A 56,415-nucleotide genomic window follows, 5' to 3' on the forward strand; every position below is an offset into this window, starting at 1 on the left:
CTGCTGGCAGGTCGATCGTTTGCGGAGCGATGACCCCGTCTGTCAGGGTGATCGTGGGAACGGCCTCATCTGCCACGGCAAGGGCCGGCGCACAGGCCAGCACGATGAACGCGGGAATGATGCGTGAAATACGGGTCATGATGTTCCTGCTTGTCTGTTCGTCCGTCGAATAACCGACAAAAACACTTGGGTCAATAATACCCGATAAAAATGCTAAGCTGTTTCGCCCGCAAATAGGCGCTCGACGCTGAACGGGCCGTGTCTGGCTTTCTCATTGGCGGAACCTCGCCACGGAGCTTCATGCGCTTCGGCCTGCCCAGAAAAATCCCTCTGGAAAGTATTTTGTAGGTCCCGGAGTGAACGTCGCTCTTCGCGTCTGGTAGGTCACACACAGAACCCTCCCCGTGGAAAGAGTTTCACTGTGGACGATAATGGGGTGAGCTTTTCCGAGCTAGCCACAAATGATGATCTTCGAGCACTAGCTAGGGCCCCGTAAGGACCGGCATGCACGTAACTACTTTAGGGGATAGCGCTCTGACGCAACTAGAGAAAAGTGGCATAGGTGGTGTTTGAAGCAGCTGGCATCCGCGGCGGCTAAAGCGTGATCGTATCCCGCTCGAACACCGCACCATAGTCCTCCCCATCCGGGCTGAAGGGGGCAATTCCTCGTTTCGCCAGCTCGTGGCGGAGGGCCTGCCAGTTCATACCATGCTCCACGGCGAGGTCGCGTAAAGTGATGAACCTAGCATAGAAGGCCTCGATGTCCTCGGTCGACAGGAAGCGTTGTTTCGCTCCTGTTTTCGGATTTCGGCCTTCCGTTGACGGGATGTGCGCCATGCGCACGAGCCGCCGTAGGTAGATGTCCTTGAGCCCGCACTGCTTTGCGAAAACCTGAATGCTGATCCCGGGCGTGGTCGGACGATCAAGCAACCGTTCGACCTCATCGAGCGTCACCAGGATCGCAGAGAACCCGTCGCGGCTTACGTGTTTGCCAACTCGATGAAGTCTTCTCTCCTCGACAAGACGAACAATAGTGCCAGGAGAAACCTTCAGGCGGATAGCCGCATCCGACAGGTAAGCCCAGCTGTGCATCGGGACATAGACAGGCTCCGCTCCTTGCAGGAGACCGTCGATAAAACTGCGAGCTTCACGGAGGTCCCAAAGTGGTTTGTGCTCAGGACCTTCCAATGTCGGCGCGAAGTAGCCGTCCTTACGCAAGGATTCAAAATGCGTGCGCGAAATGAGTAGCGCATCTTGAAGATCTGTTGCGGAGACGAGCGTCTCCAGACGGCTGAGGACCGGTTCAGCTTCTTCGGGGGTGAACAGCTCCCAGGCATCTGACCGACCTTGCTCGACTGCACGCACGACCCCAGCGGTAACGAGCAATTTTCGCAGCCGTCGACTATCGATGCCATACTCCCGAGATGCGGTGAGCACCGAGTGAAGGTGGCGCGTCAGAACAGGCTCGCCCATCAGGTCATCCCCAGGGCCGAGCGGCCAAGTTTTGAGGATGTGATCGCGTAGCAGGTTCCGGAAAGGCGCATAGTCCTCATTCGTCAGATCGAAGGTCAGTCGATCGTAAAGATCTCCGAATTTCTTCTTGGGGCCGTCGGTTGGGCCCCCTTCAAATTCCTGCAAGCTCGACAAGCCGAGGCGAACACCGCTTTCGCCATCTTTCGCGAACTTAAACCCGAGCCAAAAAGCCAGATGCGCCTCTTCGGGCGCAAACTTCTGCGATTTCGGTATCCGCACCGTCCAAAGCGCTCGCCCGAACAACTCGCAGAAATGAGCGGCAGGGTAGAGTGAAAACTGATCTAGCCAAATGCCGGTTGATCGTCCGGCGACCCTGTCGGCGACCCAGATATCGAACTTCGTGGGCTCTCTCGTTTCGTGATCAAGTTCCCCTGAGGCGATAGCGGGAGCGATTTCGACCATGCGGGAGGCGACATCGTAACGGTCTTGCTGAGCTGACACCTGCCAAAGTGACGACAGCGGTCGATTATGCTTCGCACAGAGGGTTATCGGACGGAATAGCCATTCACCTCTAATGAATGGCGAATGCTCTGGTGCAGAGGCCCCGTTCTCGAAATCTTCTCTCAGGCAGTCTGGACACCCGCGGACCGAGCTCTCTTTGATGGCTTTCGCGTGCATGACGTGACCGCGGAAGTAGTGGTTGCGGTTGCCGAGATATTTCGGCGACCAGACCAATAGACGTGCTGCTTCGGTGTCGGTCAGTTCGGCGAGCGCAGTGATGTCCTTTGGGTCGCCATCGATAATCCGCGAGAAGGACAGCCCCATATCGGCCGCGAAATCTCGTGTGGGCACGCCATACCGTGCCGCCACACGTGAGAGATAGGAGAACGCTGGTTCGCGTTCGCTGTGCTGTGGAGCCATAGAGAGACGGCGTGTCATCGTTTCACGTTCGGTGGGAGCGACGGGGTTCTCATGCCCTTTTCAATGAAAGCACCGATTTTCGCAACGCGATCTCCTTCTTTCGTGCGCGGGTATCGTCAACGCGGTCAAGCGTCTGTCGCTTCAATTCGGCACCGCTGCGGAAGGTTCTTTACTCCCGAATGTTCTCTCGGGCGGCTCTTTGAAACCGTAATCCACATCATTTTTTCGCACGAAATCAATTGGTTGACTCAGATTTTGCGTGATGCTCAAAGCATCATGTTTTTTCCGCTTCGGAATTTCATATGATTCGATCAGGCTAAGCTTGTTCGAGATCGCTTGCAGAAGGGCGACTGGGATCAAGAAGAAAAAACGCGCGCCCTGATCGGACGCGCGTCGAAAGTTGGGACGACGAGCGTCCGGTTCTTACTTGCCACGTTAGAGGCCGAAAACGGTCCAGGCAAGCCTGCTCCGAGCTCCCAAGTGAAACTGGATACTCCCCGAGGCGCCCGCTTCGGGGGCACGGAGAACGCATGTCTGAATACGAAGATTATATCGCGGGAAGATACGGTGACTGGGAACCTACCGAGCCCCCCACCAAAAAGCTTCCAGCGCTCGAAGTCGACCCGATCAATGGTGTCCACTCATTCGCCGGTTCACGAAACCCGCTCACGCGTAGCAACACCGCTCGTCGGCTCTCGATGGCGTTTGCGACGCCTGCGACCGATGGCGTCCGGCGCGTCTATCACTTCGAGTCCGAAGGTGAGTCCGCCGTCGCAATCGACGCTCTTTTGAATCCGGGTCTTTTCGGGCTCGAAGTGCAACTCCCGCCCGTCACGTATTTCAGTCGGACTGCGCGAAAGCAGCGAAAGCACTCTTTTGATATGCGGATTACGTTTCGCGACGGGTTCCGGCGCGCTTACTTTATTCGGCACGCTGCAAGCTTGGCTCGGTTGGATACCCAGGCCGAGATCGCCGATCTCTTCTCGGCGGTGCCGCGTGGGTTCGCGGATGACTGCGTGGTCGTCCGGACCGACGACTATTCCCGCGCCTACCGGGACAATCTGCGCCAGGTCTGGGAAGTCTGGAACAAAGAGGACGAAGAGGCCGACACCGAAGTCGAACGGGTTGCCCGGCGGGGTGGCTATTGGTTGCTGCGAGATTTGATCGGACGGTGTCAGATCGAACCGTCGCGATGCTTCGACGCTTCACTACGCATGATCGGGCGTAAAAGTCTTCGGGCCGATTGGAATGCGCTGATCAACTACCATTCGCGGGTGGAACTGCGCGGGTGACGCAAAAGCCGCTCTATAACATCCCCAAAGGATCCGAGCTCGTCATGGACGGGCGTTGCTGGCGCGTGGATCGGCGCGATGACAGCATGTTTGATCTTTCGGATGTGCAAGACGGCGAATGCATTACTCTTTCTGTCGAGCATGTCGAGCGCGCGATCCGAGACCGATCCTGCGACGTCACATTGCCAGCCGTGGCGGCGAAGAACCGAGAGCTGCTTGAATATACGGGCGGTTTTGAGCGTATCGAGCAACTTTCCGAACAGGCTCGGCGTGATGTTCAGCCGCGATTGGCGGCGATGCTCGCTATGGAGGGGCTCGAGGAAGAGGGTTTCAAGCTAACGCAACGAGGGCTCAACACAGACGGCATGCTCCGGAGACGCCTCATCGCGCGCGCTCGAGAAATTTCGATGGAGCCAAGCCTCGCCCCCAAGACGCGCGGAGGAAAGGTCTTCAATAGTTTCGTATGGCCGCAGGGGCGGACGCTCATGCGTTACTACAAACTGTTCCAGCAGTTCGACCGAAACCCCGTGGTGCTTGCGGATCGTGATTATTTGAAGGGCAGGCGCGAACCTCGACTTTCAGCGCATCAGGAACGCTTCATTGAATACGTTCTCAATCGTTGGAATAGCAAGTTGCAGCCGCAACTTGCGCCTCTCGTTGCGGGTGCGCGGGAACTGTTCGACGTCCCGCCTGAGGAACATGCGCGTGGCTTCCGCTTCCCGTCGATCACGACAATTCGCACCCGGCTCAACGCAATTTCGGCGGTCGTGAAATCCATCGGTCGCGAGGGCGTGCGTCATGCAACGAACCTACTGGGCGCAGGCTCGACCTCCATTCGCGCTCTGAAGTTTGGCATGATGCTGGAGACAGACCAAGTTTATCTCTCGCTTTTCTCGAAACCAGACGGCTCGGTGGCCGGGAAGGTGATCGACCCAAGTTCCGCATCGGATGAACTCGAAGAAAACGAAATTTGCCGTCTTTGGCTGCATGTCATCATGGACGTGGCGACGCGAGAGGTGCTCGGATGGATCATTTCGGATACCGCAGATGCAGATCACAGCGCGGCGCTGCTGCGCATGGCAACCCGCGACAAGACTCGGGAAAAGATCCGCTATGGGTGTAAACATGACCCTGCGCCGCCGGTCGGCCTCGGTGTCGTGTCTTCGGATAACGGTAGCGCTATTCGGAATGCTAGCACCTTCGCGGCTCTCCTTGGGATCGGGGCAACGCCCGTGCTTGGCCGAACCTATCATAGCTCCGATAAGCCTTTCGTAGAGAGCTTTTTCGGCCCACTTCAGTTTCAGGTCCTCAATTTTCATGCCGGATATACAGGCAGTAGACCGGGTGAGTTGAAGGAGGTCGATCCGAAGGGATCGGCGACCTTGACACATGACGAGCTCTACGGGGCAATCACACGGTATTTCATCGATGAGTATCCGTTCCATTCTCACCGTGGGACCGGGATGTTTGGTGCGACTGTCCGACAAAAAAGCGAGGAAGCGATACGGCTCTATGGAAAGATCGACCCGCCAACTCAACGAGAGAGGTGTTTGCACCTTGGAGTTAAGCGCGAGGCGACCACGACATCGGAAGGTGTGAGAGTTTTCGGCTTGCCCTTTAACTCCCCGGAGCTGCTGCGGTTCGCGGATGGGCAGGCGAAGAAGGTGCTCGTTCATCTCGACCCCGATGACATGCGCCGCGTGTTCATTGTCGCTGAAGGTGAGAAACAGATTATCGAGGCGAAGTTGAGCATGACGGCTTTCAATAACCTGACGCTCGAAGAAGCAATTGAAGTGATGGAAGCCGCGACCAGAGCCAACCCGAAACAGCGCGCGCTTCACGAAGGGCATCTGCAAGAGGCGATTGCCGATCGCGCGCGACGATCCGGTTTCTTCCCGGATTCGCGCGATCCTTCAAACTATCAGACGATCGCCAAACTTGAAAAACGCGCTGCGCGGTGCCTCGCGATATCGACGGCATCGAGCGCTCCGATGAAGCACCTGGTGGCACCCGGCGAGCTCATGGAGCGGCGGGAAGAGGGCACCACTCGTCTTTCTCGCCCGAGTGACCAGCAGCGCGATCAAAGATTACAAGAACGTGCAGAGACAGGCATGAACCGAACCGTCCTACCGCCAAGCAAGGAAACCAAGTTTTGAACGAATTCGTCATCCCCGAAATCGTCGCCCTGAGTGGTGGCCTTGCAGCGCGGCATTATCCGTTGGGCCGTGCTCGTATCCTCCAAAACAGCTTCTCCCAGCTTCTGAGCCGCCACATCGGCGGGTTACAGAGCGGAGCTCGTTTCGAGACCGGGGCGCTTCTCGTCACCGGCCCGTCCGGTGCCGGAAAGAGTAAGGAAATTGGCGACTTGCTGGGGCGCTTCAATGCCAGCGACACGCGGTTGCCCTCTGGTGAGAAGGCGTCCTTCGCCTGTTGCGTCCTCAGCTCGAAGGGCGGCTGGAAGGATCTCGGAAAACATACGCTCAGGGCACTTGGATACCCTATCCACGACAAGGCACGCCGCACTCAAACTGAAATCTGGAACCTCGTCGTCGATCAGGCGAAAAGGAAAGGGTGCATCGGCATCCATTACGATGAAGCTCAGCACGGCATTGCCGAAACCCAGCGCGTGATCGACTTCGCCGCGCATCACGGGGTCGCGGCCACCTACGAGATGATCACCCCTGAGCAGATCGGCGAAGCCTGCGAGAAGGTCGTGAACAAGCAGGCGCGCTATCGCTATGTGATCGACATGACCCAGGCCTGAAAAGGCGACTGATGAGCGCGGCTCATCTGTGGCAGTATTGCGCGGGGGGTAATCCTCCCGCGCAATCGCGCTTAGATTTGTCTCCAGATAGCAGGAGGGCATCGGCCATGAGCGTCACGAAGTTTCTGACACCCGTCGCGGCGCTATGCGTCGCCGCCAGCATGGCCTGCGCTCAGGAGACGAAAGGAGACAGCATGATCCCGATCACCGTGACCGCAGGCGAGACGGTTCTGACCGCCACGCTCGACGACACCCCCGCCGGGCGCGATTTCGCGGCGCTCATGCCGCTGGAGCTGACCCTGCGCGACTACCACGGCATCGAGAAGATCGCCGATCTGCCGCGCAAGCTCGACACGACCGGCGCACCGCGCGCCTACGAGCCGAAGACGGGCGACATCACGCTTTATGCGCCTTGGGGCAATCTCGCGATCTTCTACAAACCTTTCGCCAACTCGCCGGGCCTCGTGCGGCTGGGCGCGTTCGACGGGTCGCTCGAGGCGCTGATGAGCAATCCGACGGTTCGGTTCGAGCGGGCCGAGTGATCGCATACGGCCCTCGCGGCGTAGATCGGTAGCGTGACCCGGAAGGAGATGCCGTGACCGCTGCCGAGCCTTTGCCATTGCCCGCCGCCACTCGCGCGGCTGGCGAGGACCGTCTGACGCGGTTCGCCCCGAAGATGGGCGCAGATTACGCGCAGGGGCGCAATTACGATCACGGGGCCGGTCGGCATAGGGGTGTCTCGCAGCTCTCGCCCTATCTGCGACGCCGTCTTGTGCTCGAGCGTGAGGCGGTGGCGCGGGCACTTGACGCGCATGGGCCGGAGGCTGCGGAGAAATTCGTGCAGGAGGTGCTCTGGCGGGGCTATTTCAAGGGCTGGCTGGAGCATCGCCCTGAGGTCTGGGCGCGCTATCGGGACGGGTTGGCGCAAGACCTCGCCGCACTGGACGGTGCCCCCGATCTGGCCGCGCGCGTGGCCGAGGCCGAGGCGGGGCGCAGCGGGATCGCCTGTTTCGACGCGTGGGCGCGTGAGCTGTGCGCGACCGGCTATCTGCACAACCACGCCCGGATGTGGTTCGCCTCGATCTGGATTTTCACCCTGCGGCTGCCATGGCGGATCGGCGCGGATTTCTTCTATCGCCATCTGCTCGACGGCGATCCGGCCTCGAACACGCTCAGCTGGCGCTGGGTCGCGGGGCTGCATACGCGGGGCAAGTTCTACGCCGCCGAGGCCGGAAATATCGCGCGCTATACCGGAGGGCGGTTCGCGCCCGATCCCGCGCAATTGGCGGAGGTGAGCGCGGGGCTGGAGGCGGACGAGCCCGAGGGGCTGCCCCCGGTCGCGGCGCTGCGTAGGCCGCGCGCCGCGCAGCCGGGGCTGCCCACGGCGCTGCTGATCACTGAGGAAGATTGCCGCGTCGAGGATTTCGATCTGAGCGCGTTCGATCTGCGCGGGGCCGCGACCCTCAGCGCCAGCCACCTGCGCTCGCCGCGCAAGGTGGCGCCGCATGTCCCGCGGTTCGAACGCGACGCGCTCGCCGATGCTGCTGAGCGCGCCGGGGTGCCGGACGTGCAACGCCTGAACGCCGGTGATCCGTCAGTGCTGGTCGAATGGGCGCGAAGCCTCGGCGTGCGGCAACTCGTGACGCCCTACATTCCGGTCGGGCCGCTCGGCGATTGGCGCGAGAGCGCGGAAGCGGCGCTGGGCCGGCGCGGTATCGCGCTGTGCGAGCTTACGCGGGAGTGGGATCGCGTGATCTGGCCCCACGCCACGGCCGGCTTCTTCAAGGTCAAAAAGAAACTCCCCCAAATCCTTGCAGAGCTTGGCTTGGCCTGAGGGCAGGGGGAATTGCGCGCGCCCTTGCCGATCATCGCCGAGTGATCGCGCCGCTTCGGAATTTTCCTAGTCATCTCAAAGCTTTTGGGCTACGATTCCGATCAGACCCGGAAAACGGGCGTATTCGAGGCAGTAACGGCAGTATAGCCCATGACAGAAATGGCATTCGGCACCGTCCCCGTGCGGGCCGGTGAACCCGTCCTACCGAAATGGTGGCGCACGATCGACAAATGGGCGCTCGGCGCCGTTTTGGCGTTGTTCGGCCTTGGCATGTTGCTGGGGCTCGCAGCCTCGGTGCCGCTGGCAGAGCGCAACGGCCTTGAGCCCTTCTATTACGTCAAGCGACAGGCCTTCTTCGGGGTGGTGGCGCTGGGCGTGATGCTGGGCATCTCGATGCTCGACCCGAAACAGGTGCGCAGGCTGGGCGTGATCGGCTTCGTCGGCGCCTTCGTCGCGGTGATGCTGCTGCCGGTGCTGGGCACTGATTTCGGCAAGGGCGCGGTGCGGTGGTATTCCTTCGGCTTCGCCTCGATCCAGCCGTCCGAATTCCTCAAGCCCGGTTTCGTCATCATCTCCGGCTGGTTCATGGCCGCAGCCCATGACGTCGGGGGCCCCAAGGGGCGGCTCTATTCCTTCCTGCTGATGGTCATCATCGTGGTGGCGCTCGCCTTGCAGCCCGATTTCGGGCAGGCCTCGCTGGTGCTGTTCGCCTGGTCGGTGATGTATTTCATCTCGGGCGCGCCGATTGCGCTGCTCACGGGGATCGGGGCGCTGACCGTGGCGGGCGGCTTCTTCGCCTATAACTTCTCGGAACACTTCGCGCGCCGGATCAACGGTTTCCTGTCGACGGATGTCGATCCGCGCACCCAGATCGGCTACGCGACCAACGCGATCCAAGAGGGCGGGTTCTTCGGCGTGGGCGTGGGGCAGGGCTCTGTCAAATGGTCGCTGCCCGATGCGCATACCGACTTCATCATCGCTGTCGCGGCTGAAGAATACGGCCTCATCCTCGTGCTGGTCATCATCGCGCTTTATGCGACGGTCGTGATCCGCTCGCTGCTGCGCCTGATGCGCGAGCGCGATCCCTTCACCCGGCTTGCGGGCTCCGGTCTGGCCTGCGCCTTCGGCGTTCAGGCGATCATCAATATGGGCGTCGCGGTGCGCCTTCTGCCCGCGAAAGGCATGACTTTGCCGTTCGTCAGCTACGGGGGCTCTTCGGTCATTGCTTCGGGGATTGCGGTGGGTATGTTGCTCGCGCTGACTCGGACCCGGCCGCAGGGACAGATTTCGGATATTCTCGCCCGGCGCGGTCGCTAAAACCCTCAGGAGGGGGACATGGCCAAGGACACGACCCCGCTACTGCTGATCGCCGCTGGCGGCACCGGCGGGCATATGTTCCCCGCACAGGCGCTGGCCGAGGCGATGGTGCGCCGGGGCTGGCGCGTCAAGCTGTCCACGGATGCGCGCGGGGCGCGCTACGCGGGCGGCTTTCCCCATACGGTGACGGTCGAGCAGATCGCCTCGGCGACGTTCGCGCGCGGTGGCGCACTCGGCAAGCTGGGCGTGCCGTTCAAGATCGCGGGCGGCGTGGCCTCGGCGATCCGCAAGAACCTGTCGGACAAGCCGACGGTGGTGGTGGGCTTCGGCGGCTACCCGACGATCCCGGCACTCTCCTCGGCGGTGTTCCTGGGCATCCCCCGCGCCATTCACGAACAGAACGGCATCATGGGCAAGGTGAACCGCATCTTCGCCAAGAAGGTGAACCGCTTCGCCTGCGGCACATGGCCGACCGATCTGCCCGAGGGCGTGCAGGGCGAGCATACGGGCAACCCGGTGCGCGCCTCGGTGCTCGAGCGTGCGGGCGCGGCCTATATCCCGCCGGGCGATTACCCGATGTCGGTCCTTGTGATCGGCGGCTCGCAGGGCGCGCGCATCCTGTCGGACACGGTGCCGGCTGCGATGGCGAGCCTGCCCGAAGCCGCCCGCGCCAATCTGCGCGTCTCCCATCAGGCGCGCCCCGAAGACCTCGACCGGGTCGTGGCCGCTTATGACGCGGCGGGCATCAGCGCCGAGGTCGAGCCCTTCTTCAACGATGTGCCGCGCCGTCTCAGCGAATGTCAGCTGGTGATCTCGCGCGCCGGTGCGTCCTCGGTCGCGGATATCTCTGTCATCGGGCGGCCCGCGATCCTGATCCCCTATGCCGCCGCCGCTGGCGATCACCAAGCGGCCAATGCGCGCGGTCTCGCAAAGACCGGCGGCGCGATCACCATCCCCGAAAGCCAGCTCTCGGCAGAGAGCCTCGCGGATCAAATTTCACTGGTGCTGGACAACCCCGAGGGCGCGCTGCAGATGTCGCGCGCGGCCCTCTCCTACGGGGTGCCGGACGCCACCGAGCGGCTCGTCGCCCTCGTCGAAGACCTAGCAGGAAAGACTCAATGAACGCGACCAAACTGCCCGGAGAACTCGGCCCCATCCATTTCGTCGGTATCGGCGGGATCGGCATGTCCGGCATCGCCGAAGTGCTGATGACCCAAGGGTTCACGGTTCAGGGCTCGGATGCGAAATCCTCCAAGATCACCGATCGTCTGGCGAAACTGGGCGCGACCATTTTCGAGGGCCAGCGCGCCGAGAATATCGGTGAGGCGGGCGTCGTGGTGATCTCCACCGCGATCAAACCGGGCAATCCCGAGCTGGAAGAGGCGCGCCGTCGCGGTCTGCCGGTCGTGCGCCGCGCCGAGATGCTGGCCGAGCTGATGCGCCTGAAATCGAACATCGCGATCGGCGGCACTCACGGCAAGACGACGACCACGACTATGGTCGCGACGCTTCTGGACAAGGGCAATTTCGATCCGACCGTGATCAATGGCGGGATCATCCACGCCTATGGCTCCAACGCGCGCGCAGGCGCGGGCGAGTGGATGGTGGTCGAGGCCGACGAGAGCGATGGTTCCTTCAACCGTCTGCCCGCGACCATCGCCATCGTGACCAATATCGACCCCGAGCATATGGAGCATTGGGGCTCTTTCGATGCGCTGCGCAAAGGGTTTTACGATTTCGTCTCGAACATCCCGTTCTATGGGTTGGCTGTCTGCTGCACCGATCACCCGGAAGTGCAGACGCTGGTCGGCAAGCTCAATGACCGCCGCGTCGTGACCTTCGGCTTTAACGCGCAGGCCGATATCCGGGCGATCAACCTGCATTACGATGCGGGCGTCGCGCATTTCGACATCGCGCTGCAGGGCGAAGAGGGCAAGCCGGTGATCGAGGGCTGCACGCTCCCGATGCCGGGCGATCATAACGTCTCGAACGCGCTGGCCGCCGTTGCGGTGGCGCGTCACCTCGGGATGAAGATGGGCGAGATCAAGGAAGCTCTGGCGAGCTTCGGCGGCGTGAACCGGCGCTTCACCAAGGTCGGCGACGTGCTGGGCGGGGTCACGATCATCGACGATTACGGCCACCACCCGGTCGAGATCGCCGCCGTGCTGAAAGCGGCGCGTCAGGCGGTGAAGCCGGGCGCACGGGTGATCGCGGTTCACCAGCCGCACCGCTATTCGCGTCTGCATTCGCTGTTCGACGATTTCTGCACCTGTTTCAACGAGGCCGACGTCGTCGCCATCGCCGAGGTCTTCTCGGCGGGCGAGGAGCCGATCGAGGGGGCCACGCGCGACGATCTGGTCGCCGGGCTGATCGCGCATGGTCACCGTCATGCTCGTGCCATTTTGTCGGAAGATGATCTGGCTCGGCTGGTGCGTGAACAGGCGCGTCCCGGCGATATCGTCGTCTGCCTCGGGGCGGGGACGATCTCGACCTGGGCGAACAACCTGCCTGCGAAGCTGGGGGGCTGAGCAGGCGCCGGGGCGACCCGGCACGACACCGAAAAGACTTGCGGCGCTGCCACGTCGTCTCATGTGGGCAAGAAGGGCCGCGTCATGCGTGACGAGACGCATCTGAAACGCCGATTGGGTCCGTGGCTGATGACCGGCTACGGGGTCGGCGTCATGGTGGGCGCGGGCATCTATGTGCTGGTCGGCGCGGTCGCGGCGCAAGCTGGCATTTGGGCGCCGCTGGCCTTCGTGCTGGCGGGGCTGATCGCGGCGCCGTCGGCGCTGTCCTATGCCGAATTGTCCTCGCGTATCCCCGAAGCCGCCGGAGAGGCGGCCTATGTCGAGGAAGGGCTACGCAGCCATGCGCTGGCGCTGATCGTGGGGCTTGGCATCGTCGTGGCAGGCACAGTGTCGGCGGCGGCGGTGCTGCGCGGCGGGGCGGGCTATCTGACACTGCTGGTGCCGTTGCCGGTCGAGGGCGTGATGATCGCCTTCGGGCTGGTGCTGATCGGCGTCGCCTGCCTCGGCGTTCTGGAATCCGTGGGCCTCGCCGTGGCGCTGACGCTGGTTGAGGTGGTCGGTCTCGCGCTGGTGATCTGGGCGGGGGTCTCCGCCGATCCGAGCCCCGACCTCACGCCGCTGCCCGCGCCGCATTGGGCCGGGATCGCGGCCGCCGCGTCGCTCGCTTTCTTCGCCTTCATCGGTTTCGAGGACATGGTGAACATGTCCGAGGAGATGCGCGACCCGATCCGCGACATGCCGCGTGCGATCCTCGCCGCGCTCGCGATCACCGCCATCCTCTATCTGACCGTAAGCTACGCTGCCGTGCGCGCGGTGCCGCTGGCCGATCTCGCCCGCTCCGAGCAACCGCTGGCGCTGGTCTGGCAATCGGCGGGGCACGGGCCGGGCATCCTCGCCGCGATCGCGGTGGCGGCGGCGCTCAACGGAGTGCTTGCGCAGGTGGTGATGGCGGCGCGCGTGCTGTTCGGTCTGGGCCGCCGCAGTCCCGCGCTGTCCGTTTTTCATCAGGCGCATCCGCGTTTTGGCACCCCGGTCCTAGCGACTCTTCTTTGCGGTATGGCGATGATTGCGCTTGCGCTCGCTGCCCCGGTCGAGCAATTGGCCGGTATCACTTCGAAGGTGCTCCTGGGCGTCTTCCTTCTCGTTAACCTGTCGCTCGTCGCGCTGAAAAGCCGGTCCGACTATGCGCCGTTCAAGGTGCCTATGGCCGTTCCGGTCGTGGGCGCATTGGTCGCCGGAGCGGCCCTGATCGCAGCCCTGGGAGGTTTCTCATGACCGTCTCGCTCGTTCTTGCCTGTGTCTGGGCGCTCATTGCCACGCTGATCGCGATGGGACCGAGGCGGTTTCATTGGCCGGGTGCCTGGGGGTTGATCGCGGTCGGTGTGCCGCTGGTGGGCTGGGTCACCTATCAGAACGGCCCGATCATGGGGCTGCTGGTGCTGGCGGGCGGCATGTCAGTGCTGCGCTGGCCGGTCATTTTCCTTGTCCGTGCGCTGCGGGGTGCGCGCGACCCCGCTGAATGAGATCGGGATCGCTTGCCTCGCCCTGCGCGCGCGGCTACGAGATGCGCCATGACTGATTGTCCTTCGACCTATACCCCGCGCGGCGCGCTGACGCCGAACCGTCCGCTCGACTCGCTGACCTGGCTGCGCGTGGGCGGCCCGGCGGATTGGCTGTTCCAGCCTGCCGACGAGGATGACCTTGCAGAGTTCCTCAAAGGGCTGCCCGAGGAGATCGCGGTCTTTCCGATGGGCGTAGGCTCGAACCTGATCGTGCGCGATGGGGGACTGCGGGCGGTGGTGATCCGCATGGGGCGGGGCTTCAACGGCATCGCCTGCGAGGGCGACACGGTCACCGCGGGCGCCGCGGCGCTCGACGCCCATGTCGCGCGCAAGGCGGCGCAGGCGGGGCTGGACCTGACTTTCCTGCGCACCATTCCCGGCGCGATCGGCGGGGCGGTGCGGATGAATGCGGGCTGCTACGGCTCTTACGTCGCCGATCACCTGATCGAAGCGCGCGTGATCACGCGGGCAGGGGAGCGGGTCACGCTCACGCCCGGGGATCTGAACTTCGCCTACCGTCAGAGCGATTTGCCCGAAGGCTGGGTGCTGACCGGCGCGACGTTCCGCGCAGAGGCCGGTGACCCCGACGCGCTTGAAGCGCATATGGCCGAGCAACTGGCCAAGCGCGATGCGACCCAACCCACCAAGGACCGGACCGCCGGATCGACCTTCCGCAACCCGGCGGGCTTTTCCTCGACGGGCCGGGCCGATGACACGCATGAGCTGAAGGCGTGGAAGGTCATCGACGACGCCGGAATGCGCGGCGCGCGCATCGGTGGCGCGCAAATGTCGGAAAAACACAGCAACTTTATGATCAACACTGGCGGGGCGACCGCGGCCGATCTCGAAAATCTCGGGGAAGAGGTGCGCAAAAAGGTTGTGCAATCGAGCGGAATTTCGCTAGAGTGGGAAATCATGCGTGTAGGAGAATTCGAGGCGTAAGACCTCCACCCTGCAACGCAATTACCGGACGGGGGTCAACCCCCGCATGAGGCGAAAGTAGCGGGTATGTCGAGCAGGGCATCCCACCGTGTGGCGGTTCTTCTGGGCGGCCCTTCTGCTGAGCGGGAGGTGTCTCTGTCCTCGGGGCGCGAATGCGCCAAGGCGTTGCGCACGGCGGGTTTCGAAGTGATCGAGATCGACGCGGGAGAGGATCTTCCGCAACGGCTGAGCGATGCCGCGCCCAATTGCGTTTTCAATGCTTTGCATGGTCGCTGGGGCGAGGATGGCTGCGTTCAGGGCATGCTCGAATGGCTCCGCATCCCCTACACGCATTCCGGTGTGCTGGCCTCGGCGCTGGCGATGGACAAGGCGCGCGCCAAGCAGGCCTATGCCGCCGCGAACCTGCCCATCGTGCAATCCGTGATCGCGACCAAGGGCGACGTGATGGCGCGGCATGTGCTGCCCGCACCTTATGTCGTGAAGCCGAATAACGAGGGTTCGTCTGTCGGCGTCTATCTGGTGATGGACGGCGCGAACTCCCCGCCGCAGCTGTCGGCCGAGATGCCCGAAGAGGTGATGGTCGAGACCTACGCCCCGGGCCGCGAACTGACCGTTTCCGTGATGGGCGAGCGCGCGCTTTGCGTAACCGAGATCATCACCGAGGGCTGGTACGACTATGACGCGAAATACCGCCCCGGCGGCTCGCGCCACGTTCTGCCCGCCGAAATCCCCGTCGAGATCACCGAAGCCTGCCTCGATTACGCGGTCCGCGCGCATCAAGTTCTGGGCTGCCGGGGGCTCTCGCGCACCGATTTCCGCTGGGACGAGGGCAGGGGGCTTGCCGGTCTGGTGCTGCTGGAGACCAACACCCAGCCGGGCATGACGCCCACCTCGCTTTCGCCCGAACAGGCCGCGCATTGCGGCATCGATTTCCCCGAGCTCTGCGCCTGGTTGGTGGAGGACGCCTCATGCGGCCGCTGAACGGTGTCCCGCCGCGCGAAGCCCCCGGGCATCGCCAAGGCCCTTCGGGTGGCATGGCCCCTCGTGTTTACCAACGCTCCAAACGTCCTACCCGCCGCGATCCCGCACCGTCGCGGCTTGCTTTCAAACTCGAACGGCTGTGGCTCACGCCCGCCGTGCGTGCCTTCACCCGGATCGGTGTGCCGATTGTTCTGATCGTCGCGGGCCTCGGGGTGTGGCTGGGCGATCCTGGCCGCCGCGCCGATCTCGTCGCGCAGGTGCAGGATGTGAAGGACGCGATCGAGCATCGCCCCGAATTCATGGTCAAGCTGCTTAAGATCGAAGGCGCCAGCCCCGAGGTCGCCCATGCCGTACGCGCGATGTTGCCGGTGGGGCTGCCCGCGTCGAGCTTCGATATCGACCTCGACGCCTATCGCGACACGATCCGCCGCCTCGATGCGGTGGCCGATGCGCGGCTGGTGATCCGTCCGGGCGGCGTGCTCGAGGCAGACGTGACCGAGCGCGTGCCCGCGATCCTCTGGCGCCAGCCGGGCGGTCTCGAGATGCTCGACGCGTCGGGCCACCGGGTCGCCACGCTGATTTCGCGCGAAGCGCGCCCCGATCTGCCGGTGATTTCCGGCATGGGCGCGGATAAGGCGGTGCCCGAGGCGCTGGAAATCATTGCCGATGCCGGTCCGCTTCTGCCGCGTCTGCGCGGGCTAGAGCGTCTCGGTGAGCGACGCTGGGATCTCGTGCTGGATCACGATCAGCGCATCATGCTTCCCGAGACGGATCCCGTCGCCGCACTCGACCGCATCCTCGCGCTCAACACCGCCGAGGATCTGCTCGCCCGCGATTTCACCGTGATTGATTTTCGAAACAAGGACCGTCCGACGATCCGGCTCAGCGATAACGCGCTCGCCGAATTCCGCCGGGTGCAGTCTGACATTCTCAAAGCGAGGGCCACGCAATGACCGATCTCTACGAGTTCCAGCGCGCAATGCGCAACATGCGTAAGGCAGCGATGCAACGGGGCGTGATCGCGCTTCTCGATATCGGCAGTTCCAAGATCGCCTGCCTCGTTCTGAAATTCGACAATCCGAACGGGTCCGAGGATGAGGACTCGCTGGCCGGGCACGCCTCGGTGCGGGTGATCGGGGCCGCGACGACGCGTTCGCGCGGGGTGCGCTTCGGCGAGATCGACGCGATGGCAGAGACCGAGCGCGCGATCCGGACCGCCGTGCAGGCCGCGCAGAAGATGGCCAATACCCGCGTCGATCACGTCATCGCCTGTTTCGCGGGCGCCGAGCCGCGGTCCTACGGGCTGGCGGGCGAGATCGAAGTGCAGGGCGATCAGGTCACCGAGGTCGATGTGAGCCGCGTGCTGGCATCGTGCGATATCCCGCCGCTCGGGGCAGGGCGCGAGGTGCTTCATGCGCAGCCGGTAAACTTCGCACTCGATCACCGCTCGGGTCTGGCCGATCCGCGGGGCCATGCGGGGCAGCGCCTCGCGGTCGACATGCATCTGCTGACCGTCTCCGACACCGCGATCCAGAACCTGATCTATTGCATCCGTCGCTGTGATCTCGAACTCGCGGGCATCGCCAGCTCGGCGTACGTTTCGGGCGTCTCCAGCCTGGTCGAGGACGAGCAGGAACTGGGCGCGGCCTGCATCGACATGGGCGGCGGCGCGACCGGCGTGTCGATCTTCATGAAGAAACACATGATCTATGCCGACGCGGTGCGGCTGGGCGGCGAGCACGTCACCCGCGACATCGCGGCGGGGCTGCGGGTGCCGATGTCGGTGGCCGAGCGGATCAAGACCTTCCACGGCGGCGTCGTCGCCACCGGCATGGACGATCGCGAGATGATCGAGCTCGGCGGCGACTCGGGCGACTGGGAGAAGGACCGCCGCCAGGTGAGCCGCGCCGAACTGATCGGAATAATGCGTCCGCGCGTCGAGGAAATCCTCGAAGATGTGCGCGCGATCCTCGATGCCGCAGGCTTCGAGCATCTGCCCTCGAAGCAGATCGTGCTGACGGGCGGGGCGAGTCAGATCCCCGGTCTCGACGGGCTGGCTGCGCGAATCCTCGGCCAGAATGTGCGGCTCGGACGGCCGATGCGGGTGCAGGGTCTGCCGCAGGCCGCGACCGGCTCGGGCTTCTCTTCCGTGGTGGGTCTGTCGCTTTTCGCGGCGCATCCGCAAGACGAGTGGTGGGATTTCGAGATGCCCCCCGAAACGCTGGGCGGGCGCTCGCTGCGCCGGGCCATCCGCTGGTTCCGCGATAATTGGTGAAATGTTGCAAAAGTGAAAATCGACTGATGTCAGACGCCTGTCGCGCGAAGTTCAAGTTCGCGTAGCGGCGGCGGTCTGACCGCATCATCCACACAATATGCTGACGTCTGCGCGAAATACCGCTGGTCACGGAATCTGGAGCTCCAGATTTTGTGGTCCGAAGCGGTTTTTTACGTGACGCTGCGGCGATTCATCGCTAAAATCGGTCTAATTTCCATTGAAATCGGCCTGGGACAGGGTCGGGCAGCAACAACAGGCGGACATACCACATGGCGTTGAATTTGATGATGTCAGAGCACGAGGACCTGAAGCCCCGGATCACCGTATTCGGCGTCGGGGGCGCGGGCGGGAACGCGGTCAACAACATGATCGAGCAGCAGCTTGAGGGCGTGGAATTCGTGGTCGCGAATACCGACGCTCAGGCGCTGCAGCAGTCCAAGTCGCAGGCCCGGGTCCAGATGGGCACCAAGGTCACCGAGGGTCTGGGCGCAGGCGCACGTCCCACGGTGGGCGCGGCCGCGGCCGAAGAAAGCATCGAGGCGATCGTCGATCACCTCGCTGGCGCGCATATGTGCTTCATCACCGCTGGCATGGGCGGCGGCACCGGCACCGGGGCTGCTCCGATCATCGCGCAGGCCGCGCGTGAGCTGGGTGTTCTGACCGTCGGCGTCGTGACCAAGCCGTTCCAATTCGAAGGCTCCAAGCGGATGCGTCAGGCCGAGCAGGGCCTCGAAGAGCTCCAGAAGGTCGTCGACACGCTGATCATCATTCCGAACCAGAACCTGTTCCGTCTGGCCAATGAGAAGACCACCTTCACCGAAGCCTTCTCGATGGCCGACGACGTTCTGTATCAGGGCGTGAAGGGCGTGACCGACCTGATGGTCCGTCCGGGCCTGATCAACCTCGACTTCGCCGACGTGCGTGCGGTGATGGACGAGATGGGCAAGGCGATGATGGGCACCGGCGAGGCGACGGGCGAAGATCGCGCGGTTCAGGCCGCCGAGAAGGCCATCGCGAACCCGCTCCTCGACGAGATCTCGCTGGCAGGCGCCAAGGGCGTGCTGATCAACATCACCGGCGGCTACGACCTGACGCTGTTCGAGCTCGACGAAGCGGCCAACCGCATTCGCGAAGAGGTCGATGCGGATGCCAACATCATCGTCGGCTCGACGCTGGACCCCGACATGGAAGGCGCGATGCGCGTTTCCGTGGTCGCGACCGGTATAGATGCGCTGGCCACCCCGGCGGAAGTCCCGGTGCCGCGCCGCTCGCTCGCCGAGCCGCTGAAGCCCGCGGAAACCGCAGCCGAAGCTACCATCGAGCATGCGCCTGCTCCGGCGCCGCAGCCCGCTCCGGCCCCGCAGCCCGCGCCGCAACAGGCACCGGCCGCTCAGGCAGCCCCGCAGCCCGCGCCGCAACAGACCGCACAAGAGCGGACTCTGTTCGACGCGCCCGCAGCTCGCGCCACGATGGAGCAGCCGCGCGCTCAGGAAGCCGCTGACGACCTGCCGCCGCCGGCCTATCGTCCGCAGCCTGCGCCCGCGCAGGATCTGCATGTCGAAGACGGCGCGCATGACTATGTCGCACCGCGTCCGCGTCAGCCCGGCACCCCTTCGCCGGAAGCCCTGCGTCGTCTCGAGGCGGCGGTGAACAAGGCTCCGTCGAGCGCGCCCGCGCAGCGTCCGATGGCGGCGACTCGTCCGGCCGCACCGCAGCAGCCGCAACCGCAGCCGCAGGCAGAGCGTCCGCGCTTTGGCATCAATTCGCTGATCAATCGCATGACCGGCCACGGCCATGCCGAGCAGGGCCACGCGCCCCAGCAGCACGCTCCGCAGCAGCCCGCGCCGCAGCCCCAGCAGCAGCGTCCGCAGACCGCTCAGCCGCGTGCCGAGGCCTATGATGATGAGCAATCCGAGGATCAGGATCGCATCGAGATCCCGGCATTCCTGCGCCGTCAGGCGAATTAATCGCTCACAAAGACTTCACGAAACGTCGAAAAAGGCCTGCGAGAGCGGGCCTTTTTCTATTATAAATTAGGGGCTTATGTGCGTTTGCGCGGCGTTCCGCCCGATCGCGGACGCAATGTTTCAGGCCGTTACAAAGAGTGAATTGTTAACCCCGCCGTCTCTGACTAACTGATGCTGCGGCTCTCGGACCCGTGTGTTCGTGGATCGCCAGAGAAAAAAGTTGTGAGGTTATCGTGCAGACGACGCTTGCCAAATCCGTGGCCTTTTCCGGCGTTGGGCTCCATTCGGGCGCCCCGGTCGAGATGCATGTGCATCCGGCGCCTGCAGGCCATGGAATCGTGTTCCGTCGCACCGATGTGTCCGGCGTGAACCCGCGTGTGCCCGCTTTGTGGAGCAACGTGCCGAGCGCGACGCTCTGCACGCTGATCGAAAACGAGGACGGCGTTCAGGTCTCCACGATCGAGCACCTGATGGCGGCTCTCGTGGGCTCGGGCATCCACAATGCGCTGATCTCGCTGGACGGGCCGGAAGTGCCGATCCTCGACGGGTCTTCGGCCCAGTTCGTCGCGGCGTTCCGCGCGGCTGGTTTGCGTGAGCTTGCCGCTGAACTGCGCGCGATCCGCATTCTCAAGCCGGTCGAAGTGCGCAACGGTCAGGCCGTGGCGCGCATCGAACCTGCCGCGGGCCTCGAGATCGATTTTGCGATCGACTTCACCGACGCCGCGATCGGTCGTCAGAGCAAGCGCCTCAAGATGGCCAATGGCGCCTTCGTGCGCGAGTTGATGGACAGCCGCACCTTCTGCCGTCTCGCCGATGTCGACGCGATGCGCGAGAAAGGGCTCAGCCTCGGCGGCACTTTCGAGAATGCCGTGGTCGTCGATGGCGACAAGGTGCTCAGCCCCGGCGGTCTGCGTCACGCGGATGAACCCGTGCGCCACAAGATGCTCGATGCGCTTGGCGATCTCGCGCTTGCGGGCGCGCCGATCCTCGGTCGCTATCGTGGCAACCGCGCGGGTCACGCGATGACCAACCAGCTTCTGCGGGCGTTGTTCGAGCGCCCCGATGCGTGGTGCTGGGAAACCTGTTCGCCCGCGCAGGCTTACAGCTTGCCCGGCGCTGGTGTATGCTCGGCAGCGGCACTGGCATCGGCCTGAATGCATCGCGGCCCGGTCACGGGTTCGCGGGCATCGGGAAAAGGGGCGTCAAAACCCGCAAAGGCATTTTGCGCCCCGGATTTTTCTATGCTAGGACATGCCGAACGGCCTCCGAAACGGGGTAGTGATTGACGGGTCCGGGGCCTTTCTCCGGCAACGAAAGAGGGATGGGGCAGGGCATGGCGCGCGGCAAACTGGCGGCAGCGAAACTCGGGGCTCTTGGTCTTGTAATGGCGCTTTCCGCCTGCGGTACTGACCCGAACAAAGCACCGAACCTCGAAAACTTCACGGCCAAGCAAATCTACGAGCGTGGCGAATACGAGCTGGAGGTCGGCAATCCGCGCCGCCCCAATACCGCGCTGAAGTATTTCTCCGAGGTCGAGCGGCTTTACCCCTATTCCCAATGGGCCAAGCGCGCGTTGATCATGGAAGCCTATGCCCAGCATAAGGCGAAGAATTACGAAGAAGCCCGCGCCTCGGCGCAGCGATTCCTCGACACCTATCCGGGCGACGAAGATGCGGCCTATGCGCAATATCTTCTGGCGCTCAGCTATTACGATCAGATCGATGAGGTCGGCCGCGATCAGGGCCTGACCTTCCAGGCGCTGCAGGCGCTGCGCGACGTGATCGAGAAATACCCGGATTCGGAATACGCCCAGTCGGCGATCCTGAAATTCGACCTCGCCTTCGACCACCTCGCGGGCAAGGAGATGGAGATCGGGCGCTACTACCTCAAGCGCGGTAACTACACCGCGGCGATCAACCGCTTCCGCGTGGTGGTGGAGCAATTCCAAACGACGAGCCACACGCCCGAGGCGCTGGAACGTCTGGTGGAGGCCTATCTGGCACTCGGCATCACCGATCAGGCGCAGACCGCAGGCGCGATCCTCGGCCACAACTTCCAGTCCTCACCCTTCTATCAGGACGCTTACAACCTGCTGCAAAAGCGTGGGTTGAAGCCCGAGGCGAAGGGCAACGGATGGCTGTCCAGCGTGTATCGTCAGGTGGTTCAGGGCAAGTGGCTCTGATCGGGGCCCTCATGGTCTGAAATGCTACATTCGCTGGATATCCGCGACATTCTGATTATCGAGAGGCTGGAGCTGGACTTCGGCCCCGGCCTCAATGTGCTCACCGGCGAGACCGGGGCGGGCAAGTCGATTCTGCTCGACTGTCTGGGCTTTGTCCTTGGCTGGCGCGGACGCGCGGAACTCGTGCGTCAGGGCGCCGATCAGGGCGAGGTGACGGCGGTGTTCGAGCTGCCCTCCGATCACCCCGCGCGCGAGGTACTGGCCGAAGCGGGCATCCCCGTCTCGGACGAATTGATCCTGCGCCGGGTGAATGCGCGCGACGGGCGCAAGACCGCGTGGATCAACGACCGCCGGGCGTCGGGCGACGTGCTGCGGCAGGTCTCCGCCTCGCTGGTGGAGCTGCACGGCCAATCCGACGATGGCGGTCTGCTCAACGAACGCGGTCACCGGGCGCTGCTCGATGCCTTCGCGGGCCATTCGGATCTGCTGGAGGCCACCCGCACGGCGTGGAAAGCCCGCGCGGCGGCGGCGCGCAAGCTGGAGGCGGCGCGGAGTTCTCTCGCGGCGGTGAAGGAAGAGGAAGAATTCCTGCGCTATGCGGTGAAGGAATTCGACACGCTCGATCCGAAACCCGGTGAGGAAGCCGAGCTCGACAGCCAGCGCCGCCTGATGCAGGGCGCCGCGAAAATCCGCGAGGATGTGTCGCGCGCCTTTGCCGCCCTCGGCCCGGAAGGGGCGGAGGGGATGATGCGCGACGCCGATCGCTGGCTGCAAGGCGCTGCGGACCGGGCCGAGGGGCGGCTCGATGCGCCGCTGGAAGCGTTGGAACGTGCCTTCCTCGAATTGGGTGAGGCCGCGCAGGGCGTGGAGACCGCGCTGGATGCGCTCGATTTCGACCCCCATGCTTTGGAGGCCTGCGAGGAACGTCTGTTCGCGATCCGGGGTCTTGCGCGCAAACACGGTGTGCTCGCCGATGAACTGGCCGATTTCGCCGAAGGTCTGCGCGAGAAGCTTGCCGCCTTGGATGCAGGCGAGGAAGGGATCGGCGCGCTTGAGGCCGATCTCGCGAAAGCAGGCGCAACCTACGACAAGGCCGCCGCTGCGCTGTCGAAGGCGCGTGCCGAGGCCGCGGGGCAACTCGATGCCGCGATGGCGGGCGAATTGGCGCCGCTGAAGATGGATCGCGCCGTGTTCGAGACGCGTCTCTCCGCGGGGGAGCCCGCTGTCGAGGGCACCGATACCGTGCGCTTCACCGTCGCCACCAACCCCGGTGCACCGGCAGGGCCGCTCAACAAGATTGCGTCGGGCGGCGAGCTGTCACGCTTCCTGCTCGCGTTGAAAGTCGTGCTCGCGCGCGGCGCCGATACGCTGACCCTGATCTTCGACGAGATCGACCGCGGCGTGGGCGGAGCCACAGCCGATGCAGTGGGGCGCCGTCTCGCGAAACTGGCCGAGGGCGCTCAGGTCCTCGTCGTCACCCATTCTCCGCAGGTCGCCGCCCGCGGCGCCACCCATTTCCGCGTCGCGAAATCGGTCAACAACGACATGACCACTTCCGAAGTCCGCGCGCTGGCCGAAGCCGAGCGCACCGACGAAATCGCCCGCATGATCGCAGGCGCCGAAGTCACGGACGCGGCGAAAGCTGCCGCGCTGGACCTGCTGAGGGGTTAAGGGGAGGGGAGGCCTCCCTCCGGGGGGGCTTACCCCGCCTCCACCACGAATTGCGCGGCGACGATTTCCCAGCCCGCTGGCGTCAGCCCGAGCGTTGCGGCCAGCGTGCAGCCGATCCGGCCCGCATCGGCTCCGTTTTCGGTGATGATCCCGGTCAGGACGAAGCGTTGGAGGACGACCGCGGCCTCGGCGCCGACGGCGCGCGATTTGGCCTTGCCGGTCACCAGCCGCGCGCGCGAGAAGGCGCCGGCGAGTTCGCCTGCGAACAGTTCCGCGATCTGGGTGCGGCCCGAGGCGATCCCGCCGGTGAGCGAGATGAAATCGGCATCTTCCGCGAAGAAGCCCGCAAGCGCCTGCGCGTCGCGCGCGCCCCAGGCTTTCGCAAAGGCGCGCGGCAGCGCGTCCGGGGTCTCGAAGCTCATTCGTCCTGCTCCACCAGTTTGCCGGGATTGAGAATGTTCTGCGGGTCGAGCGCGCGCTTGATCTGGCCCATCACGTCCCAGCCTGCACCATGCTCGCCGCGCATATAGCCCATCTTGCCCATGCCGATGCCGTGTTCGCCGGTGACGGTGCCCTGCATCTCGAGCGCGCGTTCGGCCATCTTCGCGGCCACCTGCTTGGCGCGTTTGAACTCGTCCTTATCCTCGGGAGCGAGCAGCAGGACCGAGTGGAAATTTCCGTCGCCGACATGGCCCACCACGGGGCCGATCAGCCCGGCCTCGAGAATGTCATGCTTCGTCGCGGCCACGGCCTCCGCCAGCCGCGAGATCGGGACGCAGATATCGGTCACCAGCCCCATGCAGCCGGGGCGATGCGCGATCGTGGCGGGGTAGGCGCCGTGACGCATCTTCCACAGCTTGTTGCGGTCCTCGGTCGTCGTCGCCCATTGGAAATCGGCGCCGCCCATCTCGGCCACGACCTCGCCGAAGCGCTCGGACGCCTCGGCCACGCCGCTTTCCGAGCCGTGAAATTCGATCATCAGATGCGGTTTCGCGGGGAAATCGGTGCCGTTGGCCTCGTTGAATATCTGCGCGGTAAGGTCGTCGACAAATTCGATCCGGGCCATCGGGATGCCCATCTGGATCGTCATCTGCACCGTCTCGACCGCCGCTTCCAGCGTATCGAAGGCACAGACAGCCGACGAGATCGCCTCGGGCTGGCCATGCAGGCGCAGCGTCAGCTCGGTGATGATCCCGAGCGTGCCTTCCGAGCCCACCATGAGCGCGGTCAGATCGTAGCCTGCCGAGGATTTCTTCGCGCGGCTGCCGGTGCGGATGATGCGACCGTCGGCCAGCACCACTTCCAGCGCCGCCACATTGTCGCGCATCGAGCCATAGCCCACCGTCGTCGTCCCGCTCGCCCGGGTCGCCGCCATACCGCCAAGCGAGGCATTTGCGCCCGGATCGACCGGGAAGAACAGCCCCGTCGCGCGCAGGTCTTCATTCAGCGCCTCGCGGGTCACGCCGGGCTGGACGCGCACCTGCATATCCTCGGCCAGAACGTCGAGCACGCGGTCCATCTTCATCAGATCGAGGCTGATCCCGCCGCGCACCGGCACGGCATGGCCCTCCAGCGAGGTGCCCGTGCCGTAAGGCGTGATCGGCACGTCATGGGCGGCGCAGATTTTCACGATCGCGCTGACTTCCTCGGCGCTGATCGGATAGGCCACCGCATCGGGCGGGGCGAAAGCAAACCATGTCTCGTTGCGGCCATGCTGGTCGCGCGCGCCTTTCGAGGCGTCGAGCCGGTCGCCCAGCAAAGTTTCGAGTTCCGCCAGCGCCTCTGCCAATGCCATGCACGCCTCCCATTTTTGCTGCCCAAGCTTTAGGCTCAGCCGCGCGCGAGTGAAAGGGTTCCTGCGGTTTGTCGGCGGTTTTTGTCTCGGATCAAGGATTTGTCGCGAATCTCTGCCTAGCTAGCAGCGCGCGGGTCCGGCAGACTTGCGCCGCAGGCAATGAAGAAGGAGCGCGCAATGATTTTCGAGAGCCGGAAATGGGACGAGATCGAGGTCGGTCAATCGGCGGAGTTGAAGCGGCTGTGCACGGCCGATGATTTCTACGTCTTCGCGGCGGCTTCGGGCAATCACAACCCGGTTCATCTTGAGGCGGAGGACGGCGATGGCGACGGCCAGAAGGAGGCCTATGCGCCGGGCATGTTCGTAGCCTCGCTGATCACCGCCGTGCTGGGTAATCTGCTGCCGGGGCCGGGGACGCTCTATCGCTCGCAAAGCCTGCGCTTCCACGATCTCGCGGCTGCCGGGCAGGAGCTCTGCGCCCGCGTCGAGGTGCTCGAGAAGCTGCCCGGCGATCTCTTGCGGATGAAGACGGAAGTGCGCCGCGTGGGCGATGACGCGCTGATCGTCGAGGGCGAGGCCGAGGTTCATGCCCCGCAGAAACATTTGAAATTCGATGCGCTCGAAGTGCCGGGACTGATCTCGCAGCGCCATCGCCATTTCGAGAAACTGCTGGAGAAGGCCGAGCCGCTGCCCGATCTGGTCACCGCCGTCGTCTGCCCCGAAGAGCCGGTGTCACTCGACGGTGCGCTCCTCGCCGCCGAACATCACCTGATCGAGCCGCTGCTGATCGGCCATCCCGAAAAGATCATGTCCGTCGCGAAGGAGCTGGGCCGCGACGTGACCAAGTTCGAGATCCTGCCCGCAGAGCACCCCCGCGATGCCGCGCGCATGGCGGTGCAGCTGGTCAACGAGGGGCGCGCGGGCGCAGTGATGAAGGGCCACCTGCATACCGATGCGCTGCTGAAGCCGATGCTCGACAAGGCGACGGGGCTGCGGGTCGGCAAACGCTTCACCCATGTCTTCGTGATGGATGTGCCCGGCGTCGTGCATCCTCTGATCGTCACCGATGCCGCGATCAACATCGCGCCCGATCTCGAGACCAAGGTGCATATTGTGCAAAACGCGATCGACGTGGCGATCTCGATCGGGATCGAGGTGCCGAAAGTGGGCGTGCTGTCTGCGGTCGAGACCGTGACGCCCGCGATCCCGTCGTCCCTCGATGCGGCGCTCTTGTCGAAGATGGCAGAGCGCGGGCAGATCACCGGGGGCGAGGTCGATGGGCCGCTGGCGATGGACAATGCCGTCGATCTGGCCGCCGCGCGCACCAAGGGCATCCGCTCGGCCGTGGCAGGCCGGGCCGAGGTGCTGGTAGCACCCGGCATCGATTCCGCGAATATGCTGGCCAAGCAGCTCGCCTATATCTCCCATGCGGAAGGGGCGGGGCTGATGCTGGGCGCGAAGGTGCCGGTGATCCTGAACTCGCGCTCCGATAGCGGGATGGCGCGGCTGGCCTCCGCCGCCGTGGCCTCGATCCACTACCACCGGACCTGCGGGGATCGCGCATGAGCACCCGCGCGATCCTGACGCTGAATTCCGGCTCGTCTTCACTGAAACTTGGGCTGTTTTCGGAAGATCTCGAGACGCTCGCACTTGGCCATGTCGACCGGATCGGACGGCGCGAGGCGGCGATGAAACTCAGCGGCCCCGACGGCGCGCCGCTGCCGCTGCCCGCCTCGGCCCCGGACGATTTCGCGACCAATGCGGCGGCGCTGCACACCGCGCTTGCGGCGTTTCAGGCGGCCTTTCCGGGCCTCGAGGTGATCGCGGTCGGCCACCGGATCGTGCATGGTGGGATCGACCATGCCGCCCCCGAGCCCCTGTCCGAACCGCTGATGAAGGAGCTGGCCAAGCTCGCTCCCTTCGCGCCGCTACACCAGCCGCATAACCTTGCGGGCGTGCGTGCGGCGGTCGATACCTTCCCCGGCACGCCGCAGGTCGCCTGCTACGACACCGCCTTTCATCGCGGCCATCCCTTCGTGAGCGACACTTTCGCCCTGCCGCGCCGCTATTACGAGAAAGGCGTGCGACGCTACGGCTTTCATGGGCTGAGCTATGATTTCATCAATGGTGAGCTGACCCGCACCGAGCCAGACCTGCACAAGGGCCGGATGATCGTGGCGCACTTAGGCTCTGGCGCGTCGATGTGCGCGATCGAGAACGGCCAGTCGGTCACCTCGACGATGGGGTTCTCCGCGCTCGAAGGTCTGCCGATGGGCACGCGTCCGGGCGAGCTCGATCCCGGCATCCTGCTCTACATGATGGATCAGGAGGGGATGAGCGCGTCCGAAATCTCGACGCTGCTCTACAAGGAATCCGGGCTTCTGGGCATGTCCGGCATCTCCAACGATATGCGCACGCTGGAAGGATCAAGCGACCCCAAGGCGAAAGAGGCGATCGACTATTTCTGCTTCCGCATCAAACGTCAGATCGGCGCAATGGCGGCGGCGATGGGAGGCTTGGACGGGATCGTCTTCACCGGCGGGATCGGAGAGAACTCGGCGCGCGTGCGTGCGCAGGCCTGCGAGGGTCTGGGCTTCCTCGGGGTCGCGATCGACGTCGGCGCCAATGCCGAGAATGCGCGCGAGATCGGGTCGGGCGCGGTTCGGGTGCTCGTGATCCCGACCAATGAGGAAATCGTCATCGCGCGGGCGGCGAAGGCCGTGCTCGACCTGTAAGCGATGGCGCTTGCGGGTCCTGCTGGACGCTCCGCGGGGGATATTTGGAGCAGTTGGAAGCAGAGCGCAGGCTTCCCTTCCAATTGCCCTAAATATCCCCGCCGGAGGCATCCGACGGCTTTCGGCGCGCGCAGTCTCAGATCGGCGCGCAGGCGGTTTGCAGCCAGGCCTTGGCGCGCTCGCCGACCTTCGGCGCGATCCGCTCCAGCACCTCCGCGTGATAGGCGTTGAGCCAGTCGCGCTCCTCGGGGCCGAGCAGATCGACGTCGATCAGGCGGCGGTCGATCGGCACCCAGGTCAGCGTCGAGAAGGAGAGCTGGTCGCGATTGTCGCCCTTGGCCTCGGCCTCTTCGGTGAGGATCAGGTTCTCGATCCGGATGCCGAATGCGCCCTCGCGGTAATAGCCCGGCTCGTTCGACAGGATCATCCCGGGTTCGAGCGGCAGGGTCGACACGCGGGAAATCCGCGCCGGACCCTCATGGACACAGAGCGCAGCGCCTACGCCATGGCCAGTGCCGTGATCGTAATCCCAACCCTCGGTCCAAAGCGGCGCACGGGCGAGCGCATCGAGATGGGCGCCTGCCACGCTGCGCGGGAAGCGCGTGCGTGACAGTGCTATCATGCCTTGCAACACGCGGGTGAAGGGGCGTTTGGCGTCTTGTGGCACATCGCCCACGGCGACGGTGCGGGTGATGTCGGTGGTGCCATCGACATATTGGCCGCCCGAATCCACCAGCAGCAATTCACCCGGTTTCACGGGCCGGTTGGTGTCCTCGTTCACGCGATAATGGACGATCGCGCCATTGCCACCCGCGCCGCAGATCGTCTCGAAGGAGATGTCGATCAGCGCGTTGGTGTCGCAGCGGAAGCCCTCGAGCGCGGTGACCACGTCGATCTCGGTCAGCTTGCCTTTCGGGGCTTCCGTGTCGAGCCAGCTCAGGAATTCGACCATTGCGGTGGCGTCGCGCAGATGCGCCGCTTCCATGCCTGCGACTTCGGCGGCGTTCTTGCGCGCCTTCGGCAGGATACAGGGATCGCGCGCCTCATGGATCTTGGTGTCGTGATCGGCCAGCAGCAGCGAAACGGCCAGCGGTGCGCTGTCGGGGTCGACAAGCACCGGGCCTTCGATCGCCTCCAGCGCGGCGGTCAGGCTGTCGGGCGGCAGGATCGAGACCTCATCACCCAGATGGGCGCGCAGGTCGGCGTCGAATTTCGCGTCATCGGCAAAGAGCTTCACCGCGCCATCGTCGAAGAGCACCGCGAAGGACTGAACCACCGGGTTGCGGGGAATGTCGGAGCCGCGAATGTTCAGCAGCCAGCAGATCGAATCCGGCAGGGTGAGGACGGCGGCGGCGATATCGTCGTCGCGCAGCGCTTCGGCCAGACGGGCGCGTTTCTCTGCTGCCGTTTCGCCTGCGAATTCCGGCGGGTGAATGCGGGCCGGTTCGGCGGGCGGGGCAGGGCGGTCGTCCCAGACGCGGTCCACGAGGTTCTCGCTCTCGATCAGCGCGATGCCGGTGCCTTCCAGCCCCTCGCGGATTTTCGCGATCTCGGATTTCGTGTGCAGCCACGGGTCGAAGCCGATCTGGGCACCTGCGTGGGCATGGTCTTTCAGCCAGTCGGCGGGCTTCACCTCGGGCCAGTTCACCGGCGTGAAGTGGTCGAGCGAGACCTCGGCGCGCACCTGCACCCGGTAGCGGCCATCGACGAAGACGCCCGCGATCTCCGGCAGGGCGATGCAGAAGCCTGCCGATCCGGTGAACCCGGTCAGCCAGCCCAGACGCGCATCGCAGGGCGCGACATATTCGCCCTGATGCGCATCGGCGCGGGGAATGATGAAGCCGTCGAGCCCGGCTGCGGACATGGCTTCGCGCAGCGCCGCCAGCCGGGGCGGGCCCAGTTCGGGGCGCGATTGCACCGAGAAATCCTGAAACATCAGATAGCCTTCTTGATCCCGAGGAAGCGGGCGCGGGCCCGCGGATCGCTGTCGAAGAGGGAGGCGAGCTGTTCGGTCATGGCGCCCGCCAGTTGCTCCACATCGGTGATCGTCACCGCGTGCTGGTAATAGCGCGTCACGTCGTGGCCGATGCCGATCGCGATCAGTTCCACCGCGCGGCGGCGCTCCACCATCGCGATCACGTCGCGCAGGTGTTTCTCCAGATAGATCGCGGGGTTCACCGACAGCGTCGAGTCGTCCACCGGCGCACCGTCCGAGATCACCATCAGGATCTTGCGCTGCTCGGTGCGGGCGAGCATCCGGCGATGCGCCCATTCCAGCGCCTCACCGTCGATGTTCTCCTTCAGCAGACCTTCCTTCATCATCAGGCCCAGATTGGCCCGCGTCCGGCGCATCGGCGCATCGGCGCGTTTGTAGATGATGTGGCGCAGATCGTTGAGGCGACCGGGGCTTTGCGGGCGGCCATCGGCGAGCCATTTCTCACGGCTCTGACCGCCTTTCCAGGCGCGTGTGGTGAAGCCGAGGATCTCGACCTTCACATCGCAGCGCTCCAGCGTGCGGGCGAGCACGTCGGCGCAGATCGCCGCGATCGAGATCGGGCGGCCCCGCATCGAGCCGGAATTGTCCAGCAGCAGCGTCACCACCGTGTCGCGGAACTCGGTATCCTTCTCGACCTTGAAGCTGAGCGGCGTCGTCGGGTTCGCGACGACACGGGCGAGGCGGCCCGCATCGAGCATCCCTTCCTCGCGGTCGAATTCCCAAGACCGGTTCTGCTGCGCCTGCAGGCGGCGTTGCAGCTTGTTGGCGAGCCGCGAGACCGCGCCTTTCAGCGGGTCGAGCTGCTGATCGAGATAGAGGCGTAGACGCTCCAGCTCGGCCGGTTCGGCCAAGTCCTCGGCGGCGATCTCTTCGTCGAATTCGGTGGTGTAGACGACGTAGTTCGGATCGGCCTGTGAATGCGGCGGGGGCGGCGGCGGCTCCAGCGGCGCATCGGCCTGCGGCATGTCCATCTCGTCGCTCATTTCCTGATCGGCGAGATCGTCGGAGCTGACGGAGGTCTGGGTCTGGTCGTCCTGCGCTTCCTGGCTGGATTCCGGCGTGGCCTCGGCCTCGTCGTCCTCCTGCTCGTCGCGGGCCTGATTTTCGCCCTGTTCCTCGTCGGCGTTTTCTTCCTGCTCGTCCTCGGCCTCGTCGCCCATATCCTCGTCGGGATCGTCGCCCAACTGATCGGCATAGCCGAGATCGGCGATCACCTTGCGGGTGAGGCGCGCGAAGGCGGCCTGATCGGCGAGGACGTGATTGACGTTCTCCAGATCGTCGCCCGCCGATTGCTCGATGAAGGGGCGCCACAGGTCGAGCACGTTATCCGCGCCGGGCGGCAGTTTCCGGCCCGTCGCCAGTTCGCGCACGAAATAGCCCGCGGCGACCGAGAGCGGCGCTTCTTCGGGGGCGCGGATCTGGGCATAGCCCTTGCGCTCGGCCTCATGGGCGATCTTGGCGTCGATATTCGACAGCGTGCCGGGCATGTCGCGCGCGCCCAAAGCTTCGCAGCGCGCGGTCTCCATCGCCTCGTAGATCGCGCTCGCCAGATCGCCCGAGGGCGCATAGCGGCTGTCGATCGCGGCATCGTGGTGGCGGCGGCGCATCGCCATCGCATCGGCCGTGCCGCGCGCCAGCAGAACCTCGTCACGCGTCATCCGGCGCGAGACCTGCGGCAGGCGCATCGTGTCGGCGGTCATACCCGAAGGGTCGACCGAATAGCTCACCGTCATATCGGGCGCGTCGGCCATCGTCTTGGTGGCCTCGGCCAGCGCCTTTTTGAAGGGATCCGCGGGGTTGTCGGAAGGCTTGCTCATAGCCTCAGATAAAGCATCGCGCGCGTCCGCCCGCAAGAGCCGATCGTGTGAGGAGCGCGCGGCAGATCGGCCCGGTTTGCGCGGGGCGGGGGCTGGGAAAGTTCCCGCTGCTGGCGCGCGGCATCCGTTCACCTGTGCACATAACGGGCGGGTTGGATGGGCTCAAACAGGGCTTACGTAGAGTTGAACACGAGACGCACGCCTCCCCCTGTGGCCTGACTTCCCCAATCGAAGGCCCCGTGCGACACACCGGACGATATACCCGAAAGGAGTTCGACATGAGCGAGACTTTGAACATCGGCCTGATCGTCGGCACGACGCGCGAAGGGCGCTTCGCTGACCGCGCACTCGAATGGTTCGAGACCAAGATCGATGCGCGCGACGACATGCGCTACGAGGTTCTGGATCTGCGCGAAGCCGCGCTGCCCTTCTTCGACGAGGTTGCTCCGCCTGCAGCGAAGCCCGTGACCAGCGAGAAGGCGCAGGCTTGGGGTGAGAAGCTCAAGGAATTCGACGGGTTCATCGTGGTGACGGCGGAGTACAACCACTCGATCCCCGCCACGATCAAGAACGCCTTCGACTACGCGTTCGAGGGCTGGCGTCGCAAGCCGCTGGGCACCGTCGGCTATGGCGGCGTGGGCGCTGCCCGCGCGGTCGAGCATCTGCGGCTCGTCGCGATCAATTTCGGCATGGTCCCCGTCGCAGGCGCGGTCAGCATCGGCGGTGCGGATTTCGTGAAGGCCTCTCAAGGCACGCCGATCGCGGAACTGGGCGACCATCTGGACGGTCCGGCAAAGACCCTGCTCGACGACATGGCGTTCTGGGGTCAGGCGGCGAAGCTGGCCAAGGGCGAGACAGAAAATCGTCAGGCCGCGTGATCCAGACGGATCTGCCACACGTAGTAGTAGAGTAACGAGTTTGCCCGGCCTCCGCGCCGGGCGTTTTTATGCGCGCCTCTTTTATGCGCGCCTCAGGGGGAGCTGCGATTACTGGAAAAGCCCCGTGCAGATCATCGGCATCCAGTCCGCGTGCAACGTGCTCAGCGGGAAGGCCCGGCGATCCTGCGAGCCCTTCGCGGTCTGGCCGCGCCGCGTCATGATGTAATCGCCATTGAGCAGGTTCACGTCGCAGGTGCCGGTATCCTCGGGATCGATCCGGTCGTAATAGCGGTAGCTGTAGCCCGAGACGACGAAGCCGCCATTGCGCCACGCGATGGAATAGGCGCTTTCCCAAGGGGTGCGCCCGATCCCGATCTGTTCGGAATGCAGCTTGAACGCGCTGTCGGAAAGCGGCTCGAGCGAGGGCGTCTGCCCGCCCATCTGGCCCGAAAAGACCACCCGTTCGATCGTCATCTCGCGTTTCAGCCCGAAGGTCGGGTCACCAAGATAGATCACCAGATCGGCCGCATCCGCGCCGTTCTGCACCAGCATCGCCGCATCCTGCGTGCCGTCGCCGTTCCAGTCGCCGGTGAGGGCCGCGAAAATCTCGCCATCCTTGGGCGCCTCCTGAGCTGCCGCCGCGAAGGGCAGCAACGCCGCGAGGAGCACGCCCCGGATCGCGAGGCGCGGGATCACGAAGCGAGGAAACAGGCTTGTGCCGTTTGTTGTCGTTTGTGCTTTCATCGGGCGCGTTCCTCTCCTTCGGCTTTTTGCCTCGTTCGACTGTACACAAAAAGTCAGCCTCTGCGGCGGGTTGCCCATGCGGGCACGGAGGGGTTGAGATCGAGTGTAGGGCCGGAAAAATGATCACTCTCGAAATAGGTGACCGCGGTTCCATTCAGTTTATGAAGCAAGCTGGCAATGCTTTGATCATGCCGGTGCTCTTTGAAATCCGGGTGGTTCTCTGCCTGTGAAGGCGTGTCATCGGAGAAATGATAGCCTTCGCTCGTGGCGATATCAGCCCATTCCTCCAGGAATTCGTGGTTTTTTGCGGCATTCAATAAGACGAGAAACCCGGCGCTGTATTGGCTGGTCTTCGCTTCGACGGAGGCGAGGGATAATCCGAGGCGCGTAAATAGATCGGCTTTCGTCCAATGAGATTCCGTATTGGCATGAACGAATGAAAGCATCCCGCTTGGGTGGGACTGCGCGATTTCGAGATATTCCTGAAAACGACGTCCGCCATTTGGGTTGAGAGTAGAACCCGCGTCGCGATAGACAACGCATTCGCCAGGTTCGGCTCGTTTCAGAGCTTCGAGAATGACGATGGGTTTCCAGATCCAGTATCCGAAGCCACGCTGCGTTTCCTGCATAAAAGCGCCATGCTTCGCGCGGAAATCGTGAGGCAGGGACGCAAAGGAATAAATATCTACTTCAGAGAAAAAATCACTCTGGCGCGCTTCATTATAAAATTGGTCTTTGCGCTTCGTGAACTTCCCGTCTGCAAAGGAGGCAAGGCGAGGTTTCGGAGCCGAGATTTGGAAAGCGGGGGCGACCTCCGGAAACTTATATAAGCTCTTTTCCGATTGCCGGCGGAATGCTTTTTTAAGAAGGCCGCCCATTCTTTCCTTGTCCGATTAACTTGCGATAGCCGCCGCCGATTCCGGCAGTTCCTCGTCGAAGAGGCGCTGGTAGAACTCGGCCACGGTCTGGCGCTCCAGCTCGTCGCACTTGTTCAGGAAGCTCAGACGGAACGCATAGCCGATATTGCCGAAGATGCGCGCGTTTTGTGCCCAGGCGATCACCGTGCGCGGCGACATCACTGTCGAGAGATCACCATTCATGAAGGCGGTCCGGCTGAGATCGGCCACGGTCACCATCTGGCTGATCGTCTTGCGCCCGGCCTCGGTGTTGTATTGCGGGTTCTTCGACAGAACGATCGCGACCTCGGCGTCATGGCTGAGATAGTTCAGCGTCGAGACCAGCGACCAGCGGTCCATCTGACCTTGGTTGATCTGCTGGGTGCCGTGGTAGAGGCCGGTCGTGTCGCCCAGACCCACCGTGTTCGAGGTCGCGAACAGGCGGAAATAGGGGTTCGGTGTGATCACCTCGTTCTGGTCGAGCAGCGTCAGCTTGCCGTCGGCTTCCAGCACGCGCTGGATCACGAACATCACGTCGGCGCGGCCCGCATCGTATTCGTCGAAGACGATCGCGGTCGGGTTGCGCAGCGCCCAGGGCAGGATGCCCTCGTGGAACACGGTGACCTGCTTGCCGTCGACCAGCTTGATCGCATCCTTGCCGATCAGGTCGATCCGGCTCACGTGGCTGTCGAGATTGACGCGCACACAGGGCCAGTTCAGGCGGGCGGCGACTTGCTCGATATGGGTCGATTTGCCGGTGCCGTGATAGCCTTGGATCATCACGCGGCGATTGTAGGCAAAGCCCGCGAGGATCGCCATCGTGGTGTCGGGGTCGAATTTGTAGGTGGAGTCGATCTCCGGCACGCGGTCGGTGCGCTCTGCAAACCCTTTGACCTTCATGTCGGAATCGAGGCCGAACACCTCGCGCAGGTCGATTTCTTCGGTGGGCTTGGCGGTCTGGTCGAGCATCGCGGACGTCCTTTCGTGGTTGGGTCGATTTGTGAACCATCGCGCGCAGGCGTGCAAGGGGGCGATGACGCGTGATGCGCGAGGCTGCTATCGGCCCGTTCCCGCCAGCGTGGCTTGGTTTGAGTTGACCCGGACCCGCCATCCGCTAGAAAGGCCGCAAAGCTTGAGGTGCATCATGCAGCATTACGAATACAAGGTCATCCCGGCGCCCGCGCGCGGCGACAAGGAGCGCGGCCTGAAATCCGGCGCGGACCGTTTCGCCCATGCGCTCTCGGGCGTGATGAACGAGATGGCCACGCGCGGCTGGGAATACCTTCGCGCAGAGACCCTGCCCGCGGAAGAGCGTACCGGGCTCACGGGCAAATCGACGGTCTATCACAACCTGCTCGTCTTCCGCCGTCCCACCAGTGCCGATCCGGCGCGCGCGGTCGGCGCACATCCCGATCCCGAGGATGCGGCCAATGACGAGGACGCGCCCGAGGCCAAGCGCCGCGCGCTTCTGGCCGATGCGCCGGAAGGCCGCGCGCCGAAACTGCGCGCCAATCGCGACGGGGCTGCCAAAGACGAAGACTGACGCGGGGCAGGGGCGTTGCGAAGGCTGCGTCCCGAAAGCGGGGCCGCCCGTCCTGAGCCGCCAGTTCCAAGACCTGCCGCGCGCCCCATCTCGGCGCGCCGGTTGTGTTGTCGTAGGGGCGCCCCGCACCGACCCTTGATCCGAGCAAATAGCGGCCCCATTTCCGCCCGACCCCCTTTCAACATCTGTCATTTCCAGTAGACTGCGTGACCCGACTCGGAGGCAGGCCTCAAACGCCGCCCCGAAGTGGCATTCGGGCAGCAGGCAAGAGGCAAGCATGAGCAACAGCGATCCTTTCGGCTTCAATATTTCGGCCGCGGCGGACAAGAAACGCCGCTCGCGTGGCAGGCGCGGCATGTCGGGGGCTTTCGAGACCTCGACCCGGATCTGCGACAAGGAAGGCTGCAACGAGCCGGGCAAGTACCGTGCGCCGAAAAGCCCGAAAATCCTCGATGACTACTATTGGTTCTGCAAGGATCACGTCCGCGAGTACAATCTGAACTGGAACTATTTCCAGGGTCAGTCCGAGGAGGAATTCCAGGCCTTCCTCGACAATGCGACCGTCTGGGAGCGCCCCACGAAGCCCTTCAGCAAGGCCAAGGAAGAGGCCGGCTGGGCGCGTCACGGGATCTCCGATCCGCATGAGATCCTCGGCGACAACGCCACGAAGAACCCCGGCCGGACGATGGGCCGCAAGCTGCCGCCGACCGAACGTCGCGCGCTCGACATTCTCGAGGCGAAGGACTCGATGACCAAGGCCGAGGTCCGCAAGTGCTACAAGGCGCTGATCAAAGTGCTGCACCCGGATATGAACGGCGGCGACCGCTCTCAGGAAGAGATGCTGCAAGAGGTCGTCTGGGCCTGGGACCAGCTGAAGGACAGCCGCAACTTCAAGTGACGGCAGGGGCTCTGCCCCCGTCGCTGGAGGGCGACAAATCTTATCTTAAGGAAGTGGGGGCTCTGCCCCCCGCGCTGACGCGCGTCCCCCGGGATATTTGCGCAAGAGCGAAGACGCCTTTTTACATGTCTTCGCTCTTTTGAAATATCCCGGGGTGAATGCCGCAGGCAGAGGGGCAGCGCCCCTTAGACCCCTTCCACTTTCGCGCACCCGCCCCATCTCTAGGGGAGGAGGTGCTTCATGATCCCGTTTCCGAGCCTGCGCGCCGCACTGGCGCTCGCCCTGACGATCCCCGTCCTCTCGAGCCTCGGCCTCGCGCCACTCGTCACCCCTGCCGCCGCGCAGAACGTGGGCGAGAAACCCGCGAGCCGCGATCTGCCTTTCGTGCTCAAGCCGATCGCGCAGCTGGAAAACCCCTGGGCCATCGCGCCCTTGCCCGACAGTTCGGTTCTGGTGACCGGCAAGGCGGGCAAGATGTGGCATGTCACGGGCGGCGGCGCGCAGGCGATCAGCGGGCTGCCGAAGGTGCAATATAGCGGCCAGAACGGGCTACTCGACGTTGCGGTGCCGCCCGATTTCCCGGACACGCACGAAGTCTATATCACTTATGTCGCGCCGGATAACGCGCTGCATCTGGCGCGCGGCGTGCTGGACGGCAGCAAGCTCACGCAGCTGAAGACGATCTGGCAGCAGACGCCCGGCGGGCGTGGCCAGCCCGGTGGGATCGTGGCGTTCGGGCCCGACGGTCTGCTCTACCTCACCGTGGGCGACCGGATGCAGCCCGACACCGCGCAGGACCCCGACAATCCGCGCGGCAAGATCCTGCGCCTGACCCGCGACGGCCAGCCCGCCCCAGGCAATCCCCATGAGGGGGCGGGGGGCGTGCGCGCCGAGACCTGGACCGAGGGGCACCGCAACCAATACGGCCTCGCGTTCACGCCCGACGGCAAGCTCTGGGAGCACGAGATGGGCCCGCGCGGTGGCGACGAGTTGAACCTGATCGAGAAGGGCAAGAATTACGGCTGGAACGAAGTCTCGAACGGGCGGCACTATTCCGGCCTGTCGATCCCCGATCACGACACGCGGCCCGACTTCGCTGCGCCGAAGCTTTGGTGGACGCCGGTGATCGCGCCGGCGGGGCTCGCGGTCTACGAGGGGCGCGACTTTCCCGACTGGCAGGGCGATATGCTGATCGGCGGGCTTGCGGGGAACGGGCTTGCGCTGATCGCGGGCGACGGCTCGGATCAGATCGCGCGCTGGGATTTGCAGATGCGCGTGCGCGACGTGGCCGTGGGGCCCAAGGGGGAGGTCTGGATCATCGAGGATGCGGGCGAGGGTGCGCTCTATCAGCTGCTGCCGAAGTGATTGTCCCAAATGCGTAAATGAAAACGGCGGCGCGCGCCTTTCAGCACGTGACCGCCGCCTTGGACAAAGGCCGGGCGGATCATGCCCGGCCTTTCGCGTTGCGGGCTTACATCCGGCCCTTCCACGGCACGACTTTCTTCTCGACCCAGCGCATCGCCAGATCGAAGCACCACGCGATGCCGCCGATCAGGAAGATGCCCACGAGCACGGTCGAGGTCTGCAGGAACTGGCTGGCCGAGAGGACCATGTAGCCGAGCCCCATCGTCGCCGCGACCATCTCGGCGGCGACCAGCGTCGTCCAGCCGAAGCCCACGCCGATCCGCATTGCGGTCAGGATTTCCGGCAGCGCCGAGGGCAGCACCACTTCGCGCAGCACCTGCGCGCGGCTCGCGCCCAGCGAATAGGCGGCGTGGATCTGCTCGATCGCGACGGAGCGCACCCCTGCGCGCGCGCCAAGCGCCACCGGTGCCAGCACCGACAGGAAGATCAGCAGCACTTTCGAGGTCTCGCCGATGCCGAACCAGATGATCATCAGCGGCAGATAGGCCAGCGGCGGGATCGGGCGGTAGAACTCGAGGAAGGGATCGAACAGCCCGCGCATCACCGGGCTCATCCCCATCGCGAGGCCCAGCGGAATGCCGATGATACAGGCCAGCGCGAAGGCGGCGAAGACACGGCCCGCGGAGACGAGGATATGCTCCCAGAGCGGCACGCCGGTGAAGCCGGTCGAAATCAGCCCGAAGAGCTTCTGCACGACCGCCACGGGCGAGGGCAGGAACAGCGGCGCGATCAGCCCGGAGGCGGTCACGATCTGCCACAGACCCAGCACCACCAGAACGGCCACGACCGAGATCTTGATCGTGTTGCCTTCGCCCGGCACGCCATAGGTCTGGCCGGGTTTGGTGGGGGCTTGGCGGAAGATGCGTTTGATCATCGGGGCGGGGCGGCTGTCATCTTGGATATCCATGGTCATGCGGCCTTCTCCTCGTCTGCGAAGATGATGCCGAGAATGGTCTCGCGCATCGCGATGAATTCGGGGGATGCCTTCACGTCGCGGGCGCTCTCGCCTGCGAGGAACCGGCGCGAGAAGGGCAGGTCGAAGCGATGCGTGATCCGGCCCGGACGGGGCGACATCACGATCAGCTTGGAGCCCATGAAGAGCGCTTCCTCGACCGAGTGGGTGATCAGGAAGACCGATTTGCCCTGCGCTTCCCAGATTTTCAGGATCAGTTCCTGCGCGCGTTCGCGGGTCAGCGCATCTAGCGCGCCGAGCGGTTCGTCCATCAGCAGGATGCGCGGGTCGGCAGTGAGCGCCCGGCCGATGCCCACGCGTTGCTGCATCCCGCCCGAGAGCATGTAGACGGGGCTGTCCTCGAACCCCTCGAGGCCCAGCACGGTCAGGAATTCGCGGGCGACCTTGTAGCGTTCGGCCTTGGCGACGCCCTGCAGCTTCAGCCCGAAGGCGAGGTTGTCGAGCACGTTCATCCACGGCATCAGCGCGTGTTTCTGGAATACCACGGCGCGGTCCTGACCGGGGCCGGTGACGGGGGCGCCGTCGAGTTTGATCTGGCCCGAACTGGGCGCGAGGAAGCCCGCGATCAGGTTCAGGAGCGTCGATTTCCCGCAACCCGAGGCGCCGAGGGCGACCACGAATTCGCCCGGCTCGATGGTCAGCTCGACATTGCGAAGGGCTTCGACCGGCTCGGATTTGTCACGGGCGGGGTAGAGTACGGAGGCGCGGCGGATTTCAAGCATCTGGGCTTCCTTTCCGGGGCGGAGCTGGGGAATGGGAAACGCCCGGCCAGATCTCTGGCCGGGCGCTGGGGCGTGTCGTTACTCGCCCATCGCGTCTTGCAGCGGCTTGAGCGTGATGAACTGCGAGTAGTCATCTGCCACCGAGTCGATCCGGCCCGCTTCCTTCAGGAATTCGGCGGTCGATTTGATCGCGGGGGCCATCGCACCACCCAGCCAGTCTGCGCCGACCTGATCGGCGGGCTTGAGGAAGGTGTAGCCACCGAGGATGCCCGGAACCTGTGCTGCGTCCGCGCCGGTGTTCGTGGCGATCTCTTTCACCTCGTCGCTATCGGCGGTCCAAGCGTCCTTGTTGTCGATGTAAGAAGCGTCGGCCTCGGCGGTGACCTTCACGAAGCCTGCGACGGCTTCGGGGTGTTCCTCGGCCCACTGGCTGTTGACGACCCAGCCGTCAAAGGTCGGGTAGCCCCATTTTGCGGTCTCGTCCGCGCCCATGATGCGGGTGCCGGACTTCAGCAGTTGCGACTGAACCGGATCCCAGATCCATGCGGCGTCGATGGCGTTCTGCTCCCACGCGGCCGCGATCTGGTCGGGCGACATCGACAGGATGGTCAGGTCGCTTTCCGAGATGCCTTCATGCTTGAGAGCGCCGGTCAGCGAGAAATGCGCGGTCGAACCGACCGGCACGGCCACGCGCTTGCCCTTGAGGTCGGCCAGCGACGAAATCCCCGAGCCGTCATGCGCGATCAGGCTCTCGGCCTGACCGATCACGTCGCCGATCATGAACAGCTTGATCGGAACGCCCTGGCTGGCGGCGATCGCGAAGGGCGAGGAGCCGAGCGCTGCGAGCTTCACGTCGCCCGAAGCCATCGCGGCGATCACGTCGGTGCCCGAGGCGAATTTGCGCCACTCGACATCGTAGCCCATCGCCTTTGCATAGTCCTCGGTCTTCACCTTGGTCATCATCGGGATCGGCGTCCCGAAATTGCCGATGATCAGCGTCTCGGCCGAGGCGGTCGTGGCCATCGGCAGCAGGCCGATCAGCGCGAGCGTCGCGTAACGGGCGGTTTTCTTGAACATGTCTATCCTCGTCTGTTGGTTGAGCGGGCCGTTTGCGGCCTCTTTCGGGGAGGGGCCGGGGCGGTCGCCCGCCCTGGCCGGTGTTGATCCGTGTCAGGCGCTGAGCTTGGCTAGCGCGCGGTCGATCGTCTCGGTGATCCGGGTGATCTCGGAGGGGCCGACAATCAGCGCGGGGCTCAGGCACAGCGTGTTGTTGAAGCCTTTGAACGAGCGAGAGGTCTTGCCGATGATCACACCCCCGGCGTCGCAGGCACCGACCACACCTTCGACGAGCTTCTCGTCGAGCGGCTCTTTCGTGGCGCGATCCGCGACCAGTTCCAGCCCGCAGAACAGGCCCTTGCCGCGCACATCGCCCACGACGGCGTGCTTGTCCTTCAGCTCCATCAGGCGGTCCATCAGCAGGTCGCCCATCGCGTTGGTGTTCGCGAGCAGGTTCTCGTCCTCGATGATGCGCATGTTCTCCAGCGCCGCCGCCGGGCCTGCCGTGCAGCCGCCGAAGGTCGAGATGTCGCGGAAATAGCTCATCGGATCGTCGGGATCGGAGCGGAACTTCTCGAACACGTCCTCGGTCGTGATCAGGCACGAAATCGCGGCATAGCCCGAGGCCAGCCCCTTCGCGGTGGTCACGAAATCGGGCTTGATGCCGTAATGCTGGTAGCCGAACCATTCGCCGGTGCGGCCCATGCCGCAGACGACCTCGTCCATGTGGATCAGGATGTCGTATTTGGTGCAGATTTCCTGAACCCGCTCCCAATAGCCAGCGGGCGGGGTGATGACGCCGCCGCCTGCCGTGATCGGCTCGAGGCAGATCGCGCCCACCGTGTCGGCGCCTTCGCGCAGGATGACCTCTTCGATCGCGTTCGCGGCGCGGAGACCGTAATCTTCGTCATCCCATTGCGCGCGATATTCGAGGCAATGCGGCACGGCGACGAACCCGTCGGGGAAGGGGCCATACTGGTCGCGGCGCTGTTCCTGACCGCAGGCCGCCATCGCGCCCAGCGAGGTGCCGTGATAGTCGCGCTCGCGGTAGAGGATCTTCCACTTCTTGCCGCCATGGTGCTTATGCGCGATCTGGCGCACCATCTTGAAGGCTTTCTCATTCGCCTCCGAGCCCGAGTTGGCGAAGAAGACGCGGCTCAGGCCCGGCGTCTTCTCGACCAGACGGGCGGCGAATTGCGCCGCCGGGATCGTGCCCGCCGAGCCTGCGAAATAGTTCATCTTCAGAAGCTGGTCGCGCACGGCATTGGCGATGCTCTCGCGGCCATAGCCGACATTGACCGTCCACACGCCGCCCGAGACCGCATCGAGATAGTCGCGACCATTCTGGTCCCAGACCGTCATGCCCTTGCCCTCGACAAGGATGCGCGGATCGCGGTGGTCTAGTGCGGCGTGCTGGAACAGGTGGTGCCAGACATGGGCGCGGTCGGCTTCGACCGTGGCGCTGATATCGTTGAACTGACCGTCCATCGGGGTTTCCCTTTCCTTTGGGTTCGGTGCCCATCAAGCCTTTCCGCGGTGCAGCATGTGAGGGCCAGAGCGCCAATTCCGATGGGGCCAGATTTCGGCATCGATGTATTTCGGGCAGAGGTTTTAAGCCCTGAGCTGGGCAAATGACCGGAAATTGGGCGATTGCCGAAGATCGGGCGGCATCTGGCCCGCTCGACCTTGCTCTTCGATGGGGCCAGAGCGCAGATGCGAGGGCAATTCCAAGGAGCCAGATCATGGACCGCTTGCCCGTCTCGATCGACCGCAACAGCCCCGAGCCGCTGCAAAGCCAGCTGCGTCAGGCGCTGATCGCGGCGATTCACGCGGGCAAGATGGCGCCGGGGCAGAAGGTGCTGTCCTCGCGCGCGCTGGCCGAGAAGCTGGGCATCGCGCGCAACACCGCCACCGCCGTCTATGACGAGTTGGTCGCGCGCGGCTATCTCGAGGCGCAACCGCGCCGCGGGCTGTTCGTGGCAACCCGGGGGCAGGGGAAGGGGCAGAGCGTCGCGGGCGCCTCCGTGGTCGATTGGAACGCGCGCATCGGGGTGACCCCGTCGAAACTCAACCATATCCGCAAGCCGCTGAACTGGCAGGACTATCCCTATCCGTTCATCTTCGGGCAGGTCGATCCGCGGCTGTTCCCGCTCAACGCATGGCGCAATTCCTCGCGCGATACATTGGGGCGTGCCTCGCTCGACTGGTGGGCGGCGGATCGCGCGGTCGATGACGATCCGATGCTGATCGAACAAATCCGTACCCGCATCCTGCCCGAGCGCGGCATCTATGCGCGGCCCGAGGAGATCCTGATCACGCTCGGCGCGCAGGAGGGGTTCTACCTGCTCGCCCAGCTTCTGGCGGGGGCGGGCAAGCGCGTGGGCTGCGAGATGCCGGGCTATCCGGATTCGCGTTTCATCTTCGAGATGTCCGGCGCGCAATCCGTGCCGCTGCCGATCGACGAGAAAGGCGCGCGGATCGCTTCGGGGCAGGGGCTCGATCTGGCGCTGCTGACGCCGGGCGCGCATTGCCCGTCGATGGTAATGATGCCCGGACCGCGCCGCGACGAGATCCTCGCGCGGGCCTCGCAGGACGATTTCCTGATCATCGAGGACGACTATGAGGGCGAGGTCGCCTTCGCCCGCGAACCGGCGCTGAAATCGCGCGACCGGGACGGGCGGGTGATCTATCTCGGCACGCTGTCGAAGACGCTCGCGCCGGGGGTGCGCCTGGGCTTTCTGGTGGCCCCCGAGCCGCTGGTGAAAGAGGCGCGCTGGCTGCGGCGGCTGGTGCATCGCTCGGTCCCGCTCAACAACCAGCGCACGGCCGCGATCTTTCTGGCCGAGGGGCATTACCTGTCGCTGCTGCGCAAGCTGCGCGCGGCCCATGCCGACCGCTGGTACCGGGTGATGGAACATCTGTCCGATCTGCTGCCCGGCTTCCGCGCGCCCGATCCCTGTCATGGCGGCTCTTCGGTCTGGCTGGAGCTGCCCGAGGGCGTTGACGGGCGCGAATTGATCGCGGCGGCAGGGGTGGAGGGTATTTTGCTGGAAAACGGCGATCCTTTCGTGGCCCCCGAACAGGCGGGGCGCTTCATCCGGCTCGGCCTGTCACTGATCCAGACCGAGGCCATCGTGCCGGGGATGCGCCTCTTGGGCGAGATCGCGGCGCGGCTGGCGCAAGAGGGCACCTCTGGCCCCAACGAAAATGCCGCTCTGGACCAATCGGGCGCGCAGGCGGCGAGCTAGGGCGAGGGAACGACCCTGACGGAGCCGATGATGTTCGACGCCACGACCCTCTATGTGATCCTCGCCGTGGCCTATGCGGCGGTGCTGCGCGGCATGGCGGGCTTCGGTTTCGCGATTGCCGCCGTGCCGATCCTGTCGCTGTTCATCCCGCCTCTGGAGGCTGTGGCGATGGCGGTGCTGTTGCAGGTGGTCGTGGGGCTGCACGATCTGGTCAAGCTGCGCGGGGCGGTGCATCGACCCTCGCTGCTGCGGCTCTGTGCCGGGTCGCTGATCGGCACGCCGCTGGGGATCTGGGCGCTCAGCGCGCTCAGCCCCGATGCCGCGCGGATGGCGATTGCGGTGCTGGTGCTGACGGGGCTCGCGATGCTGTTGCGCTACAAGCCCACCGCCCCGCAGCCGCATTCGGGGCTGGCGCTGCTGGCGGGCGTCGCCTCGGGCGCGTTTTCGGGGTTGGCCGCGATGCCCGGGCCGCCGGCTGTGGTCTATTACCTCGGCGCGGGCACGCCGCCTGCGCAGACGCGGGCCTCATTGCTGCTGTTCTTCTTCGTGGCTTCGGTGATCGCGGTGCCGGGGCTGTGGCTCGCAGGTGCGATTGACGGGGAGGTGCTCTGGCTGACGGCGATTTCAGTGCCGCCGATGGCGCTGGGCACCTGGGCGGGCACGGCGGCTTTCGCGCGGCTCGATCATGGGCAATACCGCAAGATCGCGATCGGGGTGATGGCGATCTCGGCGGTGCTGGCAGGGTGGCGGGGCCTCTCGGTCTATCTGTGATCGGCCCCGCGCCACTTCAGTCGCGGTGGATCTGGAACGGCGCCCAGCTTTGGCTGACCGGCATGATCTCGATCGAGTTGATGTTCACATGCGCGGGCAGGGCGGCCACCCAGTAAACGCTCTCGGCGATATCCTCGGGCTGCAGCGGATCGGCCCCGGCATAGAGCTTGTCATAGGCCGCCTTGTCGCCACCGGTGCGCACCAGCGTGAATTCGCTCTCCGACAGGCCCGGCTCGATCGAGGTCACGCGCACGCCGGTGCCCGATAGGTCCGAGCGCAGCCCGAGCGAGAACTGCTGCACGAAGGCTTTCGTCCCGCCATAAACATTGCCGCCCGGATAAGGCCAGTTCGCCGCGATCGAGGCGAGGTTCACGATCAGCCCCCGGCGCGCAATCAGCCGATCCAGCGTGAGCCGCGTCATCACTGCGAGCCCGGTGATATTGGTGTCGATCATCGCGCGCCAGTCATCCAGATCGCAGTCCTGCGCAGGGGCGGTGCCGCGCGCGAGGCCCGCATTGTTGATCAGCGCGTCGATCTGCGCGAAGCCTTCGGGCAGGCTGTCGAGCGCTGCACGCGTCGCCGACTCGTCGCGGATGTCGAAACACAGGGGATGCGCGACCTCCGGACCGCCGAGCGCCTCGACCAGCGCGTCGAGCCGTTCCTGACGGCGCCCGGTCACGATGACCTTCCAGCCCTCATGGGCGAAACGGCGGGCGATGGCGTCGCCGAACCCTGCGGTGGCTCCGGTGATGAGGGCGGTTTTGGTCATGAAGGGGCCTTCCTGTCTTGCTGCCTGTCGGGCCGCGCATCTCGGCGCGGCGGTCGCGGCCAGTCTGTCTTCGTGGTCTGCCGGTGCGACAGGGCCAGTCGGGGATTTCCCATGGGGCCAGTCCTGCGCGCCCGCGCACCGCTTGCCGCGGCACGATAGGGGCAGGGGGGCGGAACTGCAATTTCACGGGCGCGTGATTGCGACTATATGATCCGCGTGGTGCGGTCGGTTCTCGGGCTGCGGGGGCGCCCAACGGATCGAAGCGCGTTGAGTCTTTGTGCTATCCTGACGTTCGGGACGGCGCGCAATTGGCGTCTCGCGGATCGGATATGGAAAGGTAGCAAACTCGCATGGCTCTTTGGGTTCTGGCCATCGTCGCTATCGGGCTGCTCGGTCTGTTCGCAAGGCGGCGTCTCGACCTGCGGGCAGACGGGGCCGAGATGGCGCGCCTGAGTGCATTTCAGCCCACCGATCCGCCGCGCTTCTCCGCCGATATGGTCGCCGATCTCCCCGAGCCCGCGCGCCGATTTTTCACCTTCGCCATTGCGGAAGGAACGCCGCTCTACACCGTCGCCCGGCTGGAGATGCAGGGGCAGTTCGGCATGGGCGACAAATCCGCCCCCGGCTACATGCCGATGCGCGCCACGCAGGTGCTCGCCGCGCCGCAAGGCTTCGTCTGGGCGATGTCGGGCGGGACCGGCGGGATGCGTCTCAGCGGCTCCGACAGCGCCAAATGGACCCGGTTCTGGATCGCGGGGCTCGCCCCCGTGGCCCGGTTCGGCGGCAGCGCGGATCACAAACGCTCCGCCTTCGGGCGCTACGTGGCCGAGGCGGTGTTCTGGACGCCCGCCGCAGTGCTGCCGGGCTCGAAAGTGACGTGGGAGCCGGTCGCGACGAACATCGCCCGGATGACGATGCGCCATGACGGGCTGGAGCAGGCGGTCGATCTCACCGTCGCCACGGATGGTCGCCCCGAGCAGGTCAGCTTCCAGCGCTGGAGCAATGCGAACCCGCAAAAGCGCCACCGGCTTCAGCCCTTCGGCGGCTATCTCTCGGAGTTTCGCGAGGTCGAGGGCTTTCGGCTGCCGACGCATGTGGAGGCGGGGAATGACTTCGAGACGGAGGCCTATTTCCCGTTTTACATCGCCGATGTCACCGAGATCCGCTTTCTCAAGTGACTGCGCCGGTCTCTGCCGCATCGGCGCGCATTCTCATGGCCGCGATTCACCGGGGATTACTTCGGTCACGGCGCCTTCGCGCGTGAACATCATGTCGCGCTTCCACCAGACGACGATCGCGGCGACGCCCACCAAGATCCACGTGTCCCAAGGCTGCGCATCCGGCCAGAAAGGGTTGATGAGCTGCCAGTGGAACAGCATCGGCAGTAGCAGGCTGCCCCGCGCCGCGTTGAAGATCGGCGTGACCAGAACCGCGAGGGTGATGTTGCCGATGAAGAAGGGCAGGAAGCTCCATTGCGCGAAGACCACCCCGGCGAGGTAGAAGGCGGGCAAGTGCCAGACGCCCCAGATCGCGCCGATCAGCACGCCGGCCCAAAACGGGGCGATATGGCGCTGCAACAGCGGTTGCGCGACGCCGCGCCAGCCGAATTCCTCGATGGGACCGAGAAGCAGCATCATGAACATCAGGCTGACCATCGCGTCCACGCCCTCGGGCGGCTTCGGTGCGAGGAGGGGGCCGCCCTTGATCGTTGAGCCGATCATGTAAACGAGCGGGATCACGAGCAGGATGAAGCCCCACCACGGCGCGGGGCAGCGCCAGATCAGAAGCCGCGACAGGAATCGGCGCAAGCCGCCTAGTCCCGCGGAGGTCACAACCACCGTGAAAGCCGCGATGGCCGGGGCCCAGGTGGCCAGAAAGAAGAGCGGATGCGCGCCGCTGATCTGGCCGAACCGCGCGGCCATGGCTTCAGGCCAGAAGATGTAGCTACCGATCACGCCCCAGGTGATCGCGAAGGTCAGCGCGAGAAAGGCGAGCAGGGTGCGCGCCGTGGATGCCGGGGCCGGGTGTTCGCGAGCGACAGACATTGGGTTGGCCTTGGAGCATGACGTCAGGAAACGCGTCACCGTCGCCGCTTTCCGCGCGGATTTCCTTGTTCTGGGTCAAGCGCATCGACGCTCGAACGTCTACGACAGTCTAAGGGGCCATGAAGCGCCGCCGCGCTTCCACTGCGATGTTGTAGCGCTGCTCCAGATCGGCGATCAGCGCCATCGCGACGCGTTTGGCATCCTCTCCCTCCGCCTCCCGGTAGCTCTCTTTGGCGGCCTCCAGCAGCTTCTTGAGCTTGAACTCCTCGGGCAGCGCGCCGGCTTCGGCCATGATGCGCGACGCCACGGCTGTCGCCATATCGGTGAACGCCTCGCCCGAGCGATCCGGGAGCGGTTTGCCCTCGCCGGAAAGCCCGCTCAACTGCCCCTCCGCGAGGGCCTTCTGGATTTGCCGCTCGACGAGGCGGTTCAAGGATTGGGTCATGCGACGGTCCTGCCTGTTCCGGCGCCGCGAGAAGTGCGGCACTGCCGGGAGCATAGCGCGCTTAGAGCGATGCGAACACTCAGAGTTCTGTGCGAAACCTGTGAAAGGACGGCGCGCGGGCTCAGACCGGTCGCGCGAATTGCGGCAGCACCCAAAGCCCGTCCGGGGCCGCCGCGCCCACCTGCAACTCGCATCCATAGGTGCGACTGAGGATCGGTCCGCGCATCACCGCCTCGGGCGGCCCATGCGCCTCGATCCGGCCTTCGCGCATCAGCACCATCTCGTCGGCCAGCTGCGCCGAGAGGTTGAGGTCATGCATCACCGCGACCACGCCGCCGCCCGCATCGGCGAAGCGGCGCAGGATCGCCATCACTTCGAGCTGATGCGCGATATCGAGGCTCGCCACCGGCTCGTCGACCAGCAGCCAGCGCGGCCCCGCATGGCTGACCGGTTGCCAGACCTGCGCCCGCACCCGCGCCAGATGCGCGCGGGCCTGCTGACCGCCCGAGAGCGACTGGATCGGGCGATGGGCCAGATCGCTCAGCCCGACCTCGGCCAAAGCGGCGGACACGATTTCGGGGTGATCCGCCTCGATCCCGGCATGCAGCCCCATCCCCACCACCTCGGCCACGGTGAAGGGAAAGGCGACGCTGTTCGATTGCTCCAGCACTGCACGCAGCGCGGCCAGCCGCCAGGCGGGCGTCTTCGCGATCTCATGACCTTGCAGCGTGATCCGCCCGCGATAGGGCAGCGCCCCCGAGGCCGCTTGCACCAGCGTGGATTTGCCCGAGCCATTCGGGCCGAGGATCACCGTCACCGCGCCCGGTTGGGCGGTCAGCGAGAGGCCCTGCAACACGTCGCTACGCCCCCGCGCGACATGCAGGTCCGAAATCTCGAGCATGTTCAGACCCCTCCCAATCCCTGACGGCGGATCAGGATCCACAGGAAGACCGGCGCGCCCAGAATGGCGGTGACGATCCCGATGGGCAGTTCCGCGGGCGCGACCACGAGCCGCGCGATCAGATCGGCCAGCACCAGCAGCGCCGCGCCGAGGAGGGCCGCATCCACCAGCAGCGTCTTGTGATCCGGCCCGCCCGCGATCCGCAGCAGATGCGGCACCACGATGCCCACGAAGCCGATCCCCCCCGCCATCGCGACCGCCGCCCCCGCCAGCGCCGCGACGCCGATCACTGCGCGATGCTTGAGCCGCTCGATATCGTGGCCCATATGCGCCGCCGTCGCTTCGCCCAGTGCCAGCGCGTTCAGCCCGCGCGCAAGTCGTGGGGTCAGGATCAGCGCGGGCCCGATCAGCAACCCACCCACGAGCAGCTTCATGTCGCTTGCGCCTGCCAGCGACCCCATGCCCCAGAAAGTCAGATCGCGCAGCTGCGTATCATCGGCGAGATAGGTCAGGATGCCGGTCAACGCCCCCGCCAGCGCAGCCAGCGCGATCCCGGCCAGAAGAAGTGTCGCGATGGAGACCTGACCGCTCCGGCTCGCAACCCGATAGAGCAGCAGCGTGGCCGTCCACGCCCCGCCAAAGGCCGCGACCGGCACCAGCCATGTGCCGAAGAACGCGGCGATAGCAGCGGGGAGGAAGCCACTCAGCACGATCATCGCGACGGCGCCGAGGCCCGCGCCCGCGCCGACGCCGATGATTCCGGGATCGGCGAGCGGGTTTCGAAACAGCCCCTGCATCACCGCGCCCGCCACCGCGAGCGCCGCCCCGACCATCAGCCCCATGACCAACCGCGGCAGCCTGATGTCGAGCAGCACGACGCGGTCGCGGGTCGAGATCTCCGCGCCGGTCAGCCACTGTCCCAGCACCTGCGGCAGCGAGACCCCCGCCGCCCCGGTCCCGAGCGACAGGGCCGCCGCGATCACCAGCAGCGCGATCAGCCCGAGCCGCAGCGGCGCGCAGGGTCGGCGCGCGGCGTAGGGCAGGTCGATGGAGGTCAGCGCCATCGCCTCAGCCCTCCGCCTCGGGATAAAGCGCTGCATGCAGAGCTTGCGCGGCCTGCGGCGTGCGCGGCCCGAAGCCCAGAAGCAGCATCCCGTCCATCGCGACCAGCGCGCCGTTTCTGGCCGCGCGGGTCTGCCCCAGCGCGGGGTGAGCGAGGATGTCACGCTCGGTCACCGCCATTTCGCCCTCGCGATCCATCGTCAGGATCACATCCGGATCGGCGGCAAGGATCGCCTCGTCGGTGACGGGCTTGTATCCGGCGAAGCCTGTCGCGGCATTCACCCCGCCCGCAAGCTCGATGATCGCCTCTGCCGAGGAGCCTTCGCCCCCCGCCATCACGCGGCCATTCTGTAGAGACAGCACGAACAGCACCCGCTTCGGCGTGGCGACAGCGCCCGCCGATTTGCGCACCGCGTCCATCTCGGCGTCGAAACTGGCGGTGAGCCGTTCGGCTGCCTCCTCGCGGTCAAGCGCGGTGCCGACCACCGCGATCTTTTCGCGCACGCCTTGCACGCTCGAGTCGCCCGGCAGCGAGACGAAATCGACGCCTGCCGCCTTGAGCGTCTCCACCGCCTCGGGCGGGCCTGCCGTGGCTTCGGCGAGGATCAGGTCGGGGTCGAGCGCCAGCACGCCTTCCGCCGAGAGCGCGCGGACATAGCCTACATCGGGCAGCTCGGTGATGGCCTCGGGATATTGCGAGGTGGTGTCGCGCGCGACGAGCCGGTCCCCTGCGCCAAGCGCCGCGACGATCTCGGTCACGGCCCCGCCGAGCGAGATCACGCGGGCGGGCTCGGCCAGTGCGGGGCCTGCGGTGAGAAGGGCTGCGATCAGGGCAATGCGCTTCATGCCTGCCCCTCCAGACGCGGCAATGCGCGGATCGTCGCGTTGAACGCCTCGACCCCACCATCCTTGCGCGAGGCGAAGATCTGCGTGATCAGCGCGCCGTGCTTGTCGAAGGCCTCGAGACTGAGCGCGGGGCCGTTCTTCGTCGGCTTGTCGACCAGCCAGACCTCGGCGATGTGGTCACCGCGCAGATGCAGATTGAAACGCGGGTCGAGCACGTTGATCCACGGGCCCATCGGCTTCACCGTCTCGATCGTGCCGCCGTGGATCTCGATGCAGCCCGCATTGCCGACGAAGATCATCAGCGGCGTCTGATCGGTGGCGCAACGGGTCAGCAGCGCCTCGACCGCGCCGGGGGACATCTCGGTGGCATAGGGCGCGCCCGCGATGCGGTAGGCCCCGAGCCGGTTCATCTTCAGTTTCGAGACCAGCCGCAGGAACTGATGCGTATCGGTCAGCTTGTCCCATTCCGCGCGCAGGGTCTCGGCCTTCTCGGGCAGCGATTTCGCAGCCTCGACCGGCGCGCGCGGCGCAAGGTCGAGTTGATCCGACTGTTCGGGCAGGCGCAGCTCCGCGACGAGCGCGTGGAAGGCCGCCACGTCGCTCTCGGGTTTCAGATGCACCTTGTGGATCGCATCTCCCGCCCGGTCGAACACCTGGATCGAGCGCTTCTCGCCATCCTCCAGCGCGAAAGCATGGGCCCAGTGCTGCGCGAAAAGACGCAGGTCGATCTCCTTGCCGAGCACCATCTGCGCATGTGCGCCCGAGTGATAGTCTTCGTAAGTGCCGCGCCGCTCGATCACGCAGCTCTCGTTGCGGGTCAGCGCCATCACGTCGCCAAGCGCGGTCAGGCGCGGCATGATCGCATCGGGATGGGCTTCGATCGCGGTGGCGGTCGTTCCGATCTGAGCGGCGACCAGTTCGGCCTCCGCGATGCCATGCTGCGAGGCGAAATCGCGCGCGCGCATCTCGGGGCGCTCGGCGCGGAGCGCGCGGATACCTTCGGGGGAAAGCTGTTGGGGCAGGGTGCCGTCTGCGGGCATGGGGAGTCCTCTCGTCGTTTTCGCAAAGGGCGCGAATCTGGCGAGAGGGCGGGGCCTCGAGCTGGGCGCGGATGGGATCAAATATATCTCGGGAATATACTTGACTAGTTTTGTCGGATTCTCTAGCTGGTCAAATCATCGAAATCAAGACAGTTTCTGCGCTGCCAGCGTCACGCCAGCCCCATGCAGACCACGAAGGGGACAACCATGGCTACGACGCCTCGCGCCGCGCGGATGCGGCTTTTCACGACAGTTACCAGCCTCGCGCTGATCGCCGCCGCAGGTCCGGCACTCGCACAGCAGAGCGGGACCGATGACGGCTACACGATGCTGGGCCGCCTGATCTATGGCTGGGGCACGCCGAAAGTGGCGATCGACACGCCGCAGGCGGTGACGGTGATCGACCAGCAGGACCTCGACGAGGAACAGCCGCGCACGATGGGCGATCTGTTTGCCGACGTGCCGGGGGTGCAGGCGGCGGGCGCCTCGGCGCGGATGCTGGGGCAGGCCTTCAACATACGGGGCATCGGCAATGCCGAGCAGACCGGCAGCCAGAACCGCATCATCATCACCGTCGACGGCGCGGTGAAGTTCTTCGAGCAGTATCGCACCGGTTCCTTCTTCGGCGATCCCGAGCTTTACAAGCGCGTCGAAGTGCTGCGCGGCCCGGCCTCGTCGACGATGTATGGCTCGGGCGCGATTGGCGGCGTGGTGAATTTCACCACCAAGGACGCGACCGATTTCATCCCCGAGGGGCAGACCGGCGCGGTGCGGCTCAAGGGCGCGTATGACAGCAATGGCGACGGCAAGATCGGCACGGTGACCTATGCCCAGAAGCTGGGCGAGGATGCGGATATGCTGTTCAGCTACTCGCAGGGCTCGTCCGACGACATGGAAGACGGCGCGGGCGAAACGATCCCGGCGACGGCGGGCGATCGCTGGTCGGCGCTGCTGAAGTCGAACTACTATTTCGGCGAGAACCGCGATCAGCGCCTGACGTTCTCGGCCTCGCGTACCGATAGCGATCTTAAGGATGCGGCCGTCGCGCAGACCGGCGGGTCGCTGGCCTCGGCTTTCGGCACCTCGGATCTGCATGCGATCGACGACACGCTCAGCCTGACCTACGCCAATGAGGGCGTGGGCAACCCGTGGCTCGATCTCGAAGCGCAGCTGAGCTACTCGAAAACCTCGACGGAGCGGGACAATTTCTCGCTCGGGATGATGTGTTCGGCGGGTCGTTTCTCGGTGCTCTGCCCGAATACGGCGAGCTACGAGACCACCGCGCTCAAGCTCGAGAACACCGTGGAAATGTCGCGCGGCGCGTGGGAGAATTACCTCACCTTCGGCACGCAGCTCTCGCATCAGAACCGCTACGCGAATTCCTCGGTGGGCGAGCCCGCCTTCCACCCCGGCGGCACCGAGGACAAGCTGGGCCTTTATGTGCAGGGCGAATTCGTCTGGAACGACAAGCTGACGATCACGCCGGGCCTGCGCGTGGACCGGGCGTGGCTTTCGCCCGATGCGGCGGCGGCGGCCCAAGGCGGCACCGATCAGGACGGCACGGCGGTCTCGCCCAAGATCGCGGCGCTCTACCAGTTCAACGACACCTGGGGCGTCTTCGGCTCGCTCGCGCGGACCGAGCGGATGCCGACGCTGGACGAGCTCTATCAGACTGACGGGATCGGGGCGGCGGGCCGCACCGCCAGCCTCAATCTCGACAAGGAGAAAGCCACCACGGTCGAGCTGGGCGTGACCTATCAGACCTCGGGCCTTCTGTCGGAGGGCGACAGCCTTTCCGCGAAAGCCACGCTGTTCCACAACGATCTGACCGATCTGATCGCGGCCAACCCCTCCGGCTCGGTCGGCGTGCCCTATTTCCGCAATGTCGACTCGGCGAAAATCTGGGGCGGCGAGATCGAGGCGTCTTACGAGGCCGATCGTTGGTTCGGGCAGCTCGCCTACTCCAAAGTGAAGTCGAAAGACGAGGCGACGGGCCAGACCCTCACCGACACGCCCGCCGAGAATATCGCGCTGACGTTGGGGGCGAAATTCCCTGATCAGGGCGTGCGCGCGGGCTGGCGCGTGCAGGGCTTCAGCGGGATCGAGACGGCGTCCGCCTCGACCTCCGCGCCGGGCTACGCCACGCATGATCTCTTCGTCAGCTGGAAACCCGAACGGCTCGCCGGGATCGAGGTGAACCTGACGGTCGAGAACGTCTTCGACCGCGAGTATCGCAACAACCTCTCGCTCGACAACGCGCCGGGCCGGAACGTGAAACTCGCCGTCGCGAAAGCCTTCACATGGTGAGGGCGGCGCTTCTGACACTGCTTTGCGCGTGCCTCCCTCATGGCATTTCCGCGCAGGGCGCGCCCCGGCTCAGCTTGATGCTGGCCGGGGCAACCGAGGCCGAGGACGCCTGCCGGTTGAGTTTTCTGGCCGAGAACGGGCTGGGGAGCGATCTCGACGCGCTGGTGGTGGAGGCTGTGATCTTCACTCGCGCGGGCGCGGTCGAGCGGCTGTTGCTCCTTGATTTCCGCGACCTGCCCGCGGGCAAGCCCCGCGTGCGGCAATTCGATCTGGCCGGGCTGCGCTGCGAGGCGCTTGGCCAGATCCTGATCAATGGCATCGAGAGCTGTGAGGGCGCGGGCGAGGGTGCCTGCGCGGACGCTCTGGAAACCGGCTCGCGCGTCGACGGAACGGAGGTGACGGGATGATCTCTCTTGCGGCAATCCAACAGGGTTTGAGCGATTTCGTCGCGCTGGGCGGCTGGGTCGTGGCGCTGCTGCTGTGTGTTTCGGTGGTCGCGGGGGCGGCGGTGCTGTGGAAGCTCTGGCATCTCGCAAACCTGCGGATCGGGGCTCACGCACGGTTGGAGGCCGCGCTCGATCTGTGGCAGTCGGGCCAGCGCGGGGCGGCGCGCCAGAGCCTCGCGCAAGCCCGTGGCCCTCTGGCCGAGCTGACCCGCCGCGCGATGGCGGCCTCCGAGCCTCAGGCGCTGCGCTTGCGTCTGCAAACCGAGACCGAAATCCACGCCGCGCGTAGCGAGGCGGGGATGCGACTGCTGGATGCCATCGCGCAGACCGCGCCGCTTCTGGGCCTGTTCGGAACGGTTCTGGGCATGATCGAGGCCTTCCAGACGCTGCAGAGCGCAGGCGCTTCGGTCGATCCGGCGCAGCTTGCGGGCGGCATCTGGGTGGCGCTTCTGACCACCGCGCTCGGCCTCGGGATCGCGATGCCGGTCTCGCTGTTTCTCTCCTTCGTCGAGAGCCGCATCGCCCGCGAAAGCCAAAGCGCGGCGCTGATGATCGAGGCGCTTTGCGGTCCGGCGCTGCCAGAGAGCAAGCCTGCCCGTGCCGAGCTCAATCGCGCTGTGCAAACCGCCGGGGAATGACATGCGCAAGCCGCTTCGCCGCCGCAGCCTGTCGATGACCTCGCTGATCGACGTGATCTTCCTGCTGCTGATGTTCTTCATGCTGGCCTCGAGCTTTTCGCGCATGACCGAATTGCCGATCGCGGCGCGCGGGGCAGGGGGCGCGGCTGCGCCCGAGAGCAAGCTGGCCTTCCTGCAGCTCGGACTAGAGCGGCTCAGCCTGAACGGCGAAGCGGTGGAGTTGGACGCGCTGGAGGCGGCCTTGCGGGACGATTTCGGACAGCCCCCGCCGCGCCTGCTGGTCAGCCTCGAGCCTGACACGTCGAGCCAGCGGCTGGCCGATCTGTTGGTGCGGCTGCGCGCGGTGCCGGGGCTGCAGGCGGAGGTGCTGGGATGAGCGCGCGTTTCACCCGCCGGCGGAGCGAGCCGATCCTGACCCTGATCAACGTCGTCTTCCTGCTGCTGGCCTTCTTCCTCGTCGTCGGCACGCTGGCCGCGCGCCCGCCCGCCGATCTGCAACTGGTCGCATTGCCGGAAGGCGCTCGCGCACCAGAGCCGGGCCGGGTGGCGCTGACTGCGCAGGGCGATATTCTCTGGCCCGAGGGCGTCGCGGATGCGTCCGCCTTCATCGCGCAGCTTCCGCCCGAGGCAGGCGGCGTGGCCCGTATCCTGCCCGATCGCGCGGCGCCTGCATCCGCGCTCGTGGCGCTCGCCCGCGATCTCAGCGCGGC

Annotated in this window: 51 protein-coding genes (1 of these 51 only partly in view); 32 read left to right on the top strand and 19 right to left on the bottom strand. The window is 65.1% G+C overall.

What is annotated here, in order from left to right:
- Positions 1-594: 594 nt before the first annotated feature.
- The gene (locus BMI89_RS15115) at positions 595-2,412 is read right to left on the bottom strand and encodes a TniQ family protein (RefSeq protein WP_078571662.1); all 1,818 of its coding nucleotides are present in this window, start codon (positions 2,410-2,412) and stop codon (positions 595-597) included.
- 512 nt (positions 2,413-2,924) lie between these two features.
- Between BMI89_RS15115 and BMI89_RS15120 the strand changes: the two genes are divergently transcribed.
- The 18 genes from BMI89_RS15120 (at position 2,925) to recN (ending at position 23,709) form a co-directional block, all read left to right on the top strand.
- A complete protein-coding gene (locus BMI89_RS15120) occupies positions 2,925-3,686 on the top strand; it encodes a hypothetical protein (RefSeq protein WP_078571663.1) in 762 nt (253 codons plus the stop codon).
- 86 nt (positions 3,687-3,772) lie between these two features.
- On the top strand, positions 3,773-5,842 hold the full coding sequence (locus BMI89_RS15125; protein WP_168176821.1) for a Mu transposase C-terminal domain-containing protein: 2,070 nt from the start codon (positions 3,773-3,775) through the stop codon (positions 5,840-5,842).
- On the top strand, positions 5,839-6,450 hold the full coding sequence (locus BMI89_RS15130; protein ID WP_168176822.1) for an ATP-binding protein: 612 nt from the start codon (positions 5,839-5,841) through the stop codon (positions 6,448-6,450). Before BMI89_RS15125 ends, BMI89_RS15130 begins: the two co-directional genes overlap by 4 nt.
- Positions 6,451-6,557: 107 nt before the next feature.
- The gene (locus BMI89_RS15135) at positions 6,558-6,992 is read left to right on the top strand and encodes a cyclophilin-like fold protein (RefSeq protein WP_246832048.1); all 435 of its coding nucleotides are present in this window, start codon (positions 6,558-6,560) and stop codon (positions 6,990-6,992) included.
- 53 nt (positions 6,993-7,045) lie between these two features.
- Entirely contained in the window at positions 7,046-8,284 is a 1,239-nt protein-coding gene (locus tag BMI89_RS15140) for an FAD-binding domain-containing protein (protein ID WP_246832049.1), read from the top strand.
- Positions 8,285-8,434: 150 nt separating this feature from the next.
- Positions 8,435-9,601 (top strand): putative peptidoglycan glycosyltransferase FtsW, encoded by a 1,167-nt coding sequence (locus BMI89_RS15145; RefSeq protein ID WP_078523003.1) that lies wholly within the window; start codon positions 8,435-8,437, stop codon positions 9,599-9,601.
- 18 nt (positions 9,602-9,619) lie between these two features.
- Positions 9,620-10,723, top strand: coding sequence for a UDP-N-acetylglucosamine--N-acetylmuramyl-(pentapeptide) pyrophosphoryl-undecaprenol N-acetylglucosamine transferase (locus BMI89_RS15150; RefSeq protein WP_078571667.1), 1,104 nt, complete (start codon positions 9,620-9,622; stop codon positions 10,721-10,723).
- Positions 10,720-12,129 carry a UDP-N-acetylmuramate--L-alanine ligase gene (gene murC, locus BMI89_RS15155; protein WP_078523001.1) on the top strand — a complete coding sequence of 470 codons (1,410 nt, stop codon included), beginning with the start codon at positions 10,720-10,722 and terminating at the stop codon, positions 12,127-12,129. The genes BMI89_RS15150 and murC overlap by 4 nt, the downstream gene beginning before the upstream one ends.
- A gap of 84 nt (positions 12,130-12,213) precedes the next feature.
- Complete coding sequence (locus BMI89_RS15160; RefSeq protein ID WP_078571668.1) at positions 12,214-13,404, top strand: APC family permease; 1,191 nt, start codon at positions 12,214-12,216, stop codon at positions 13,402-13,404.
- Positions 13,401-13,652 carry a DUF2484 family protein gene (locus BMI89_RS15165; RefSeq protein ID WP_078522999.1) on the top strand — a complete coding sequence of 84 codons (252 nt, stop codon included), beginning with the start codon at positions 13,401-13,403 and terminating at the stop codon, positions 13,650-13,652. The genes BMI89_RS15160 and BMI89_RS15165 overlap by 4 nt, the downstream gene beginning before the upstream one ends.
- A gap of 48 nt (positions 13,653-13,700) precedes the next feature.
- Positions 13,701-14,633, top strand: coding sequence for a UDP-N-acetylmuramate dehydrogenase (gene murB / locus BMI89_RS15170; RefSeq protein WP_078547622.1), 933 nt, complete (start codon positions 13,701-13,703; stop codon positions 14,631-14,633).
- Positions 14,634-14,699: 66 nt separating this feature from the next.
- Complete coding sequence (locus BMI89_RS15175) at positions 14,700-15,614, top strand: D-alanine--D-alanine ligase (RefSeq protein WP_078547620.1); 915 nt, start codon at positions 14,700-14,702, stop codon at positions 15,612-15,614.
- Complete coding sequence (locus BMI89_RS15180) at positions 15,602-16,567, top strand: cell division protein FtsQ/DivIB (protein WP_078571670.1); 966 nt, start codon at positions 15,602-15,604, stop codon at positions 16,565-16,567. The genes BMI89_RS15175 and BMI89_RS15180 overlap by 13 nt, the downstream gene beginning before the upstream one ends.
- Positions 16,564-17,889 (top strand): cell division protein FtsA, encoded by a 1,326-nt coding sequence (ftsA, locus tag BMI89_RS15185; protein WP_078522995.1) that lies wholly within the window; start codon positions 16,564-16,566, stop codon positions 17,887-17,889. Before BMI89_RS15180 ends, ftsA begins: the two co-directional genes overlap by 4 nt.
- A 269-nt stretch (positions 17,890-18,158) precedes the next feature.
- Complete coding sequence (gene ftsZ / locus BMI89_RS15190; protein ID WP_078571672.1) at positions 18,159-19,856, top strand: cell division protein FtsZ; 1,698 nt, start codon at positions 18,159-18,161, stop codon at positions 19,854-19,856.
- 233 nt (positions 19,857-20,089) lie between these two features.
- Entirely contained in the window at positions 20,090-21,010 is a 921-nt protein-coding gene (lpxC, locus tag BMI89_RS15195; RefSeq protein ID WP_078522993.1) for a UDP-3-O-acyl-N-acetylglucosamine deacetylase, read from the top strand.
- 179 nt (positions 21,011-21,189) lie between these two features.
- A complete protein-coding gene (locus tag BMI89_RS15200) occupies positions 21,190-22,038 on the top strand; it encodes an outer membrane protein assembly factor BamD (protein ID WP_078571802.1) in 849 nt (282 codons plus the stop codon).
- Between the two features lie 21 nt (positions 22,039-22,059).
- Positions 22,060-23,709: a DNA repair protein RecN gene (gene recN / locus BMI89_RS15205; protein ID WP_078571674.1), complete on the top strand. Its 1,650-nt coding sequence runs from the start codon at positions 22,060-22,062 to the stop codon at positions 23,707-23,709.
- Positions 23,710-23,738: 29 nt separating this feature from the next.
- Here recN and BMI89_RS15210 read toward each other — a convergent pair whose 3' ends face one another.
- Both BMI89_RS15210 and BMI89_RS15215 read right to left on the bottom strand, forming a co-directional pair.
- The gene (locus BMI89_RS15210) at positions 23,739-24,131 is read right to left on the bottom strand and encodes an SgcJ/EcaC family oxidoreductase (RefSeq protein WP_078542649.1); all 393 of its coding nucleotides are present in this window, start codon (positions 24,129-24,131) and stop codon (positions 23,739-23,741) included.
- A complete protein-coding gene (locus BMI89_RS15215; RefSeq protein ID WP_078571675.1) occupies positions 24,128-25,504 on the bottom strand; it encodes an FAD-linked oxidase C-terminal domain-containing protein in 1,377 nt (458 codons plus the stop codon). The genes BMI89_RS15210 and BMI89_RS15215 overlap by 4 nt, the downstream gene beginning before the upstream one ends.
- A gap of 177 nt (positions 25,505-25,681) precedes the next feature.
- On the opposite strand from BMI89_RS15215, the gene BMI89_RS15220 reads away from it, so the two are divergent.
- Together BMI89_RS15220 and BMI89_RS15225 are read left to right on the top strand one after the other, a co-directional pair.
- Positions 25,682-27,070, top strand: a complete 1,389-nt coding sequence (locus tag BMI89_RS15220; RefSeq protein ID WP_078571677.1) for a bifunctional enoyl-CoA hydratase/phosphate acetyltransferase — start codon at positions 25,682-25,684, stop codon at positions 27,068-27,070.
- The gene (locus BMI89_RS15225) at positions 27,067-28,239 is read left to right on the top strand and encodes an acetate/propionate family kinase (RefSeq protein WP_078571679.1); all 1,173 of its coding nucleotides are present in this window, start codon (positions 27,067-27,069) and stop codon (positions 28,237-28,239) included. The genes BMI89_RS15220 and BMI89_RS15225 overlap by 4 nt, the downstream gene beginning before the upstream one ends.
- Positions 28,240-28,375: 136 nt before the next feature.
- Here the strand turns inward: BMI89_RS15225 and BMI89_RS15230 are convergent, their stop codons facing one another.
- The gene (locus tag BMI89_RS15230; RefSeq protein WP_078571680.1) at positions 28,376-30,175 is read right to left on the bottom strand and encodes an aminopeptidase P family protein; all 1,800 of its coding nucleotides are present in this window, start codon (positions 30,173-30,175) and stop codon (positions 28,376-28,378) included.
- Positions 30,175-32,052 (bottom strand): cobaltochelatase subunit CobT, encoded by a 1,878-nt coding sequence (gene cobT / locus BMI89_RS15235; RefSeq protein ID WP_078571681.1) that lies wholly within the window; start codon positions 32,050-32,052, stop codon positions 30,175-30,177. Before cobT ends, BMI89_RS15230 begins: the two co-directional genes overlap by 1 nt.
- A 278-nt stretch (positions 32,053-32,330) precedes the next feature.
- Here cobT and BMI89_RS15240 point away from each other — a divergent pair, with 278 nt between their 5' ends.
- Positions 32,331-32,930, top strand: a complete 600-nt coding sequence (locus BMI89_RS15240; protein WP_078571682.1) for an NAD(P)H-dependent oxidoreductase — start codon at positions 32,331-32,333, stop codon at positions 32,928-32,930.
- A 108-nt stretch (positions 32,931-33,038) separates the two neighbouring features.
- Here BMI89_RS15240 and BMI89_RS15245 read toward each other — a convergent pair whose 3' ends face one another.
- The 3 genes from BMI89_RS15245 to cobS are packed head-to-tail and all read right to left on the bottom strand — an operon-like array spanning position 33,039 to position 35,539.
- Complete coding sequence (locus tag BMI89_RS15245; protein ID WP_078571683.1) at positions 33,039-33,674, bottom strand: hypothetical protein; 636 nt, start codon at positions 33,672-33,674, stop codon at positions 33,039-33,041.
- A 53-nt stretch (positions 33,675-33,727) separates the two neighbouring features.
- Complete coding sequence (locus tag BMI89_RS20625; protein WP_143593922.1) at positions 33,728-34,552, bottom strand: hypothetical protein; 825 nt, start codon at positions 34,550-34,552, stop codon at positions 33,728-33,730.
- 15 nt (positions 34,553-34,567) lie between these two features.
- Positions 34,568-35,539, bottom strand: coding sequence for a cobaltochelatase subunit CobS (gene cobS / locus BMI89_RS15260; RefSeq protein WP_078542657.1), 972 nt, complete (start codon positions 35,537-35,539; stop codon positions 34,568-34,570).
- A 175-nt stretch (positions 35,540-35,714) separates the two neighbouring features.
- Here cobS and BMI89_RS15265 point away from each other — a divergent pair, with 175 nt between their 5' ends.
- The 3 genes from BMI89_RS15265 to BMI89_RS15275 all read left to right on the top strand — a co-directional run bounded on the left by BMI89_RS15265 (position 35,715) and on the right by BMI89_RS15275 (position 38,376).
- Complete coding sequence (locus tag BMI89_RS15265; protein WP_078571686.1) at positions 35,715-36,113, top strand: hypothetical protein; 399 nt, start codon at positions 35,715-35,717, stop codon at positions 36,111-36,113.
- A gap of 277 nt (positions 36,114-36,390) precedes the next feature.
- Positions 36,391-37,011: a DnaJ domain-containing protein gene (locus tag BMI89_RS15270; protein WP_078522979.1), complete on the top strand. Its 621-nt coding sequence runs from the start codon at positions 36,391-36,393 to the stop codon at positions 37,009-37,011.
- A 240-nt stretch (positions 37,012-37,251) separates the two neighbouring features.
- A complete protein-coding gene (locus BMI89_RS15275; protein ID WP_078571687.1) occupies positions 37,252-38,376 on the top strand; it encodes a PQQ-dependent sugar dehydrogenase in 1,125 nt (374 codons plus the stop codon).
- 106 nt (positions 38,377-38,482) lie between these two features.
- Here the strand turns inward: BMI89_RS15275 and BMI89_RS15280 are convergent, their stop codons facing one another.
- The 4 genes from BMI89_RS15280 to BMI89_RS15295 form a co-directional block, all read right to left on the bottom strand.
- A complete protein-coding gene (locus tag BMI89_RS15280) occupies positions 38,483-39,349 on the bottom strand; it encodes an ABC transporter permease subunit (RefSeq protein WP_232621617.1) in 867 nt (288 codons plus the stop codon).
- Positions 39,346-40,131 (bottom strand): taurine ABC transporter ATP-binding protein, encoded by a 786-nt coding sequence (locus BMI89_RS15285; RefSeq protein ID WP_078571688.1) that lies wholly within the window; start codon positions 40,129-40,131, stop codon positions 39,346-39,348. The genes BMI89_RS15280 and BMI89_RS15285 overlap by 4 nt, the downstream gene beginning before the upstream one ends.
- Before the next feature lie 78 nt (positions 40,132-40,209).
- Positions 40,210-41,208 carry a taurine ABC transporter substrate-binding protein gene (gene tauA / locus BMI89_RS15290; RefSeq protein ID WP_078571689.1) on the bottom strand — a complete coding sequence of 333 codons (999 nt, stop codon included), beginning with the start codon at positions 41,206-41,208 and terminating at the stop codon, positions 40,210-40,212.
- A 93-nt stretch (positions 41,209-41,301) separates the two neighbouring features.
- A complete protein-coding gene (locus BMI89_RS15295; protein ID WP_078571690.1) occupies positions 41,302-42,675 on the bottom strand; it encodes an aminotransferase class III-fold pyridoxal phosphate-dependent enzyme in 1,374 nt (457 codons plus the stop codon).
- A 254-nt stretch (positions 42,676-42,929) separates the two neighbouring features.
- On the opposite strand from BMI89_RS15295, the gene BMI89_RS15300 reads away from it, so the two are divergent.
- Positions 42,930-44,435, top strand: coding sequence for a PLP-dependent aminotransferase family protein (locus tag BMI89_RS15300; RefSeq protein WP_078571691.1), 1,506 nt, complete (start codon positions 42,930-42,932; stop codon positions 44,433-44,435).
- A 30-nt stretch (positions 44,436-44,465) separates the two neighbouring features.
- The gene (locus BMI89_RS15305; RefSeq protein ID WP_078571692.1) at positions 44,466-45,206 is read left to right on the top strand and encodes a sulfite exporter TauE/SafE family protein; all 741 of its coding nucleotides are present in this window, start codon (positions 44,466-44,468) and stop codon (positions 45,204-45,206) included.
- A 16-nt stretch (positions 45,207-45,222) separates the two neighbouring features.
- Here the strand turns inward: BMI89_RS15305 and BMI89_RS15310 are convergent, their stop codons facing one another.
- Entirely contained in the window at positions 45,223-45,975 is a 753-nt protein-coding gene (locus BMI89_RS15310; RefSeq protein WP_078571693.1) for an SDR family oxidoreductase, read from the bottom strand.
- 350 nt (positions 45,976-46,325) lie between these two features.
- Here BMI89_RS15310 and BMI89_RS15315 point away from each other — a divergent pair, with 350 nt between their 5' ends.
- Positions 46,326-47,153, top strand: a complete 828-nt coding sequence (locus BMI89_RS15315; RefSeq protein ID WP_078571694.1) for a DUF6544 family protein — start codon at positions 46,326-46,328, stop codon at positions 47,151-47,153.
- Between the two features lie 33 nt (positions 47,154-47,186).
- Here the strand turns inward: BMI89_RS15315 and BMI89_RS15320 are convergent, their stop codons facing one another.
- The 6 genes from BMI89_RS15320 to BMI89_RS15345 all read right to left on the bottom strand — a co-directional run bounded on the left by BMI89_RS15320 (position 47,187) and on the right by BMI89_RS15345 (position 52,314).
- A complete protein-coding gene (locus tag BMI89_RS15320) occupies positions 47,187-48,020 on the bottom strand; it encodes a CPBP family intramembrane glutamic endopeptidase (RefSeq protein ID WP_078571695.1) in 834 nt (277 codons plus the stop codon).
- A gap of 109 nt (positions 48,021-48,129) precedes the next feature.
- Positions 48,130-48,465, bottom strand: coding sequence for a DUF1992 domain-containing protein (locus BMI89_RS15325; RefSeq protein ID WP_078547572.1), 336 nt, complete (start codon positions 48,463-48,465; stop codon positions 48,130-48,132).
- A 121-nt stretch (positions 48,466-48,586) separates the two neighbouring features.
- Complete coding sequence (locus BMI89_RS15330) at positions 48,587-49,366, bottom strand: heme ABC transporter ATP-binding protein (protein WP_078571696.1); 780 nt, start codon at positions 49,364-49,366, stop codon at positions 48,587-48,589.
- 2 nt (positions 49,367-49,368) lie between these two features.
- Entirely contained in the window at positions 49,369-50,430 is a 1,062-nt protein-coding gene (locus tag BMI89_RS15335; protein WP_078571697.1) for an iron ABC transporter permease, read from the bottom strand.
- A gap of 4 nt (positions 50,431-50,434) precedes the next feature.
- Positions 50,435-51,274, bottom strand: a complete 840-nt coding sequence (locus BMI89_RS15340) for an ABC transporter substrate-binding protein (RefSeq protein ID WP_078571698.1) — start codon at positions 51,272-51,274, stop codon at positions 50,435-50,437.
- Complete coding sequence (locus tag BMI89_RS15345; protein ID WP_143593923.1) at positions 51,271-52,314, bottom strand: ChuX/HutX family heme-like substrate-binding protein; 1,044 nt, start codon at positions 52,312-52,314, stop codon at positions 51,271-51,273. Before BMI89_RS15345 ends, BMI89_RS15340 begins: the two co-directional genes overlap by 4 nt.
- 207 nt (positions 52,315-52,521) lie before the next feature.
- Between BMI89_RS15345 and BMI89_RS15350 the strand changes: the two genes are divergently transcribed.
- From BMI89_RS15350 to BMI89_RS15370, 5 genes are all read left to right on the top strand, one after another.
- Entirely contained in the window at positions 52,522-54,621 is a 2,100-nt protein-coding gene (locus BMI89_RS15350; protein ID WP_078571699.1) for a TonB-dependent receptor, read from the top strand.
- A gap of 77 nt (positions 54,622-54,698) precedes the next feature.
- The gene (locus tag BMI89_RS15355) at positions 54,699-55,028 is read left to right on the top strand and encodes a hypothetical protein (protein ID WP_143593924.1); all 330 of its coding nucleotides are present in this window, start codon (positions 54,699-54,701) and stop codon (positions 55,026-55,028) included.
- Entirely contained in the window at positions 55,025-55,705 is a 681-nt protein-coding gene (locus BMI89_RS15360; protein ID WP_078571701.1) for a MotA/TolQ/ExbB proton channel family protein, read from the top strand. The genes BMI89_RS15355 and BMI89_RS15360 overlap by 4 nt, the downstream gene beginning before the upstream one ends.
- 1 nt (position 55,706) lies before the next feature.
- On the top strand, positions 55,707-56,081 hold the full coding sequence (locus BMI89_RS15365) for a biopolymer transporter ExbD (protein ID WP_246832050.1): 375 nt from the start codon (positions 55,707-55,709) through the stop codon (positions 56,079-56,081).
- Positions 56,078-56,415, top strand: the 5' portion of a protein-coding gene (locus tag BMI89_RS15370; RefSeq protein WP_078571702.1) for a biopolymer transporter ExbD. Its footprint extends 49 nt past the window's final position; the window shows 338 of its 387 coding nt (coding positions 1-338); the start codon lies at positions 56,078-56,080; its stop codon lies off the right edge, out of view. Before BMI89_RS15365 ends, BMI89_RS15370 begins: the two co-directional genes overlap by 4 nt.

Origin of the sequence: Thioclava sp. F36-7, from assembly GCF_002020075.1 — a bacterium.
In the GTDB taxonomy this organism is placed as follows: domain Bacteria; phylum Pseudomonadota; class Alphaproteobacteria; order Rhodobacterales; family Rhodobacteraceae; genus Thioclava; species Thioclava sediminum.

What these genes read in the sequence shown, in the direction of transcription:
- BMI89_RS15125 (WP_168176821.1), top strand. Translation starts at nt 3,773, where the DNA reads ATGTTTGATCTTTCGGATGTGCAAGACGGCGAATGCATTACTCTTTCT.
- BMI89_RS15200 (WP_078571802.1), top strand. Translation starts at nt 21,190, where the DNA reads ATGGCGCGCGGCAAACTGGCGGCAGCGAAACTCGGGGCTCTTGGTCTT.
- BMI89_RS15285 (WP_078571688.1), bottom strand. Translation starts at nt 40,131, where the DNA reads ATGCTTGAAATCCGCCGCGCCTCCGTACTCTACCCCGCCCGTGACAAA.
- recN (WP_078571674.1), top strand. Translation starts at nt 22,060, where the DNA reads ATGCTACATTCGCTGGATATCCGCGACATTCTGATTATCGAGAGGCTG.
- BMI89_RS15275 (WP_078571687.1), top strand. Translation starts at nt 37,252, where the DNA reads ATGATCCCGTTTCCGAGCCTGCGCGCCGCACTGGCGCTCGCCCTGACG.
- BMI89_RS15345 (WP_143593923.1), bottom strand. Translation starts at nt 52,314, where the DNA reads ATGCCCGCAGACGGCACCCTGCCCCAACAGCTTTCCCCCGAAGGTATC.
- BMI89_RS15325 (WP_078547572.1), bottom strand. Translation starts at nt 48,465, where the DNA reads ATGACCCAATCCTTGAACCGCCTCGTCGAGCGGCAAATCCAGAAGGCC.
- BMI89_RS15225 (WP_078571679.1), top strand. Translation starts at nt 27,067, where the DNA reads ATGAGCACCCGCGCGATCCTGACGCTGAATTCCGGCTCGTCTTCACTG.
- BMI89_RS15335 (WP_078571697.1), bottom strand. Translation starts at nt 50,430, where the DNA reads ATGGCGCTGACCTCCATCGACCTGCCCTACGCCGCGCGCCGACCCTGC.
- BMI89_RS15330 (WP_078571696.1), bottom strand. Translation starts at nt 49,366, where the DNA reads ATGCTCGAGATTTCGGACCTGCATGTCGCGCGGGGGCGTAGCGACGTG.
- BMI89_RS15245 (WP_078571683.1), bottom strand. Translation starts at nt 33,674, where the DNA reads ATGAAAGCACAAACGACAACAAACGGCACAAGCCTGTTTCCTCGCTTC.
- BMI89_RS15220 (WP_078571677.1), top strand. Translation starts at nt 25,682, where the DNA reads ATGATTTTCGAGAGCCGGAAATGGGACGAGATCGAGGTCGGTCAATCG.
- BMI89_RS15300 (WP_078571691.1), top strand. Translation starts at nt 42,930, where the DNA reads ATGGACCGCTTGCCCGTCTCGATCGACCGCAACAGCCCCGAGCCGCTG.
- BMI89_RS15360 (WP_078571701.1), top strand. Translation starts at nt 55,025, where the DNA reads ATGATCTCTCTTGCGGCAATCCAACAGGGTTTGAGCGATTTCGTCGCG.
- BMI89_RS15150 (WP_078571667.1), top strand. Translation starts at nt 9,620, where the DNA reads ATGGCCAAGGACACGACCCCGCTACTGCTGATCGCCGCTGGCGGCACC.
- cobT (WP_078571681.1), bottom strand. Translation starts at nt 32,052, where the DNA reads ATGAGCAAGCCTTCCGACAACCCCGCGGATCCCTTCAAAAAGGCGCTG.
- murC (WP_078523001.1), top strand. Translation starts at nt 10,720, where the DNA reads ATGAACGCGACCAAACTGCCCGGAGAACTCGGCCCCATCCATTTCGTC.
- BMI89_RS15305 (WP_078571692.1), top strand. Translation starts at nt 44,466, where the DNA reads ATGTTCGACGCCACGACCCTCTATGTGATCCTCGCCGTGGCCTATGCG.
- BMI89_RS15135 (WP_246832048.1), top strand. Translation starts at nt 6,558, where the DNA reads ATGAGCGTCACGAAGTTTCTGACACCCGTCGCGGCGCTATGCGTCGCC.
- BMI89_RS15145 (WP_078523003.1), top strand. Translation starts at nt 8,435, where the DNA reads ATGACAGAAATGGCATTCGGCACCGTCCCCGTGCGGGCCGGTGAACCC.
- BMI89_RS15315 (WP_078571694.1), top strand. Translation starts at nt 46,326, where the DNA reads ATGGCTCTTTGGGTTCTGGCCATCGTCGCTATCGGGCTGCTCGGTCTG.
- murB (WP_078547622.1), top strand. Translation starts at nt 13,701, where the DNA reads ATGACTGATTGTCCTTCGACCTATACCCCGCGCGGCGCGCTGACGCCG.
- BMI89_RS20625 (WP_143593922.1), bottom strand. Translation starts at nt 34,552, where the DNA reads ATGGGCGGCCTTCTTAAAAAAGCATTCCGCCGGCAATCGGAAAAGAGC.
- BMI89_RS15115 (WP_078571662.1), bottom strand. Translation starts at nt 2,412, where the DNA reads ATGACACGCCGTCTCTCTATGGCTCCACAGCACAGCGAACGCGAACCA.
- BMI89_RS15175 (WP_078547620.1), top strand. Translation starts at nt 14,700, where the DNA reads ATGTCGAGCAGGGCATCCCACCGTGTGGCGGTTCTTCTGGGCGGCCCT.
- BMI89_RS15215 (WP_078571675.1), bottom strand. Translation starts at nt 25,504, where the DNA reads ATGGCATTGGCAGAGGCGCTGGCGGAACTCGAAACTTTGCTGGGCGAC.
- BMI89_RS15180 (WP_078571670.1), top strand. Translation starts at nt 15,602, where the DNA reads ATGCGGCCGCTGAACGGTGTCCCGCCGCGCGAAGCCCCCGGGCATCGC.
- BMI89_RS15365 (WP_246832050.1), top strand. Translation starts at nt 55,707, where the DNA reads ATGCGCAAGCCGCTTCGCCGCCGCAGCCTGTCGATGACCTCGCTGATC.
- BMI89_RS15320 (WP_078571695.1), bottom strand. Translation starts at nt 48,020, where the DNA reads ATGTCTGTCGCTCGCGAACACCCGGCCCCGGCATCCACGGCGCGCACC.
- BMI89_RS15160 (WP_078571668.1), top strand. Translation starts at nt 12,214, where the DNA reads ATGCGTGACGAGACGCATCTGAAACGCCGATTGGGTCCGTGGCTGATG.
- BMI89_RS15230 (WP_078571680.1), bottom strand. Translation starts at nt 30,175, where the DNA reads ATGTTTCAGGATTTCTCGGTGCAATCGCGCCCCGAACTGGGCCCGCCC.
- ftsA (WP_078522995.1), top strand. Translation starts at nt 16,564, where the DNA reads ATGACCGATCTCTACGAGTTCCAGCGCGCAATGCGCAACATGCGTAAG.
- BMI89_RS15280 (WP_232621617.1), bottom strand. Translation starts at nt 39,349, where the DNA reads ATGACCATGGATATCCAAGATGACAGCCGCCCCGCCCCGATGATCAAA.
- ftsZ (WP_078571672.1), top strand. Translation starts at nt 18,159, where the DNA reads ATGGCGTTGAATTTGATGATGTCAGAGCACGAGGACCTGAAGCCCCGG.
- tauA (WP_078571689.1), bottom strand. Translation starts at nt 41,208, where the DNA reads ATGTTCAAGAAAACCGCCCGTTACGCGACGCTCGCGCTGATCGGCCTG.
- BMI89_RS15295 (WP_078571690.1), bottom strand. Translation starts at nt 42,675, where the DNA reads ATGGACGGTCAGTTCAACGATATCAGCGCCACGGTCGAAGCCGACCGC.
- cobS (WP_078542657.1), bottom strand. Translation starts at nt 35,539, where the DNA reads ATGCTCGACCAGACCGCCAAGCCCACCGAAGAAATCGACCTGCGCGAG.
- BMI89_RS15120 (WP_078571663.1), top strand. Translation starts at nt 2,925, where the DNA reads ATGTCTGAATACGAAGATTATATCGCGGGAAGATACGGTGACTGGGAA.
- BMI89_RS15310 (WP_078571693.1), bottom strand. Translation starts at nt 45,975, where the DNA reads ATGACCAAAACCGCCCTCATCACCGGAGCCACCGCAGGGTTCGGCGAC.
- BMI89_RS15355 (WP_143593924.1), top strand. Translation starts at nt 54,699, where the DNA reads ATGCTGGCCGGGGCAACCGAGGCCGAGGACGCCTGCCGGTTGAGTTTT.
- BMI89_RS15240 (WP_078571682.1), top strand. Translation starts at nt 32,331, where the DNA reads ATGAGCGAGACTTTGAACATCGGCCTGATCGTCGGCACGACGCGCGAA.
- BMI89_RS15210 (WP_078542649.1), bottom strand. Translation starts at nt 24,131, where the DNA reads ATGAGCTTCGAGACCCCGGACGCGCTGCCGCGCGCCTTTGCGAAAGCC.
- BMI89_RS15165 (WP_078522999.1), top strand. Translation starts at nt 13,401, where the DNA reads ATGACCGTCTCGCTCGTTCTTGCCTGTGTCTGGGCGCTCATTGCCACG.
- BMI89_RS15350 (WP_078571699.1), top strand. Translation starts at nt 52,522, where the DNA reads ATGGCTACGACGCCTCGCGCCGCGCGGATGCGGCTTTTCACGACAGTT.
- BMI89_RS15265 (WP_078571686.1), top strand. Translation starts at nt 35,715, where the DNA reads ATGCAGCATTACGAATACAAGGTCATCCCGGCGCCCGCGCGCGGCGAC.
- BMI89_RS15340 (WP_078571698.1), bottom strand. Translation starts at nt 51,274, where the DNA reads ATGAAGCGCATTGCCCTGATCGCAGCCCTTCTCACCGCAGGCCCCGCA.
- BMI89_RS15270 (WP_078522979.1), top strand. Translation starts at nt 36,391, where the DNA reads ATGAGCAACAGCGATCCTTTCGGCTTCAATATTTCGGCCGCGGCGGAC.